We start from the raw sequence: 56,924 nt of genomic DNA, 5'->3' as shown, positions 1-56,924 counted from the left end.
GAGGTCATTTCCGTATTCAGTAACGCCACAAGCGGAACGCAGGCAGTTACGATTCCATTACGTGCTGAGAGCAGCTTAACAGTCGGCACTGTACTGGTCAATCAGCTTAATCCTTCTGATACGATTACCGTTCAATCGGGAGGAACCACCGGCAAACAGATCAGTGTCAGCGTAGGTGCGAATGTCTCCAAGGTCTACGCCAAAAACATTTCAGCGCCGGATACAGTACCACCTACGGTTCCAACGAATGTTACTGCAACATCTGTAGGTTCGACAAGCGCCAGTCTGAGCTGGACGGCTTCTACAGACACTGTGGGGGTTACCGGTTATGAAATTTACCGTAATGATGTCAAAGTAGGTACTTCAGCCACAACTTCTTATACGGATACCGGTTTAACACCTTCAACGAACTACAGTTATACGGTAAAAGCGTACGACGCAGCAGCTAATTTGTCGGCAGCCAGTGCAGCGCTTGCCGTTCTAACCTTGCCAAGCGGAGGGGGGACGGCAACTATCTATTATAAGAATACGGCCTATGCCAATTCCTATATTCATTACAAGCTGGATAACGCTACAACTTGGACGACTGCTCCTGGCGTTCAGATGACGTCCTCATCGTTCACAGGCTATAAATCGATTACTATTCCGCTGAATGGTGCTGCAGGACTGACGGCCGCATTCAATAACGGCAGCGGTACATGGGACAACAACGGTACGCAGAATTATCATTTTGCTTCCGGAACCTGGAGCCTGACGGGTGGGGTAATTACTTCCGGTGAGCCGCAGCCCGATGGTGTAACACTACAAGTTACGGTGCCGGCTTCAACCCCATCAACTGGCCCTGTGTATGTATCCGGAACATTTAACAGCTGGAATGCAGCCGATCCGGCTTACCAGTTAACCAAAGGAACCGACGGCAAATATTCGATTACACTCAGTCTGCCGGCAGGAACAGCCGTGCAGTATAAGTTAACACGCGGATCGTGGACAACGGTTGAGGTCAATTCGAACGGCACCGATATCGCCAACCGTACGTTGACTCCAACTGGAGGTGTACAGCTGGTTACCCTGACTGTTCAGCGCTGGAAGGATCAATAGACCCGGTTTCAGCAGGATAAAAGGCAAAGAGCGGATTCCCGATTACGGGACCGCTCTTTGGTATAGGGGGCTTCATTGGTTAATTGTTGCTCATTCAAGTGAGGTATCGATATTGCATAACTCATGTCTTCTACAGTATATCCTGAAACTATGTATGTCTACAGGTGGATTCACGTGTAATCAACTCAGGCTCCAGCAGCAGATGCCTGGATTCCTGTGATTCAGCTTCCATCTGCTCCATCAACCTTTCCCCGGCAGCTGTTCCAAGCTTGAAGGTATCAATATTTAGTGATGTAAGAGGAGGTGAAGTATACGGTGATAACGGATAATCGTCGAAGGCGGCCACTCCGAGCTCTCCAGGAATGTCTACTTGCAGTTCCCTGGCAGCCTGCAAAACACCAAAGGCTGTGAAGTTGCTCATGCACACCATGGCGTCAGGCTGGTCTTCTCCTTGAAGCAGGCTTATTGCCGCCTGATATCCCGTGTGCTCGTCAGCAGTACCATTCACTGTCCACTCTGGACGAATTAATGCACCGCTCCTTTGGAGTACAGTTCTGTAACCGGCGATCCGCCTTAGAAAGATACTTTCTTCAGCTTTACCACCAATAAAAGCGATACGGTGATATCCCTGGCTCAGCAGATGTTGTGTCAGCATTTCACCGCCCAACTCATTGTCAAAGTCTACCCAGTTTGCAGGGGCAGGGATTTCCCCAACCGATATGTATGGAATCTGATGACGGTTCAGTTCTTCGGCCAGTTCGGCGCTCAGTACGGAACTGTTGGCAATTAGCCCGTCAACCCTTTTGCTTAGTACTAATCTGTTCATGAAATCGGGGGAACCACTTTGAACATTGGAGATCGTCAGCTCATATCCGAGCGGAGCGAGCACAGCTTCAATGCCGCCTATAATATTGTAGAAGAATTGATTTAGAAACTCATCCTTCTTGGACATATCGATCAAGAGCCCGATGTTACGGCTGCTCTGCTTGGCAAGTCTGGTGGCGATGTCATTAGGGATATAATTCATCTCACTCATAATCCGGCGAACTTTAAGTTTGGTTTCTACCGATATTTTGGGAGAGTCGTTAATGACTTTGGATACAGTAGATTTGGCTACATTGGCGGCTCTGGCAACATCCTCTATGGTAATTTTCATAAGAGGCTCCTCCCCGGGTTCTATTATCATCCATAATATCACAATTCGTGAGCAATCTTGACTTTACTATCCATTAAAGAGGTTTACTTAAAAAAGGAGTGCAGAATAACATGTCCCATCCCTGGTTTTTTCATCATCTCAGTGAAGATCCGTTTATATACCCGGTTACATTAAACCTTCTTAAAGTGCGGTTGTTTGTCCCCGCCGGGCTTGATCTTGCCTGTAGTGTAGTAAGCAGTGACCGGTATGAGCCTCCCGGTCGTGAACGCCCAGTTACTATGGAACGGGTAGGCTCTGCCGGTGCTTATGAGATTTATGAAGCAGTCATTGAGGCGCCAATGCGGCGCAGCAGATACCTGTTTTACGCCGAGAATCCTGGAGGAATGTATGCCTGGTATGGGGAGAGAGGAATCTCTGAGAATCGAGAAAGGGCAGGTTCATTCCAGATTCCTTACATTCATCGTCCACGAGCTTTTGAGTTTCCTTCCTGGACAAAGGGATCTATCGTGTATCAAATATTCCCAAGTTCCTTTCATCCAGACGGATTGAAGGGAATAACCGAACGCTTGTATTATTTACGGGAGCTCGGCGTAAATCTGGTGTATATGACGCCAATCTTTGACTCACCGTCTGCCCACAAATATGATACTACCGATTATTACATGATCGATGAGAATTTTGGAAGCATGGAAGACTTGAAAGAACTGGTGCAGGTTGCCCACCGGAATGGAATCCGCGTGATTCTGGATGCAGTGTTCAATCATTCCGGCGACAAGTTTTTTGCCTTCCAAGATGTCATGGAGAAGGGTGAGGCTTCATCTTATACGAAGTGGTTTCACATTGATTCTTTCCCTGTGGTCCAGTCTCCGGTACCCAACTACGAAACCTTCGGAACCCATCTGGCATATATGCCTAAGCTGAATCTGGATCATCCGGCTGCTGCTGAATATATGATTGATGTTGCTAAATACTGGGTCAAAGAGGCAGGTATCGATGGCTGGAGGTTCGACGTCTCCAATGAGGTTAGTCCTTCCTTCTGGCGCAGAGTGAGAGATGAACTGAAAGCATTGAATCCTGAGCTGCTGCTGATTGGAGAGGTTATGCATGCTTCGGGCCAATGGCTCCGGGGGGACATGTTCGATGGTGCGATGAATTATCTGCTGCGTGATGCAATGTTGTCATTTTTCGCAGAACAGACTGTGGGCCCACGCGGATTCATGGAGCAACTTCTCCACTTGGAGGCTTTATATAATGATCAGGCGAATTTAGCCATGTTTCAATTGATCGGCAGCCATGACACCGAACGTTTTCTGACAGCATGCGGCAGAGGAAGAGGATGGGATAAAGAGGCAACAGCGAAAGCGAGATTGAAGCTGGCGGTATTTTTTCAAATGACTTACCTAGGGATACCTATGATATATTATGGTGATGAAGTAGGCATGGAAGGGAAGACAGATCCGGACTGCCGACGGCCAATGATCTGGGAGAGTAAAGAGCAGTCCAGTGAAATGCTGGAATGGTACCGGACACTAATATCATCTAGAAAAAGCCGGAAGGCGCTGACGGAAGGTACATACCGCAACTGGTTCATGGATGAGCCTCGTAACCTTCTTGGTTATACCCGAAGAAGCGGGAGAGACGTTGTAGGGATGGTAATCAATAACTCTCCGAACCGGTATGAGCTAGAACTGCCTGCATTCCGTCAGGATAAAGCCAATTTGATAGAAGTTCTATCTGGAGAGGCTGTAATCGGGGGAGGGGCCATTCGGATTACAATTGAGCCGTTCGGGTGTTTAATGCTGGAGTAGATAACACTCGAATTTAGAGTGTTATCTCAAAGAAAAGGAAGGACGTAGGGGCTTGCACCCGTGTCCTTCCTTTTTGACGTTACTCATCGATTTGTGAAGTCGGATTATTCAAATAACTCACTGTGAAGGGAGATTTCCGCCAGAGGATTCAGATACCACCCACCATCCGAACCTTTGACTACAGTCACAAGGCTGACCACTTGAAGTCTGCGGGAATCGGGGTTTCCAGCTTCTAGAATCGTCCGGTTAAAATAGACGGTGGCTTTGTTAGCCTCATAAGTTATGATTACCGGTTTCTCCATAGTATACTGAATTTTTTGTTGCTGGAAAAAGAACTCGTAATAACTGCGGAGTTCCTCTTTGCTTGTGAATCCGTAATCAGCCAGGGAAGCTGGATTAAGCAGAGTGGATAAGAGCTCGGCATTCTTCTCGTTCCGTGCTTTTATGTCTGTCTCGAGCAGAGTGATAATGGCTGTCTTGTCGGCCTCAGGTACGGCCGCTTCTTTTTGCGCAAGTGTTTTAAATTCAGGATATTCCTTCTCGGCCTCAAGGGTATGAATCATCCATGTATTATCTGACTGACGTTCCATCTCTATTGTTGTGTGCTCAATACGGTCAAGTATCCTTTATTTCCCTCATCCTCAAACGGCCATTATTATTTTTGCAGAAGAATGTAAAGAACAATTGACACCATGTATAGTTTATAATACATTATGTATATAATTATTTACTTCTTCATATTCATGACTATATTTATATTTGATCACAACCTGGAGGAATACGGATGAAAGCAATGGTGTGCACGAGATATGGTGGACCTGAAGTTCTTCAGCTACAAGAAAGGCCTAAGCCTGTTCCCAAGGATAATGAAATCAGAGTACGAATACAGGCAGCATCGATAACTCCATCCGATTGTGCATTCCGGAAGGCCAACCCTTTTATGATTAGATTTCTTTATGGACTCCGCAGACCGAAATATCCGGTTTTAGGCGTAGAGCTGTCTGGAGAAGTCGAGTCCATTGGCAAAGATGTACAGCTATTTAAAGTGGGAGATCAGGTTTATGGAATCAGTCCACGCAGCTTTGGCACATATGCCGAGTACAAATGTCTGCCTGAGACTCAGCCGATTACGCTAAAGCCCGTTAATATGAGTAATGAGGAAGCCGTTGCCATCTGCGATGGGGCATTAACAGCGCTTACGTTCCTGAGGGATGTCGCAAAGATTCAGCGGGGACACAAGATTCTGATCAATGGCTCTTCGGGGGCGGTAGGTGCATATGCAGTACAGCTGGCCAAAATTTTTGGAGCAGAGGTTACAGGGGTATGCAGCAAGGCGAATGGAGCTTTCGTTAAATCGCTTGGTGCTGATAAGGTCGTTGACTATAACCTGGAAGATTTTAACGCAAGCGGTCAGAGGTATGATGTTATTTTTGACGCGGTAGGTAAGAGTTCATATTCCCGGTGTAAAAGATCACTTTCTGCCAAAGGGGTCTATTTAACCACTGTTCCTACATTAAGCGCCATGCTCCAGATGATATGGACTTCAAAGAGCAAAGGTACAAAAGTGAAGTTCGTGGCGGCTGGCTTGCAGCAGAACAAAGAAAACCTTCAATTTCTTAAGAAGCTTGCCGAGGAAGAGAAGATTAAACCCGTTATAGACAGATGTTATGCGCTTGAACAGATCGCTGAGGCTCACAGGTATGTGGAGAAAGGCCATAAGAAGGGGAATGTTGTAATCAGTTTTACTGCTAAAGTCTTGTAAATCAAATCAAAAAAGGACTATAGAGCGGGCTGACTTAAGCCTGTCATAGTCCTTATACTCATAAATCTTCACGGAGTGGATTTTTGTTTTTAATGACAGCTTCTTTTTTGATATCTCAACGGACTAATATTTTGCCTTCACCAGCCAGCCTGCGCAGCACTTTGGGCAGACGATCGCCATCCGTTTCAGAAATGTCCAATTTAATTCCATAGTGGTAACTGTCCTGCAGTTCCTTGCTCCATTTCAACGTTCCTTCTAAATACATAGAGTCTTCGGTAAGATCCATCTCCATGCCAACACGTACCAGGTTTTTATCAGGATCGACGTTCAGCGGGAACGATAAACGGCAACCCGAACGACTAATATCAAACAGTACAGCACTTACAGGCTTACGGGGGACCGGAATCCCGTTAATAGTAAGGATATGAAGATCAAGCGAAGCAGGTTCTTTAAGGGTATATCGAAAAGGTTCAGTTCTGCGATTCGTGTTCATATGCTCCTCCATACTTTTCCATGTAGACTATTTTATATTTATCGACATGAAAGCTGGATTAGTGAAGTGCCGGGACACATTGGATTAGACTGTTGACATCAACTTACTTTCCAAGTAGCATATTAAAGGTCGTCATGTATCTAAATGAATATCGTTCTCGTATAACTCCGCATCCAATAAAGGCTAGAAGGGCGGAGGTTTCTACAGGAAGCCTACTCTTCCTAACTACGATGATAAGGAAAATGATCCATTTCCCTTATCCCGGAGTTAGGTTTATTTGCGTCATGCGAACATTTAATAATATCTGGAGGTCCAAAAATATGAAAGATATGAAATATTTAATATCCGTGTTAGCGGGGGCGATGAGCTACGGTATATTGTCTACGATTGTTGTTCTGGCTTATGCAGATGGGTATCAGCTTGGCGAGGTTGTGGGCACACAGCTGATGACGGGATGTATACTTGCCTGGTTATTGGCTCTATATACTAAGGTTAGAGAGAAGCGTAAACAACGTATGCAAGGTCCAGCGAGTGTTGTGATCAGCACAGGATTATCCTGGAAAAACAGACTGTTGCTTATGTTGGCTGGTGCTCCAACGGTAGTAACGGGTTTGTTGTATTATCATTCCCTTCGTTTTATTCCGGCTTCACTCGCGATCATATTATTGTTTCAATTTACTTGGATTAGCGTGCTGATTCAGGCAGTCAGTAAACGTCAATGGCCAGACAAGGTAACACTGTTCACGCTGCTGCTGTTGTTCGGAGGAACGCTGCTGGCGGCAGGGATTATGGATCAGGATGCATCTCATTTCAATGTTTTAGGTCTTACTTTAGGCTTTATGTCTGCAATAAGTTATTCCTTGTTCATTATATTCAGCGGTAAAGCCGTTCCTTCCGTACATCCGGTGTACCGGAGTGCATGGATGGTTACCGGCGGCATGTTATTGTTATTCATTTTATTTCCACCATATTTCCTGTTTAACGGCTTACTATGGGGACAGCTGCTGTTGTTTGGTTTCTTGCTGGGTTTGTTCGGTGCATTTATTCCACCTGTGCTGTTTGCGATTGGAGTCCCTCATATTGGAGGCGGCATGGCGGGAATTCTTGGTGCTGCCGAGTTGCCGGTTGCCGTATTGTTATCCTCGTTTGTGCTTCATGAGCAGGTGAGTGGATTACAATGGATTGGGGTTGTATTGGTGCTGCTGGGAGTCGTGATACCTGAGCTGTTTAAATTACGTTGGGGGAAAGCTCAGACAATAACTTCATAATTCATATTGGAATTCCTTAAACTTTAGCTATAAGGAACAGGTGTTAGATTACTTTATATGCAAGTGGCTTTATGATCGAAGTTTTGATATCCACCGCCGAAGGTATCAGGGTGAAACCGGATTGTACAAAGTCTTTCAATCGATTTGTGATGATACGGTTCCCGGTAAAAAAATCATGTTATCCCTTATTCAATACTATAGTAACGATTCATCCTTCTCAGTATGATGAATTAGTAAGTCAATTATATGCATTAATGTATGGTGTGCCGATTCAAACGCATATTATGCAACTTGATGACATGTACCCATTCTATGAGACAGGTATCAAGAGGATCATAGGGTAAAGGTCAGTAATTTTTACTGTTTCCGCCACAATAAGATGAGCAAAAACCACCCCGAAACAATTAGGAGGTGGTTTTCCTTTCTTAGATTCATCTTATATATTACCTAGGCTCTGCGAGCCGGAGGAATGCTTTGGGGATTGTTTGGGCCCTACCATTTGCCAAAATGCTCTGCCTCCGTTCTCTTCATTAAAGTGTTTGGGAGGCCTGCGCAAGCAGAGAGGAAATCAAGGTGTAGTCTGGAGTAATTCCCTCCTTAATTTTGATCCATTTGCGTTCCGGCGGACCATCGTAGCCTTTTGGGAATTCCATACCCGCTGTGTTCATGATCATGAAGGTTATGGCATCCTTTGAAGGTGAAATCACCGCAGCATAGTGACCGTTTTTCAGAAAATGGGGCTTTTTATATTGAATCCGCTCTTCAACCGATGTGATAGTCTGGTGAACCATCTCTCTCAGTCGCTTTGAGAGTTCAATTTGCCATGCTGCTCCTAGTTTCTCGATATAGCTGGTTACCTCTTCGTTCATCATTTCCTATCAACTCCATTCGAGATATTTGTCTATGAAAAACATATCACACAGGGAATATTCCTGTAAATGGATATTCGGTTTTAAGGGTAACGGCTATGACAATAGAGAGACGCTCCTACTTTTTGATATGTAGTAGGGAACACAACTATACCATAGTGAATTATACTGCATATCGTAATAGCAAATGAGGAGGAGGTGATTCTTAATGTCTAATTTTTTGGACGCCAGATCTTCAGTGAATTCTAACATAGTTGGATTTCCGCAAACTCCTTTATCACCTTCACCAGAAATATTCGGTATTATCGGGCTGCAGACGCAGAACCTTGCTAATCCGATTGTGCTTTTGCAAGTAAGTGTTGGTGTACTTGGCGAGGAAGGTGATGTTTTTACAATCGATATCGTCCGAGGCCCCACATTTTCTCAGGCAAACGTTATTCATTCTGTCGATCTGGAAGTAACTAAAACCGGATTCAATCAAGTCAATTCTATTACTGCAGCAGATATACTTGCCCCTGCAGCTCCAGAAACAATATATACATCTTATATATCTGGTGTATCCACAACGATTCGAAACGGTCCAGAGGCACTCACAGGTATGGCGTCAAAATAACAACAGATTATGGATCGAAGCCTGATAGGGAACTCGCCTAACAGGCTCTCCTTATTGGATTAAATCAAACTAGTTGTAAGGGGGTATCGCAGGATGAAACGGTTGAAAATTTTGTTCGTTACCAAAGATTTCAGTCAATATTTAGAGCGGAATTTTTATTACTTTCAGCTGGAGCTTGCTAAATTTGCAGATTTGCAGGTGTGGCATCAACCCGGAGAGATGAGCGATATTTTGCGCCTGCTACCCTTTACGCCAGATTTTATTCTCTTTAATGATCGGTTTCATTCCACACATTGCCCTGAAGTAGGTGGCATAGAGGATTTAAAAATTCCCTGGGGTATGATCATGCATGATCTTCATGGGAAAGTGGATCTGCGCCGGCAGTTTCTTTCTAAGAAGCCCACACCTGTCATTTTCACGATTTACCGACAGGCTTTTATAGATAAATACCCAGAGTACAAAGGGAAAGTGCGCTGGTTGCCTCACTTTGCTGAACCTTCTGTTTTTTATGACTATAAACTGCCGAAAGTAACTGATCTCCTCCTCATGGGCTGCATTAACCGGAGAGTATACCCACTCCGCTACTTGATGCGCAATACGTATCTGAAACGCGAAGGTTTTGTATACCACAAACATCCTGGTTACGGCAACTTTACAGAACTCTCACCTATTGCTGACAACTTTGCCAAGGAGATCAACCTAGCGAAGATATTCCTGACTTGTGACTCGATTCTTCAGTATCCGCTGCGAAAATATTTTGAGGTACCTGCTTGTAACACTCTTCTTCTGGCTCCTTCCAATGAAGACTTGTTGGCACTTGGTTTTAAATCGGAGAAGAATTTTGTAGCTGTGAACGAACATGATTTTGAAGAAAAGGTGAGCTTCTACCTTCGTCCGGATAATGACTCGCAAAGACTAAGAATAGCCCAACAAGGCTATGAGTTTGTTCATCAGAACCATTCGACAGCTGTCCGGGTACAGCAATTACTGCAGATGATTCGAGAGTTGGTGTAGCTGTCGACAGAAAGAGAGGGAGGGACTCGAATTGAAGCGGATCATAACGATTATTGGTCTAGGCTATGTAGGCTTGCCACTGGCTGCGGCCTTTATGAGAAACGGTTTTAAAGTAATAGGAATAGATTTGGACGAAGAAAAACTGCAGTCGTTAAGGGAAGGAAGAAGCTACATTGATGATGTGCCGCATGAGGTGATTCATTGGGCCATCAGCCAGGATGTATTGAAGCCTTCATCTGATTTTTCCGAATCTGCGGTGTCAGAAGCAGTAATTATATGTATTCCTACTCCGCTTACCGAAGAAAGAGTGCCCGATTTGACTTATCTGGTGTCAGCTGCGGAAAGGATACGGCCATACCTACGATCGGGCCAGTTCGTTACATTGGAGAGTTCGTCTTATCCCGGAACAACAAGGGAAGTGCTGTTACCACTGCTGGAACAAAGTGGTCTAACAACGGGTAAAGAACTGTTTATTGGATTTTCTCCTGAGCGGGTTGATCCGGGTAATCGAGCGTTTATCTTGGAAGATATTCCGAAGGTAGTAAGCGGAGTAACGACTGAATGCCTCTTGCGTGCGGAAGAGCTATATGGGAATGTGTTCAAGAATATTGTTAAAGTGTCCTCTCCGGATACGGCAGAAATGACCAAATTATTGGAGAACACGTTTCGTTTTATAAATATTTCATTTATTAATGAGTTTGCGTTACTGTGCGATAAGATGAACATCAATGTATGGGAAGTGGTGGCAGCCGCGAGCTCCAAGCCCTTCGGGTTTACTCCGTTCTATCCCGGACCTGGGATTGGTGGTCACTGTATTCCGGTAGATCCCTTGTATTTACTCTGGAAGCTTCAGCAGACTGGGATTTCCTGTTCCTTTATAGAAATAGCCACTCGTATTAATCAGGAAATGCCAAGTTATGTGATTGCTAGATTGAAAGAAGTCATGCACAAGACTTCGCTGAATGGTGCGAGAATATTGGTACTCGGTGTGACATTTAAAGAGAATATTGCAGATATAAGGGAATCGAGCTCGGTGGAACTCATAAGATTATTGTTGAGAGAAGGTGCCGAAGTCTTGTATTTCGACCCTTATATCTCAAGTTTTTCTGTTGATGATCAAGTATTACATTCCGTCGAAATAGATAGGATGCAGCTCACTCATACCGACTGTGTTGTCATTGGGACTCATCATAAGCAGCTGCCGCTGCAGGAAGTCATTAACAATGCTCCTCTTGTTTTTGATACTAGAAATGCAATCCATGGCTTAAGCGGGAAGGCGAGAATCGTCACCCTTGGAACCGGGAAGGCAAACGATTCTTCCGTAATATAAATTCGTAAACGGAGGAATGGATATGAAAAGACGTATAGTGGTCGATATCAGGTTCAATAATATGGGGTTTCAAAAGGAACGGTTGACAAAACCTTGGATTCAACATCGAATCGGGCTTTTTAAAGAATTGACACTAAAAAGCCTTCTTCTGCAAAGTAATCAAAATTTTCTGACATTGCTTAAATATGATCCGAAATCGCATGATGCATTGTTCGAGGTTCTGGAAGAGACAGGGCTTCACTTGCCAGATAATATCCGTTTTGTGCCTGTGGGAGAGATAGACAGCGTGGTTTCATCTTACATTGAGGGTTATGACGAATTGTATATTACAAGGACAGATTCTGACGATCTGCTGCATAAGGAGTATATTCAGTTGCTGCATGACTACCGACATCTTCCGGATACTGAGGCTCTAATTAATCAAAACGGATATTATTGGGATTGGAATCGGAATGAGATGGCACCTGCCAAATATAGTTCTCCGCAATTTTATGTGCTCATATATAAGGCTGATAATTATAGAAAAGGAGAGCGTTACACGGTTAGAGATCACAGTTTTGTGATAAAATTCGCAAATGAAAAGTTGCCGGGAAGAAACTGGGTCAATGTGGTTCATTCTACGAACAGCTCACCAAAGAAGGTTCCTGGAGATCATCGCATGACACCTGACGAAATAGACAAAGTGCTTGTAAATTACTTAGGCAGATTCCAGAAACACTAGGCCCGAGGTGCTGTAGAACCATCACGAAGAGGACGGTGTTCTAATGTTCAAAAACAAGGTTGTGTTGATTACTGGTGGAACTGGTTCTTGGGGGAGGACGTTGACTCAAACATTGCTAAAAGAAGATCCGCAGGAAATACGAATCTTCTCCCGAAATGAATTTTCTCAAGTCATGATGCAAAGAGAGTTTGGGAATGATTCCCGGCTCCGTTTCATAATTGGAGATGTCCGGGATTACACCGCAGTAGAGGCTGGCTGCAAGGGAGTGGACTATGTCTTTCATTTGGCAGCCTTGAAGCATGTGCCTGTGTGTGAACTTCAACCTGAAGAAGCGCTAAAGACGAATGTGCTGGGCACTGAAAATATTATTCGGGCCAGTATTGCCCAGAAGGTTACAAAGGTAATCGACGTTTCAACGGATAAAGCGGTAAATCCGATTAATGTATATGGCATGACCAAGGCAATCGGTGAAAAGCTTATGATCCGAGCCAATGATCTAAGTGAGCATACTCGTTTCACTTGCATACGGGGCGGAAATGTCTTGGGAACCAATGGAAGCGTGGTGCCGCTGTTTCTTCAGCAGCTTCGCGAAGGTAGAGATCTGACCGTTACGGATATTGAAATGACCCGCTTTTTCCTGACGCTTCAGGAAGCCATATTTTTACTGCTCAAAGCAGCAACGACCGCGATTGGTGGTGAAACCTTTGTTATGAAAATGAAAGCATGCCGGATTATAGATATAGCTGAGGTGTTGGCGGAGCATTATTTACCCTGCGTTCCCCAGCTTAAGGAGATTGGCATGAGAGCCGGGGAGAAGAAACATGAAGTTTTGATATCCAGCTATGAGTCTCCGTATACGCTTAAGTATAATGAGCAATATTTCGTAATCTTACCATCAACCGATCAAGATCAGCTTTACCGTCACTATTCCAATTTCAAAAAAGCTTCGTTCGTTGAATATCACTCAAATGACAGTCTGGTAAATAAATCAGGTATTAAATCCCTCTTGCAGGAGGGGGGGTTCCTAATCTGATCACTATTAGCCTGTGTATGATTGTTAGAAACGAGGAAGAGCATCTTTCGGACTGCCTGCGGTGCGTCATTGATCTTGTGGATGAGATCATTATCGTGGATACAGGATCCTCTGACAGGACCAGACAAATTGCAGCGATATACACGAAACAAATCATTGAATTTAATTGGAATGATGATTTCTCTGAAGCAAGAAATTTCGCTTTCTCACAAGCTTCCATGGAATATATATTATGGCTGGATGCGGATGACCGTCTGATGGAAGTAGATCGGGGCAAACTGAGACGGCTTAAGGAACATTTGCAGCCCGGCATCGACTCAGTTGTAATGGAGTATAATCTGGCTATGGATGAGGAGGGCAGACCAGCTGTAATCACGCGTCTTCATCGACTCGTTCGAAGAATTAAGAAGTACATGTGGAAGGAACCGATTCATGAATATTTGGATGTATATGACGGTGAAACTATCATCTCTGATATTGCTGTCACCCATTGCCGGGTGGGAGATCATTCACTGAGAAATCTGGAAATACTCCGGAAATGGTGTGGTTCAAACGGAAAACTGCAAGGGAGACTACTTTATTACTACGCGAGTGAACATGCCGATCTCGGATGGTACGAAAAGGCGGTTGTATTTTTTAAACGGTATTTGCAAGAGGATCAGGGTGATCGTGAGGGTCAACTTATGGCTTGCGCCAGGCTGGCCGACTGTTATAGTAAGCTTGGACATTCAGAGGAACGATTACAGGCGTTATTAAAATCATTTCAATATGGTCTACCTCACGCGGAGTTTTGCTCTAATTTGGGCAGCTGTTTTGAAGAAAGAGAAGAGTGGGAAACGGCCGTGTATTGGTATACTCAGGCCCTTAATCTGGCCAAAGCCCCCCGAACATTGCCTCTCGAAAACAAGATTTTATCCACATGGCTGCCTCATTGCCGTTTATGTGTATGTTATGCGAGACTTGGAAATCTAACCAAAGCCTATGAGCACAATGCTTCAGCTCTGGTCTATTTACCGAATGACCGGAATTTAATTGCCAACAAGGTCAACCTTGAGCAGTTGATGTCAGTGATACACATGGAGTAAGGCTGCATTATTATTCTGCTGACTTGTATTATTATGTTATTAGTTGCAAAGTGTAAAACAGGCGCTCTGGCCTTATGCCGGGGCGCCTTTTCAAGGCATTTGTTGTTTAAAGGTAGGTTGCTATCAATTGCTGTTGAGCATTTCTTTTACCGCCTGCCAAAAAACGATATAATTTTGTTAATGCTCCATTCCAGATAGAAAAGGTGAAACCCGCTATGAATTTATTTATGAGAAAAGTAAAAGTCCCTTTCGTCAAATTCCGGAAAGCCAACACCCTCCGCAACGACTCGACCCAGCATGACTGGCAGCACTGGGCGGGCTACCGGGATCAGATTCAGCAAGTTCTGGAGCATACGCTGGAACATCACCGCTGCGGGCGCGGGCATATTTTGCTGCTCGGGGCCGGAAACGGAAACGATGTGCCCATTTCTTACATCGAGTCTATATTTGAACGGATCACGATTGTCGATATCGATGAACAAGCGCTGGACCGCTTTCTGGGTAAGTCGGCACACCCGGAAAAATACGAACGGGCAATCATTGATCTGAGCGGCGTAGGAACGGAAGTCTCTTCGCCGGATGATTTGAAAGAAAAGGTTGACGAATTGCTGCCAAACGTCGATTTCTCGCCTTTGCACCCTCCTTTTGATGTGGTCATGAATTTATGCTTCACGACGCAGCTCATCTCCGCCTTTTTTTACCGGAAGAAAAATAAAGTTGCCCATACGCCAGAATTCAGTGCTCAGCTGGACCGGCTGCTTGAACGGATTCATATCAATATCTTTCAATCTTTGCGGGGTCTTCTGGCACCGGACGGGGTGATTGTCCATTTAACCGATACTCTGCTGCTGCAGCATATCAAAACAACCGGCTATACCAGCCCGGCTTCTTATAAGATTCTGGAGCTGACGGGAGGAAATGTCCGGGGAAACTTGGATCTGATATACGAGCATCTGCCGGAGCTGGCTGAACAAGGCTTGTGCCTGCCGGGGGCATTTGTCCACGTTCATCCGCAAATTATGCGGTTGTATAAAGTTGAATTAAGGTTTGCGCTGCTGTGGGAATTCGTTCATGACGAATATGAGGACAGGGATTACTTGGTGAGCGCGCATGTGTTGACCAGGCTGTAGCGGAAGCTCTGGCTGATCAGGTATACATAGAAATTTATTTTGTTAGGATTGCGTGTATTTACAACTTGGATACATTTCGGCTTCAAGATGGATACAATCGGCTGTTAAGATAAACTCGAACAAAGAAAACAAGACACGAAGGAGAGAATCAAACATGCGTTACCCCCAATGGATTACAGCTTCAATCGCCACAAGCATACTTTTTGCAGGAATCGTATCGGCTCAGCCGGCCTTAGCTTCCGGCACTACGGCAGCGTCTGTCGCTTCGAATTCCGCCGCAGCCTCCCAAAAGCTGAACTTCACGGTGAGCGATGTGCCTTATTCGTCCGCGGAATACAAAAAAATCATTCAAGCCTTTGCTGCTTTCGACGGATTCGAAACCGCGTACGTACCTACCCGCATGATCACAGGCGATGCCTTCCAAAAAGTAGGCGTTGCCGGCGACAGCGTTACGTTCTTCTTTAAATACATGAGAGTTTCCGTGTCTCCGCGCGATTATTCCAACAGCTATAAAGGCACCGTAGTCACATTGCCTGAATCCAATAACGTGAAGGGCAAATGGTACAACGTAAATGGTACCGATATGCTCACGTTCCCTTTGAAGGACCGGTACGTTACCATCTCTGCGCCTTATCATTCGTTAAGTAAAACCAAGCTTGAGCATGTGGCCGTAGATGTCAGCAGATATGCGCCTTAAGTCTGTGCAGCAATTGTAACATGCGCGAATAGCTGAATAAGCACGGGGGAATCCGTGTTTGTAATCAGGTTGCACCGCCAGAGCAGCGGTAATCAGCACCAAAAGCCCGCGTCGGGCGAGCACCCGGCGCGGGCTTTTGCATGCTTATGCCAATGTTCATTCCTCTCCCGTAGCCACCGGATTCTCCTCATAACTAATCCAGTCGCTCCAGCTCCCCGCATACAGCTTCACATTCGTGTATCCCGCAGTCTCTAGTGCCAGCACATTCGGACAGGCGGTGACGCCGGACCCACAGTAAACGATGATCTCCGTATCCTTGTCCAGTCCCGCAAAATGCTCCTGCAGCTGCTCGGCACTCTTGAAGCTGCCGTCTGCATTCTGTGTGTCCTTCCAGAAGAAATTGACAGCTCCCGGGATATGTCCGGCTTTCTTATCCAGAGTCTCATTCATGCCTTGATAGCGGTCATTGGCACGGGAATCGATTAGAACGGGAAGAGCAGGGGACGAATCCGCAGCAGAAGACGAAGCGTGCACTGCAGCGTCCTTCGTCTGTTCAGATATCCGGCGAACCTCTTCAACATCGGCCAGCATCTGAGGCTGAATATTTGGCACAAAAGTACCCGGTACCCGCACCGGCTGATGATTGGTGACCGGGAATTTGTCGGCTTTCCAGGTACTGAAACCACCTTCCAGAATATATACCTGTTCATGCCCAAGATAGCGAAGAAGCCACCAGAGCCGCGCAGCGTTCATACCGCTCTCATCGTCGTAGGCGACTATACGTGAATCGTTGCCTATCCCGAGTTTGGCCAGCCGTGCTGCAAGGTTCTCCGGATCGGGTATAGGGTGGCGTCCGCCATGCTCCCCTACCGGAGAAGATAGATCCTGTTCCAAGTCCAGATAGACGGCACCTGGAATATGCTCCTGCTCATAGTTCTCCCGCCCATTCTCCGGTTTACCGAGCGTAAACCGGCAATCCACAATCGTCTGATCAGGCTCATAGAGCCTTGCCAACAGCCAGCGTTTGGAAACCGTAGCGTTCATTGGTACCCCATCCTTTGCTCTTTTCAGTATGAAATTTATTATAGCGGATAATCTGTAACCACGCAGACAAATGTCTATTCACACAGAGATATCTGTTAGAAAGGAAATTTAGTCATTCCGATGCTGAAACTGCTTAGAATTGTAGACGTTTGTCTTCATATTGTCAGAAGCTGCTTCTTTTATTTTGCAGAATTTCCTTATAGGTTTCGATCGCCCGTGCCCGTGAGCTCTTTAGATCAACGATGGCACCAGGGCGGGGAAGATGAATTTCTTTGTCCGACAAATCGGCTAGTTCCGGCAGCCAGGTGCGGATATAGCTACCGTTTGGATCATGAGTCTGTGATTGAGTGACTGGATTCATAATTCTAAAGTAAGGGGAGGCGTCAAATCCGAGCGAAGAGCTCCACAGCCAGCCGCCACGGTTCAGCACATTATCGTAATCGCTCAGCTTCAGACGGAAGTATCGTTCTCCGTATATAAACGGACAGCCCAGATTCTTGGTGAGGAACATCGCGGTAACCATCCGCAGTCGGTTCGGCATCCAGCCCGTTTCGTTCAACTGGCGCATAGCCGCATCGATGACCGGAATACCGGTTGCCCCCATGGACCAGGCTTCAAAAAATTTTGTACCCAGGCGGGTCAGATCAAAGATATTCTCATAGTTGAAAAAATCAGCATCCAGGCGGGCCTGAGCCAGATAAAAATCCCGCCAGGCCAGCTGCCTCAACCATTCTTCCGCTCCGCGGTCTTCTCCCGTCAGCCGTGAATAGATCGTCCGTGCTGAAATCGCTCCTGCATTTAGATGCCGGCTGATCCGGCTCGTGCCATCCTCTGCATATTGATCCCGTCTCACCGTGTAATTCAGCAGATTCTGACTAAGGAATTGATCGAGTGTACGATTTGCGTCCAGGTCATTTGTCCGTAAAGATAATTGCCGGAGCTGCTGGCCGATGTCATCCGGAACCCTGAAGGTGTTCGTTATATTGTGATCCAGGCTGGCCGTTTGCATTTCCTTCAGGCCCGCGGAATACGGAGGAAGGAAACGTTCTGCTAGGAAAGTACGCCAGCGTCGATAAAAGGGTGTAAAGACCTTATATGGCTCCGTCCTCCCGCTCCACTCCACGAAATCAGCCAGGTCACAAAGCATGCTGTCGGAATATGTTTGAAACTGGATGCCAAGTGAGGATGCAGTTTCATTCAACTGCTTGTCTCTCTTCACAGCATATGGTGTGTAATCTGCATGAACCATTATTTGCTCAATGGGATAGGTCTGCGCCAGCTTCTTAACGACTTCATCAGGCTCACCGTACAGAATATGCAGCTGTTTGCCCTCCCTGATGTAATCCTTCTCCAACCGTGCAACTTGCCCGAGAAAGGTCAGGCCGCTGTGTTCAAGATATCGTTCCTTGCGCAGCAGGAAAGGGTCAAGGATCAGGATATGCAAGCTGGTTACACCGGCAGACTGGATAGCATGAAAGGCCGGTAAATCGATCGTACGCAGGTCTTTGCGGTGAATGAAGAGAATCATAGGCGCGGCTTCCTTTCCGAGATAGACTGATCTTTTGATCATAGCGGGACCATACTTCTTCTGCAAGCCAAATAGGTTATTAACGGAGCATGCTCAGGATTATCCACTTCCACCATTTGAAGTATTGCCCTGTTTCACTTATGTCGGGATACAAGAATCAGGCTTTACAAAATCGAAATACCAGTGTACTATTTAACTAATACACCGGTACAGCGAATTATTTAACCGGTACATTAGATTTCAATCCAGGAGGGTGCCATGAGTCAAACTGCATATCATGTTAAATCATCAGGTTTTGGGAATGCGTCGATCGTATTGCAGATGAATGAGGTAAGCAAGATCATCAAAGGGAATGTCATCGTCGACAAGTTATCTTTTGATATCCGGAAGGGTGAAATTGTAGGTCTGCTAGGTCCTAACGGCGCAGGCAAAACAACCACCATCCGCATGATGACAGGACTCATCTCGATGACCGAAGGGGATGTGCTTGTACATGGACACAGCATCCGGAATGAATTTAACGAAGCGATAGCCCATATCGGCGCAATCATCGAGAATCCGGAATTCTATCCCTATATGACCGGCCTTGATAATCTGAAGCAATATCAGCGGATGACAGACGGTATCGAGGATAGCCGGATTGATGAAGTGGTGCAGTTGGTGGGACTGCAGGAAGCGATGAATAAAAAGGTTAAGGCCTATTCGCTTGGTATGCGCCAGCGGCTCGGGATTGCTCAAGCGCTGCTGCACCGGCCGAAGCTGCTGATTATGGATGAACCTACGAATGGTCTTGATCCTGCCGGTATTCGTGAAATGCGGGAGTATATGCGGACCATTGCTGAAGTAGAGGGGATATCGATCCTGATCTCCAGTCATTTGCTTGCCGAGATTGAACAGATCTGCCACCGGGCAGTAGTCATTCAGAACGGTAAGCTGGTAACGGTGACTAATCTGGGTGTGGAGCAAGATCACGAAGGAGTGGTAACCTTAAGTTTCCGGGTCAACTCCCTGGAGAAAGCATTGGATGTTCTTAAGGATAGTAATGATGTGCAGATTCTAGGTACGGAGAGCAGCCGCAGTGAAGTAACTGTATCTTTAAGGGAGCAACTGGTTCCGGATATAGCAGCGGCTCTGTCTGCCGGGGGAGCTGGCATTCACAGGATCACCGAGAATAAACAAAGTCTGGAAGAAGATTTCCTGAAATGGACGGGGGGTAACCGCATTGCATAAATTCACCCGATTGGTTCAGAACGAATGGCTTAAGATTTCAAAAAAACGGATGTTCCTTGTCCCTTATATCCTGCTGGTTCTTATGCCGTTGGTCATTGGTTACATTATATATTCCTTGTCAGCGGATTCGTTCCCAGGGGCCAATGACTTCACAGCAACATTAATGCTGCCCATTGCGTTAGGGAAAGCCGTTACGATGATTGCCATTATTGGCACAGCGGGTTCAGTGGCGAAAGAGCACAGCCAAGGGACGATTAAGTTTCTGCTGATTCGCGCCCGCAGCCGAACTATGATACTGGCATCAAAATATGTTGCAGTGCTGCTATATGCTATTAGCCTCACTTTCATTTCGGTACTGGCATCTTATGCCTCTGGCGTTTTGTGGTTTGGAGCGAGTGGTGGAGAAGCGGGTCTGACTGATATTATGCAGTCTATTGTCTATGGTTTTGTCTATACATTAGTGTATGTGACCTTAACCTTCATGATCGGCATATTGACGACTTCAACAGGTGTGACCATTGGGATTTCAATGTTCGCCATAGCGATAGATAATCTGGTGATCACCAAAAACTTCTATAAATACTTTCTATTTCCCAACTTGAACCTGAGCGCATACCAGAATGACAGCCCGCCTCTGCCGGGAATGACCTTATCATTCTCTATCGTGATGCTTGCGATTTATATGACTGTGTTCCTGATCGCCGGGTTTGTGGTATTCAAACGAAGGGACGTTGCTTGACCATGACGATCGAATTTGATAACAACTCACCCATCTACATCCAGATCATGAATTATATCAAGGGCGAAATCGTCAGGGGTAAGCTGAAGCCGGGAGATAAGATTCTTTCAGTGCGCGAGCTGGCTGTTGAACTTCAGATCAATCCGAATACGGTGCAACGAACATTCCAGGAACTGGAGCGTGAAGAGGTTGTGGAGACTCGAAGGGGAATGGGAAGATATGTGACAAGTGAGGAAGATAAGATCATGATGATTAAACAAGAAATGGCGCAGGAAGTGCTGGAACGTTTTATCCGCGGCATGAGAGAGCTTGGTTTTGACGGCGATGATATCGTATCTATCGTGTCCGATAGCATTCGCAACAATGATGGAGAATAGGGGGATCCACAGCGTGGAGAGCATACTACAGGTTCAGAACGTGAGTAAAAAATACAGATCCAAGCAAGCATTGCGTGGCGTATCCTTTGAACTTGGTGCCGGAAGAATCACCGGACTGTTGGGAAGCAACGGGAGCGGTAAAAGCACATTGCTCAAAATCATTGCCGGACTCACACAACCCTCCTCCGGATCGGTAACGGTGCTGGGTATTCCTGTGGGCGTTAGCAGCAAGGCATCTGTGTCATTTATGCCGGACCGGGCACTTACTGAAAGCTGGATGACGGTGGGGGACGCTCTGGGATTTTACCGGGAATTTTATGCTGACTTCGACCAAGACAAAGCCAATCGCATGCTGGAGTTTATGAAACTTAAGGCTTCCGATAAGGTCAAGACACTATCTAAGGGAATGAACGAACGGCTGCAGTTGACGTTGGCTTTATCCCGGAGAGCATCCTTGTATTTGCTCGATGAGCCGATCGGCGGGGTGGATCCGGTAGCGCGGACGAAGATTCTGGATGCGCTTGTGGAGTTCTATGAGGAAGACAGCACCATCCTGATCACCACCCACTTGGTCACGGATATTGAACGGATATTTGATGATGTAATCTTCATAAAAGATGGGGAGATTGTTATGCACCGCGAAGTAGAAGACATCCGCCTGCACGACGGCAAAAGCATAATTGATATGTTCAGAGAGGTGTATGCGGAATGCTGAAACTGCTAAAATACGATTTTAGGCGGAATAGGGATCTCTTCGCAGTAGCGTTAGTGATCACAGTGCTGCTTCAAGCCGGAATATGGATCTCCGCCGAGATTTCGGACTGGAATCCGGCGGTCCATCTCGTGGCAAGTGTCATGACTTATGCTGTAGTCGGCCTGCTTCTTCTTATCCAATGCTGTCGTACCTATGATTTCAATTTCAAAGCCTATCACCGGATGCTTCTTCCCGTACAACAGAGCTATAAAGTGTTATCACCATTACTCTTGTTTCTTCTGCTATTGTTAGGCTTGACTGCTCTCGGAGGCGTACATCTGGGGCTGTACACTCTTCTTGGGGATCATCCCCTTCCGGCGAATTTCTGGCCTGTGGCAGTACAGATGCAGCTTCAGCTTATCTGGTCAGCCTGCTATATTCTGATCTATATTATGCTTGCGATCACCGTTGCTCTCAGTGTGCGTTTTAAAGGTCGGGAGTGGATAGGAATTGCTACTTTTATTGCAGTGGACAGCGGTTTTTCGCTCTTCGTCCGCGCAGTTCTTGGACCGGATAGCGACGCCACGGGCAGTGTGTTTCAGATTGAATTCTCTGAGATGTCCGTTTCTTCGGGTGGAGCAGTCTCATTTACCCGGGAAGCCTACCACCTTTTACCGACCCTGATGGAGATGGGTTTTGCTGTACTTCTTATTTATATCATTACTTTGCTAGTCAAAAGAAGAGTGGAAGCATAGGTGGTGCGCACTTCTTAAGAGTTCATACCACACTATAAACAAACAAGACGTCTCTCCGTGAGGAGGACGTCTTTTCATGTATCTGTTCAGTTGAAGAACTTAGTGTTGTGCAATTGTCCAAATTTCCAATTCTTTCATAAGCAGATCTTCTTCTTCTTCATTCAGAATGAGACGAACTCCATATTGGAATTGGCCCAAACCATACATCCAACCCCAGCGGACACTTCCTTCCAGTCTTAACTTTACTTCATTGAGCTGGAAATGAACGATTAAACGTGTATCGCCTGTAGAGAAGCGGAGGTTCAGGGACGAGCGGACCTTGCAACCGGATCGGCTTAAATCTAGCAGTACACCCTCTGTCTGTTTTCCGGCACCTGGGCCTGCTTTACCCGCTGGCACTTCGATCCAGCATTCAATAGGCTGATTCATCACGTATCGGAATGGTTCTTTTCTGCTGGCGCCCTCCATTGTTTACCACCGCCCGTTTATTTGCTATTATATCGAAATGATTGGTTTTGGACAATACCTGATGAATGCACACAGGAGCTTCATGAAAGCACCAGAAAGAAATGGTGTTCAGAAGCTCCCGGAATTCTTGTTGTATGTAGACAGGTGGTATTACAGGTTGTACAGTGATGCCATACAGTCAACGAACATTTTGTTGTACTCGGCGCGGCTCAGATCATGGCTGGAGGCGATATCTCTGCCCAAGAACTCGAACCAAGTAATTTCAGTACCGTCTTTTTTGTAGATAAATTTCTGGTGCTGAATGGCGAATACGTCATTTTCATAAGAAGGTACATTTTCATACTTGAGAGGGGTTCCCTGTTTCTCAGCAATCAGGGTGGCCAGCAGGATCAACATTTTAAAGGGATCATCATACATTTCATATTGTTCGGTCATCGAAGTCACTCCTTATATTGGCATGGAATTCATAGCAAATTATACTACATCGAACAACAGTAAGCACTGTCTAGACATGATTTCATTATAATATTGCTAAAATGCGATAGCTTTATCAAGAAATTGCGTAAATCCCCCCGTCCGCTAATCTCAAATGAAAATTTGACCGATAAAAAATAAAACGACTGAACTCGACATTAAGGAGAATGTATTGTGTCATTGAACCTGCGTACGGTCTTTTCAAGCGCATTCGCAGTTGTTATTATTCTGCTGACTGCACTGCTAAGTTATGCAATAGGACAGGAATCCACTAAATCTGTAGAACAAAGTATAGGGAATTCCTTCGCGGAAGTCGCTTATCAAATGTCTGAGAATCTGGATTATTTCATGTGGTCCCACTCCGGTGAAGTGGAAGTGCTTAGCAAACTTAACGCTTTTCAGGAGCCGACGGATAAAGTGGAGATGAGCAGATTGCTCAATGAATTGAAAAAAAACATCCCGGTATTCACCTGGGTAGGATATCTCGATAAAAAAGGCAATGTGCTTGCTTCTACAGATAACATATTAATTGGCCAGAATATCGCAGAACGTCCGGTCTTTAAAGAAGGTTTAAAAGGCCCGTACATTGGTGACGTGCATGATGCTGTCTTGCTGTCCAAGTTACTGCCTAATCCCTCAGGAGAACCTTTGCAATTCGTGGACTACAGTACACCCATCTATAATAAGAAGTCGGAGAAAATAGGTGTTTTGGCTGCACACTTTAGCTGGGAGTGGTCACAAGAGGTCGAGAATTCCATTATGACTCCTATTAAGGATCGAATGAAGGATGTTGAGGTCTTTGTGGTCAGTAAAAAAGATAATACCATTCTGCTTGGCCCTAAAGAGCTTGTAGGCCAGAAAATGCCTGGCGCTGCACTTTCGAAAGCCCGGGCAGGTGAGAACTCATGGATGATCGATGACGCGGCGAGCGGTAAATTCTTCTTAACCGGTTACGCTTACGGTGACGGTTATCACAGTTATCCCGGATTGGGTTGGTCAGTTATCATTCGGCAGCCCACAGATGTAGCTTTCGCTTCTATTTATCAGCTTAAAAAGTATATTGTTCTGGCCGGTTTTGCAGCTGCGATTCTATTCGGAATTATTGGCTGGATTCTTGCCGGACTAATATCCCGTCCTTTGAGCAAGATTGCCAAGGCGGCAGATATGTTAAGTTCAGGTGAAATGGTAGAAATCCCCACAACCCATAGAATCAAGGATATTTCAGTTCTTTCACAGTCTCTGCGGAATCTGGTGAATAACCTCACCAAAACGGAATCTGCACTGGGGTATATGTCGGATATGGCCAGACATGATGTGTTAACCGGCTTGCCGAATAGGCTCGCATTGGATGATTTTCTTGCCCATGCCGTAAATAAAGCGAAGCAGAATCAGACCACCTTAAGTTTTCTTTATCTGGATCTCGATGGATTCAAAATGGTCAATGATACCTTGGGTCACGGGACAGGAGACAGATTGCTTCAGGAAGTTGCCTTCCGCTTGCTGGATTGTACCCGTGACAATGAGATTGTAACCCGGATCGGCGGAGATGAATTTGTCATCATCCTTAATACATCTGCTGCAAAGGCTATGCTAGAGGCAGAAGTGGTAGCCAAACGGATTATTAATACGATCAATTTGCCTTTTGAAATCGACGGAGAAGTGATTTCTGTAGGATGTAGTGTGGGAGCGGCAGTATGGAGTCCGGAAACCCAGGATACTAGCGAAATTTTACGCCTAGCAGATGAAGCCTTATATATTTCCAAGCGGAGTGGAAAGAACCGTATCACGTTTGAAACAGCAGTATAACGTTCACATCTCGACAACAGCGGTGATGTCCTTACAAGGATTCACTGCTGTTTTTTTGTTCAGCCTTAAAATCTAGCAGAAACTATAGTGAAACTTTGGGGGAAGGCACAAGCAGTATACTCACACAAGCATCTAATAAAGAGAAAGGATGTGATGATATGACGAAGGAGGAATTTATAGCAAGGATAACGCCGCTAGCGGTACAAGATATGCAACGTACCGGCATTCCTGCATCCCTAACCATTTCGCAGGCAGCATTACGGCTCGAACCACTGAATATTATAACGGGAAAGCTGTAAAGGTGAATGCGATGTTCCGTGCCTATAGCGATTGGAGAGAATTGATCTCTGATCACTCATCCATCATTCTAGACGGTGTTTCATGGAATCGGGATCTGTACCGAAGGGTCATTGGGGCTTCCGGTCAAACGGCAGCGAGGGAAATTGTAACTGCCGGTTATGTCACGGATCCGGATTATGCGTCGAAGCTTATCGGAATTATGGATTCATATCATTTGTACTCATTTGATGAAGGAATGGAGGAGGATGAGATGTCCACTGAAGACAAAAGGAAACTTGCAGATTTGGAAAAAGGAACGCTAGAGCTGCAATCGATGATTTCAGGGCTTGAGAGAAGTAAGGACACCCTTAAATCCGGACTCCAGGAACATAACCAGTCCATCATCAAAGTGACTGAACGCTTAGACATCTTCGAAGGCGAATCCCCAATGCGAGTCCCTCCATGGGCAGTAGGGAGGAGTAATAGATGAATAATGAAACGTTGAATGGCGTGCTGACTTTTGCTTCCGTATTGGCCGTTTTCGTAATGGCTTTGGTACAGCTTGTGAAGAATACCATTAATCTTCCCCGAAATCTCGTTCCAGCGGTTGGTTTAGTTATTGGACTGTTGGTTGGTGTACTCTCCTACCCCTTTACTCCTATGGATCTGACGTTGCGCCTTTGGTCTGGAGGTTTGGCCGGGTTATCGGCAACGGGGTTATTCGAACTGGCATTTAACAAGCGAGATGGGAATACGAAGGATAAATAAGCTTAATTTGTTTATAAAATCAGCTAATAAATACTAGAGAATGTCCAATTCTTTCAAGTGAGGAATTCATATACTGCATATAGATAATACGAAAGGAGGTGCTTATTATGGGAACCTATGTTGATGGTAGAACATCTCAGAATGCGAGTTATGCCAACTCTATCCTAACCCCTATTCTTGCTATTAATTCACCACAGATATTTGGACAGATCGGGTTGATAACTGCAGGTGTTACTACAAATCCGCGTGTCATGTTAAAAGGAACAATCTCTGTAAAGCTTCCACTCGCATTATTAGGTCTTACAATTACCATTGTAAGAGGGACCTTGCCTACAGATCCATTGGTTTATTCTGCAACTTCAACCTTCAGCTTAAGTGTACTGGCCCCTCAGGTGATTACGTTCTCAGCGGATGACTTTAATCCTCCGATAACCCCACAGTTGACGTATACAGCGTTTGTAAGCTCCAGCTTGTTGGGAACAATTCGTGTAGGTCCTGAAAACTTTGATGGTATTCTGGTTTCGGATTAACTCTTCAGCAACTGTTGAAGTTAAGACGGGAGTCTATTTTGACAATAACCCAAGCACCCTGCGGGTATATTTCATATCCTGTGTTAACTCAACGAAAAAGGAGGAGTTATCATGAGTGAGGAAAGAGGATATAGCCCAGCGTTCACATCCACAAGTGCCATATTGGTTCTATTCATTCTTCTGGTAATTATAACCAAATCTTTTTGGGTATAATTTCGACAGAGCTTAGTCTAGTAATTTCCTCCGAGTTTAAGTGACCCTGGCGTGTAAGCGCCGGGGTCATTTTATTAGAAGGTGCTATGAATCTCACAATAATATTGCCGGAGTACACAAGCAGAAGAGCTGTAAACTGCATCTCTTATATTATCAAAAGTGAAAGAGGTGTATTTCATGAATGACAGAGACAGAATTCGTAGAGCATTAGAAGCTTTAAGAGTACAGCGGGCTATCCTGAGGGAAAGACTAGAGGAGATTAATGAGAACCTTAATCGTGTACCTATTGGAAGCCGGGCTAGACGTGAACTGCTTGCAGCGAGAGCATCCATTCGTGAGGCTCTTCGTTTAAATGCAATCGCACGCAGAAATCTAAGAGCTGTACTTCTGTAAATTGTAGCCATTCAACTGGAGAGTTTGTTAACCCGTATTAGGGTACAGACCCTCCTTTTATTTGCATGTACAGATCTTCTAACTGAAATAGATTGGAAGTACTATACTCGAAAGCACGTCCCATTATATAATAAACATGTAAGTTTCAAAAATAGATCAGGCGGTGTTGATGTTGTCTTGGGAACCAGTTGGCTTTATGTTTTTCTCAACTTTAGAGTTTTTTGCTTGGTATGCTTTGAGTTTGGCGATCTTCCGATTTAAAATGACGGATTATGCTTGGCAGGCTTTATTTGTTATCATTCTGATGAATTTACAAAGCTATGTGTTGCGTAATGAATTGTCCTTGGAGTTCATTGTTCCCTTAACAAATATATTGATATTTACGTTGCTGTTCACAACGGTTGTTAGAATACCAATAGCAAGTTCTTTGATTGTTACCATCTCAGGATTTATAGTATTTGCTATCATTCAGACGGTTATTGTAGAAATCGTATTTGGATCTATTGCAGAGGCTCAATCTACGCTTGCGAATGGTTATGCACTTCAAAGTATGACGGCAGTAATCGTCTTTCCACTGGCTCTGTTATTGTATAAGTACGGCTACGGTTTTTCCTTCAACCTTGAACGCCTCAGGTTCAAGTTTGAGCACGTCATTACGATCTCGACTATTGTTATCTTCTTGGCGGTAATGACGTTCACGTTATATTACAACCGTGTTTGGATCAATATTTTCTTTTTTGCCGTTACTTTATTGTTCTTTCTTTATTATGCGACGGGAAAGGAAAGGGAAGCATGATTGACTCCCTGGCACTAAGAATGGCAGAAGGCATTAAAAAGAGAACGACAGATCATCCGGCTTCCGTAGCCGTTTTGAAACATGCTCTGGCGGTGATTATCAATACGTTGTCTATTATTGTCTTTTCCATATTATCTGGTGTGCTAACGGGACATTTACAAGAAATGCTTACAATTCTGGTGGCTTTTGGCGCACTGCGAATGATATCCGGGGGGAAGCATCTCAGAACGGGTACTCTTTGTGTGGTGGTTACGACTTCACTGTTCACGGGAATGTCTTTACTAAATCCTTCAGGATATTGGCTGATGAGTATGAATGTGGTCAGTATATTACTTGTCTTGTTGTTCGCTCCTTCAGGCATCGAGAAACAATCGCGGATCCCGCGTAAATATTATCCGCTTCTGAAATGGATCTCCGCCTTGATGGTAACCAGTAATTTAGTATGGGGTTCATCCATCCTTGGGGTATGTTTTTTGGTACAAGCTTTAACCTTGGTATCGTGGAGGGGGGGGGAGACCCCGTGAACTTATGGAATAAACTTGCATCAGCTTTAGCCCTGGTGGCTGTTGTCATCGTTACTTCAGCAAGCGTACTTTACATCTATAGTGGTGACACACCGGAAGAACTTCTTAAATAATTGGGGATGTAGTTATGAATACAATATCTGTATCAAAGGATTCTGAAGCAAATGAAGGTCTAATGCAGTTGGCTATTGATGATATACTATATATTGAATATTCGCGGAAACCCGATCGGATTATTTTTCATACGATGCAGGAGATGTATTACTCTCTCGGAACGCTAACATATTGGCAAAATGCTCTGTGCAATAGCGGGTTTAATTTTAGGTTGGTGGACCGGACGAATGTGATTAATCTGGATAAAATTGTGCAGATGGACGGTGTATTCCACGTAGCCTATTTTGAAGAACAAATTACATCCCAATCCAAGCGGTGTACAATGACACATGTAAGATTTGAAGAAATTCGAAAGCTGCTTGGGATAGATACAACGTCTATAGTATGGAGATAAAAAGCCGCTGATAGCGGCTTTTTATCTTCCTATTCTGTGATTTTTTGATGTAAAAAAAGATTGTAAGTGTTCAGTACATCGTCAAGCAATTGGCTCGCTCGTATAACCTCGGGATCAACCAAGCGTCTATAGGAAGACAGCTTGTTCAATTCTTCCCGAAGTTCCTCGATCTTCAGAATGATTTCCTCCAAAACAACAACTCCTATAAATTGAATATCTATGTATGTACGACTGTGCCTTGTGGATATCCGAGAAGAATTGACTCGGCACAAGCAAAGTTTATTATCAATTCGCTAATTCGTCTTGATATCCTCCAGAATTTTCATTTTTTATTTGGTGGGTTGCATAAAAAAGATAGAGTGGGATTTTTAGGTGGCAAAAATAATCGAGGCTCCCTTTCGGGAGCCTCTTTCATGGGAGAGGAGAAACCGGACGAAGAGCTTATGGGGAAACGTAAGCTTACTTCGCGGTTATCTACGACATTTGCGATGTCGATAATTACATGATGTCCCGCAGGAGGAAGTCTTATACATCTAATTTTCGGACCGTTCATATAGGGCAGATTTGAGATCGTATAATGAGTTTTTATTTAATGCCCTGAATGTGGTACGATAGGCGTGGATTAATGCCTTGAGGGCATCATAATACAGAGATATAGAACAGGTGATGACGGTGAGAGTTGTATCTGGCAGTGCCAAGGGAAGACCCTTGAAGAGTGTTCCCGGGAATGGGACACGCCCCACGACCGACAAGGTCAAAGAAGCAGTTTTTAGTATGATAGGCCCTTATTTTGAGGGTGGCGCAGCGCTTGATTTATTCGCTGGTACAGGGGGTCTCGGAATCGAGGCGCTAAGCCGGGGAATGGAACGCGCGGTGTTTGTGGATATGGAGCCGAAAAGTATCGAAACAATTCGTGCTAACCTGAAAGCAACAGGCTTTGAATCCCGTGCGGAGGTCTACCGCAATGATGCTGGTAGGGCGCTTAGCGCACTTGAGAAACGGGGACGGGCGTTCGAGCTTGTTTTTCTCGACCCTCCATACCGATTGAAATCAGGGGACGAGCTCATGAGCAGCATGGCAGCTAAAGGCCTTTTGGAAGAAGCAGCAGTCATTGTCTTGGAACATGAATCTGCTTATGTCTACCCTGAAGATATTCCGGGATTCCGCAGGCTGAGACAGGCTGTGTATGGAGAAACAACGATTTCTATTTACAAGTATGAAGCCACTGACGGGCAGGGACCCGAGGTTGGAGAGGAGGCGCAGGATGAGTCTGCAGAATAGAAAGGAAAGTGTCGCCATATACCCGGGTACCTTTGATCCGGTTACCATGGGACACATGGATATCATTCGGCGCGCAGCGAAGCAATTTGATCATCTGATTGTTGCCGTACTCAATAATTTGAGCAAAAACCCTCTGTTTACCGTAGAAGAGCGTACCGAATTACTCAGACAGGCGACCATTGATATTCCTAACGTGGAGATTGACAGCTTCCGTGATCTGCTGGTTAATTATGTCCGGCAAAAGGATGCGCAAGTAATAGTGCGCGGAATTCGGACAGTGACCGACTTTGAATATGAGCTGCAGAATGCCTCCATTAATCATAGTTTGAATCCGGACGCGGAAACCATCTTTATGATGACGAACCCGCGGTATTCGTATTTAAGTTCAAGCGTTGTTAAAGAAATTGCCCACTTTGGCGGAAATGTATCGGAGTTTGTTACTCCTGAAGTGGAGCTTGCCATGAAGCGTAAGTTCAATTTGAACCGCGCTTAAGCGCTGAGAACAGACTTAGAATGACAGAGAGCAGGAATAGAAGTAGAAGTAATGCAGCCTGCAAAGTAAGCCACACAGGGAATGTGCTCCAAATGGACATTAACCTCAGATTCCAGGGATCGAATGTTCCAGGCGCGGCAAAGGCCGGCAGGGCTTCTTCGTGAAGGGTCATGAGTGGTTTCCATAGGAGTATGGTCAGCAGGTAAGCATAGCTCGCATGCAGAAGCCGGACTCCCGCAAAAGGCAGGTATGAAATCCCGACTGGCTTTAAAATGGTAAGCACCTGAAGCTGTGAACAAATTCCACTCCAGGCGAGGGCTGCAGACAATAATGCTATCTTTAAAGTCCCATTCCATATAGGGATTATCACAGCAGCGCCATCGGTCAATGACTGGGCGCCTAAATGGATCTCCAGTATTCCTGCTGGCAGTGCTGTCGGAAGTGCTGGGAACAGACGGAGGATGATGCTCGTGATTACAGAGAAAATAATCATGTATCCGCCAACAATCATGAGACTTTGCACGGAATTCGTTACGGATTCACCGAGGAGCCGGCCGAAGTTGCGGCCATCCTCCGAGTGAGCTTTTATTGCAGCGCCAAGGACTCGGCGGTATAAACTTGTATGACTGATATTGTCTGATGCCACAGATGGAGGATGTTCCGTTGAATCGGAACGTCTTCTTCCTATATACCCGGCAGTCAGCCCCGAGAGCAGACCGGAAATCCAATGTATGGCAAGCAGTCCATAACCGGTTGCCGGACTGTGCAGAAAGGCGACTCCGACCACAATCAAAAGAGTCACCGGACTACCGAAATGCACGAGTGCGGCAAGTCGTCCTGCTTCCTTGTCTGAAACACTGCCTTGCTTATGCAGTTGCAGAACACCCTGTGCTCCAGAGGGGAATCCGGCAGTAAGTCCCTGAACCAGTGTCCATGCGCCTGCTCCCGGCAGCCGGAAAATTTTTCGCATGAGTGGCTCCAGCAACACACCGATTCCATGGACAAAACCGGACGCAGTCAGCATCTCGGATAGGATCAGAAATGGGAGAAGTGCCGGGAATACCAAATTCCACCACAGTTTCACACCGCCCAGTGAAGCCTGAAAGGAAGCTTCTGGACTAGATATGATAGCAACGGCCAGAAAGATTGCAACGGCACCGGAGAGGAATGGTGCTGAACTCTTGGAAATGCGGTTTATTTTAACGTTCATTTTACGGTTCACCTCTTCATAACTTAAGGCAGACTAGTATGCTATCACTGTATGCAGAAGAGACAACCATCATGCCAAGCGCTTACTGAAGCAGACTTGCATCGTTGAGGCGCGGCTGGGAAGGAGGAACTTATTATGAAAGCAATAAGACACCGTACAGGACTACGTACGGCGTTTTATCTGTTTACGCTAGTTGTGCTGATTTATGTATTCGTATTTATGGGAACCCCGTACATTGTATATCAGCCGGGCAGTGCATCGGAGGTCGCTCCGATGATCAAGGTAGAGAACGGTGACGAAGACGAAAAGGGAACGTTTATGATGACAACCGTGTCGGCCAGTTATGCGAATGTAGCGCTTTTGGTCGCCTCTGCTTTTAATTCCAACTCGGAAGTGGTTGCCAAGGAGACCAGGCTAGGAGATAAATCTGAAGAGGAATATGCTGCCGTGCAGGTGTTTAATATGGATAGTTCTCAGTCTTATGCTGTCCAGGCAGCCTATCACGCGGCAGGTATTCCCTTTGAGAATAAACCGGATTATTTATTTGTTTATTCAGTTCCGGAGGAGGGTAACCGGATTCAATTCCAGCCGGGAGACCGGATTCTTACCGTTGCCGGACAAGGCATTCCCGATGCAGAAGCACTGACTAAGCTGCTGGCAGGCCGTAAAATTGGAGACACAGTTGCCATCACCTTAAAGCGTGGCAGCAAAGAGCTTCAAGAGGATGTGAAGCTCATCGAAATCAAGGATGCGGAGTCGGGAGCAAGCAGGCCGGGCCTTGGAGTGATTATAGCCGCCGTGCAGAAGGTGGAGGCTAAGGAAGCAGGCAAGGAAGTCAGTTTCGTTGCGACAAATGTTGGCGGACCGTCCGCTGGCTTAATGTTCACTATGGAGATCTACAGTCAGCTTACACCCGGTGATTTGACCAAAGGATATAGGGTTGCTGGTACGGGAACAATTGATCCCGAAGGTAAAGTAGGACCCATTGGCGGAGTTAAACATAAAATAGTGGCAGCGGATCATGAGAAAGCGGAGATATTCTTCGTGCCTATCGACAATTACCTGGAGGCTAAGACCAAAGCGGATCAAATAGGAACCGCGATTAAGCTGGTTCCAGTATCCACTTTGCAGGAAGCTCTAGATTATATGGAAGGTCTACCGGTTAAACCCTGATTGGAGGCTCAAGATAATCCCTGTATAGATCCTTGCGGCCCGGGTTTTTGAATGCACCCGCATGAGCTGCAGAAGCCTGAATGTCACGTTCTAACTGGGAATGCGAACATAGCGAGGGGCGTATAACAACAGGCAGAGAAGCAGAGGTCTTCATCTTCTTTAGCAGGCTTCTACCATTCTCGCTGAACCCAAGAACCCGGATATAACCTGGTCCTTGTCCAAGTCGAGAAGGCGTGAACTCATTACCGGGATGATTAAGCAGCAGATGGATTAGTAAGCGCTGCAGCCGGGTACGGGTATACCTCTTGCTCTTGAGCGCTTCCAGCAAAAGAGACGCGCTGAACTCCTCTAGTTCGGGCATGAGCCGCAGCATCCGGTTCTCCAGTCCTTCACTCATATCGTGAAGACCCCGCAATTCCGGAGCAGTATGAGTTAGTAGCAAGTGCCGGAGCTGGTGATTAAAGCTTTCTAGGCTAATCGGACCTTTTCCGGCTGCATATTCCCGTTCCAGGATTCTCATGCTGTAGTCTGGCATAAATGCGGAAGGGTCACCTTTGGAGTCCAGCAGCCCGCGAATGGCGGTAGCGCTGGCAATAGCAGAACCCTCCTGCACAGGATCATGGAATCCCGCACCCCTGCGGGGAACGGTTAGAGGCAGGATACAGCTTGATATCCGGCGCAAGGCTATGAGATAATGCAAGCCCAGACTATTGTTGGGCTGGCGCAGCAGTTCTCCGGCAGTGCTTGCCTGCTCCGCATCAGTCATACCACTCCAGGCCGCAGCTGCTGCTGCACTGTACGCGGCCGGGAAGTTTTCGCCCAGTGCCAGTCTGCGACGGATTTCCTCCTGCAGCTCGCTGCTCTCATCTGCGAGGTACTCCGCCAGTGGCTTCAGCATCTCCAGGGTGCCAGCTTCAGAGCCGAAGCACAGGCTGTCCACGACGCCAGTGGCTTCAAGCAGCGATACGGCACCGAATGCGAACCATTCAGCAGGCTGTACGGCATAGGCTACAGGGAGTTCGATCACTACATCGGCTCCCATGCATAAAGCCATTTCCGTGCGTGCGAATTTGCTTAAAACCGCAGGTTCTCCGCGCTGTGTGAACGGTCCGCTCATCACAACAACGGAGTGCTCTGCTCCGGAGAGCTGCTTGGATTGATTGAAATGGTGGACATGCCCGTTATGTAAAGGGTTATATTCTGCAATGATTCCAACTGTGCTCACAGCGGATTCGCTCCTTTGTGCTGGAAATAGAGGATTTCCAAACTTTATTAATAGTTATATCATAAATGTCTCTCTTTTTAGAAACAATATAAAGGGAAAAAGGTTGACAAAGCTTAGTAATAATAGGTATAATAAATTTTGTTTGTTTGGAGTGATAGTAATGGAAGTACACTTTCGCAAAATAGCAAATGCTGATGAGCCTCTATTTATTCATCATACGATGGATTTTAGTGAGCTTGTCAAAGGGCGTAAGGATATTCTGACTGCAACACCATTCACAGTGGACCTTAAAGCGCTGCCCGCGGACACCGATAGTGTGAAAGTGGTGGGGAAATTGGATGGGGATGTGAGCATGTTATGCGCACGTTGCCTGAATGAGGTCAGCAGTCATCTGAACATTCCTTTTGCCGAAACCTTCAAGTGGCTTAAGCAGCCACATCTTCCAGAAGAAGAGGATGAGGAACTCATTTACATCAAGGATGAGAGTGTGGATCTTGTCCCGTATGTGGAAGAAACCTTCGTACTGCACTTGCCGGAAGCGGTATTGTGCAAGGCAGACTGTCTTGGTCTTTGTCAGAAATGCGGACAAAATTTGAACGAAGGCACCTGCAGTTGCGACAACACAGTGATCGATCCTCGACTCGCTGGGTTGAAAAACTTTTTTAAATGATTCATGAATGAGAACAAGCTCCTGCAGTTATGCAGGTTAAATCGAATTAGGAGGTGGAACACATGGCAGTACCTCAACGTAGAACGTCCAAGACCCGCCGTGACAAACGTCGCACTCACTTTAAGCTGGTTGTGCCGGGCATGGTAAAATGTGAACAATGCGGAGAAATGAAGCTTGCTCACCACGTATGCAAAGTTTGCGGAACTTACAAAGCAAGAGAGATCATCAAACAATAATTCTTCAAATAAAAGTAGTACTTCATCTGCCGGTGAGGTACTATTTTTTTTGTCTGCTTTATAATTAACTGGCGTTGCGTGTCAATACTTTATTTTTATCACGGCATGCTTTATACTACATATTAGTACCTGGTTCTAAAAATATAAGACTTCTTCATACGTGAAAAAAACAGCGGCCACGACGGCCGGTAATTGCATGCAGCATGGCCTGGAGGTGAGCCGCTATCGAGCGGGTGTCCAAAAAAGAACGTCAGCAGCATCTGCTTCAGTTAATTGCCGGGAATCCGTTTGTTACGGACAGGGAATTGACCCGTCAGCTTAAAGTCAGCATCCAGACAATCCGGTTGGACCGTATGGAGCTTGGTATTCCGGAGCTGCGGGAGCGAATGAAACAGATGGCCGAGCATTCCTATGATCAGGTTCGCTCGCTGCCTGCAGATGAGGTAGTGGGTGATATCGTTGATTTGCAGCTCGACAAGAGCGGGATATCGATATTTGAAATTCGTGAAGAACATGTTTTTTCCAGAAACGGTATTGCCAGGGGACACTATGTGTTCGCTCAATCTAATTCGCTTGCGGTTGCTGTGATAGATGCGGAAATAGCCTTGACTGCTTCTGCCGACATTCGTTTTGTGCGCATGGTCCGCCTGGGAGAGAAATGTATTTCCAAAGCCTATGTCCGTTCACTTGCAGGAAGAAACGGAAAAGCGGAAGTCGATGTGTTTACATATGTCGGGGAAGAAATGGTGTTTCAGGGTCATTTCATCATCTACCGGTCTGCAATAGAAGAAGAAAGCGAAGGAGGAGAACGCAGTGTTGATCGCCATTGATGCCATGGGTGGGGACAATGCTCCTGAATGTAACGTTGAAGGAGCTTTAGCCGCAGCCGCGGAATGGAAAGATACGCAGATTGTGCTCGTCGGTGACGAAGCCAAACTTGCGCCGCTGCTTACAAATAAGCCGTCTAATGTAACGGTACGGCACGCAGGTGAAGTTATCGGCTCGGATGAAGAACCCGTTAAAGCGGTTCGCCGCAAAAAGGATTCATCTATGGTTGTCGCCGGACGGATGGTGCGCGAAGGTGAAGCCGATGCGATGATCTCATCCGGCAATACGGGTGCACTGATGACAACAGGCCTCTTAGTTGTTGGTAGGATGGCAGGTATTGAACGGCCTGCACTAGCACCAATGATTCCAACGCTGGATGATGTAGGTGTACTTGCACTTGATCTTGGCGCCAATATGGATGCAAAAGCGCAGCACTTGGCACAATATGCCTTGATGGGCAGCATATACCGAAGTAAGGTTCATGGAATTGAGAGACCCCGTGTTGGACTGTTAAATGTCGGCACCGAGCCAGGCAAGGGTAATGAACTGACCAAAGAAGCATATCCGCTTCTTGAAGCATTGGAAGGTATTCATTTTGTTGGCAACGTTGAAGCGCGCGATGTACTATTAGGAAGCTGTGACGTACTGGTATGTGACGGCTTTGCCGGTAACATACTGCTCAAAACTCTTGAGGGTACAGCGGGAGCGATATTCTCTCTGCTGAAAGAACAACTCTCCAGCTCGCTGAAAGCGAAGCTGGGTGCTGCCATGATAATGCCTCAGCTCAGAGGGCTGAAGGGCAAGATGGATTATAAAGAGCATGGCGGTGCGCCGCTGCTCGGACTTAGCGGACTGGTAGTGAAGGGACATGGCTCTTCAGATGCCAATGCAGTCAAGAACGCAGTCAGACAGGCAAGGATCGCGCTTCAAGCCGATCTGGTAGCAAGTATATCCAAGGAAATTAGCGGGAAGTGAGTGACGAAATGAAACAATTACGGCCAGTTGGAATCATCGGCACAGGGAAATACGTTCCAGAACGAATTTTAACCAATGCGGATCTGGAGAAAATCGTAGATACAAACGATGAATGGATCGTGTCCCGGACAGGCATCCGGGAGCGCCATATCGCGGCTCCACACGAAGCGACCTCTGATCTTGCCTATGAGGCTGCGATCAAGGCATTGGAATCCGCAGGCATGAAAGCGGAAGACCTCGATCTCATTATCATTGCTACAGTTACACCGGACAGTGCGTTTCCTTCTACAGCCTGCCTGCTGCAGGATAAATTGGGAGCAAAAGGAGCGGCAGCTTTTGACTTGTCTGCTGCATGTTCGGGGTTTGTGTATGGTTTGGCAACGGCTACAGGCTTCATTCAGAATGGCATGTATAATAACGCACTTGTTATTGGTGCGGATACTTTGTCCCGCATTACGGATTATACGGACCGCAACACCTGTGTGCTCTTTGGTGACGGTGCGGGCGCAGTTATTGTCGGTGAAGTACCGGAAGGCCGTGGTTTCCAGTCCTTTGATCTCGGAGCTGAAGGTTCCGGCGGGCATCTGCTGAAGCTGGAAGCCGGAGGTTCGAGACTTCCTGCATCCTTGGAGACTGTAGAAGCTAAGAAGCATTTCATGTACATGAACGGCCGCGAAGTATTTAAGTTCGCAGTACGGATTATGGGCAGTGCAACCGAAAGAGTTCTGACAAAAGCCGGTATGGGCAAAGAGGACATCGATTTATTCGTTCCGCATCAAGCGAATATCCGTATCATTCAATCTGCAATGCAACGTCTGGATCTGCCACCTGAGAAATGTGTTATTAATGTGGATAGATATGCCAACACTTCAGCAGCCTCCATACCGCTTGCGCTCGTTGAAGCAGCTGAAGAAGGCCGGATGAAGGAAGGCGATACAGTGATGATGGTCGGCTTCGGCGGCGGTCTCACATGGGGAGCTTCGGTATTAATCTGGTAGAATCCATTGAATGGCGGCATGTGCCGCTTGGGGAAGGAGATTTAAGCATGGGTAAAATAGCATTCGTCTTTCCCGGGCAGGGAGCTCAAGCCGTCGGCATGGGCAAGGATATTTATGATGCTGTTCCACAGAGCCGTGCAGTGTTCGAGAAGGGCGATGAAGTTTTAGGGTTTCCGTTAAGTAAGTTGGTTTTTGAAGGACCGGACAGCGAACTGAAGCAGACGGTAAATACACAGCCTGCACTGTTGACAGCAAGTACTGCCTATCTGAAGGCGATCGAAGATAAAGGTATTAAGCCGGATTATGTAGCCGGACACAGTTTGGGTGAGTATAGCGCACTGGTGGCTGCAGGTGTCCTTTCCTATGAGGATGCAGTATCACTGGTTCGCTTGCGCGGACGGTTTATGGAAGAAGCGGTACCAGGTGGATCCGGAGCTATGGCTGCGGTACTAGGTGCGGAGCGTGAAGCGCTGGCAGAACTTTGCAGCAGCATTTCGGCGGCCGGGACCCCGGTTGAACTCGCCAATGTCAATTGCCCGGGACAGATCGTGGTCTCAGGTTCTCAGGCTGGTGTGAACAGCGTCGTTGAGCGGGTAAAAGAAGCCGGCGGTAAACGGGCGATCCCACTTGAAGTGAGCGGGCCCTTCCATTCTTCTATGATGAAGGAAGCGGCAGAGCGCCTGGCTTCTGAACTGCAGAACGTAACGTTCCATACGCCGTCAGTACCTGTTGTTGTTAATGTTACAGCTCAACCGGTTACGGATGCTGAAGAGATTCGTGAACTGCTTGTGCGTCAGGTCTATTCACCGGTCCTGTGGCAGGATACCATTGAATGGTTGATTGCAAGTGGAGTAGATACCTTTGTTGAGATCGGTTCAGGAAGCGTTCTGGCAGGATTGATTCGTAAAATTGACAAAACAGTCAAGGTAATCAACATTAACAGTCTGGAAAGCGTACAGACAGCATTGTAAAATTGCCGTTCGCAGCTTTTCATACAGGTGGATTAACGAAAGGGGGCTGAAGCATGTTTTCAGCATTGCGGGGCCAGACGGCCCTTGTCACCGGCGCTTCGCGCGGCATAGGACGCAGTATTGCCTTGGAACTGGCTAAGCATGGGGTCAAAGTCGCTGTTAACTATTCAGGTAGTGAAGCAGCAGCTCAAGAGACTGTCGCAAGAATTGTGGAGCTTGGTTCTGAGGGGATTGCTATCCGCGGTAATGTAGGTAACAGTGAAGAGGCGGAGAATCTGGTTAAAGAGACATTGAATGCTTGGGGCCGGATAGATATTCTGGTTAATAATGCCGGAATTACCCGCGACAATCTCATTATGCGGATGAAAGAGGAAGAATTCGATCAAGTTATCGAAACGAACCTGAAAGGCGTATTTAACTGTCTCAAAGCAGTTACTCGCCCGATGATGAAGCAGCGGTACGGACGGATTATTAATATTTCCTCTGTTGTTGGTGTAACCGGTAACCCGGGTCAAGCCAACTACTCTGCCGCTAAGGCGGGGATATTCGGTCTAACGAAATCGGCAGCACGCGAGCTTTCCTCACGGGGTATTACCGTCAATTGTATCGCTCCGGGGTTTATCGATACTGATATGACGCGTGAGTTATCTGAGGAAGTGCGCGGCAGCCTGATCCAAGGGATTCCGCTTGCCCGTCTGGGGCGGCCTGAGGATATTGCCATGTCCACTGTGTTCCTGGCATCCGAAGGTGCTGCGTACATGACCGGCCAGACACTACACGTGGATGGCGGCATGTATATGTAAGCATGGAAATGTAAGAAAACGGGATTACATATGGGCATATCCAGCCCGAGAAAGCGATTTTGGCGTTCTATGGTATTTTTACCCCATATCTCGTATAATACCAAAGGAGGAGGTGAACCGGATGTCCGATGTATTGGAGCGTGTAACGCGAATTGTCATCGACCGCTTAGGAGCCGATGAAGCAGAGGTAACACTCGAAGCGTCTTTCAAAGATGATTTAGGTGCTGATTCTCTTGATGTAGTAGAATTGGTTATGGAATTGGAAGATGAATTCGATATGGAAATCTCTGATGAAGATGCAGAGAAGATTACGACCGTGGGTGACGTTGTGAAGTACGTACAATCTCATACCTAGAGTCTAAGATTACAAAGTCCCGCACCTGCTTTTCGCGGGACTTTCTCCTCATTTTTACAGTGAATTCAAGATACACCTAGGGTGCGCTAAGCGCATCTTTATTGAAATACAAGAAAGTATAAGTCACACATTGTACTTTCTTCTTGTATTTCTCCGAGAAATGGATTCCGCCCTTGTAAGGACGGACCAACCGTTTCTTCTTAGGAATATAACAGAACCGCTGCCTTATTCATTAGAGCAGTGACTGAAGTATATATAAGTAATCGAACGCTAGACAGCTTGATGAACTTTAAAGACCATTGGATGAGGTGAATGTATTTGAGTCATAGAGTGGTTGTTACCGGTATGGGTGTGGTGACCTCGCTGGGCAAAGATTTGGACACGTTCTGGGACAACCTAATGAGCGGCAAATCCGGCGTATCCCATGTTGATGCTTTTGATGTAAGCGAATATACAACACAAATAGCAGCTTCTATTAAAGATTTCGATGCGGAAGAGCGGTTTGGCCGCAAAGAAGCCCGCAAGATGGACCGTTTTGTTCAATTTGCCGTAGCTGCCGGTGAAGAAGCGCTGAAGGACAGCGGACTTACAATTGGTGAAGACATTGATGCGGACAGAATCGGCGTATCCGTCGGCTCCGGTATCGGTGGTCTGGGCACTTGGGAAGATAACCATAATGTTCTCCTTGAAAAAGGACCGAAACGGGTTAGCCCGTTCTTTATTCCTATGATGATTGCGAATATGGGTTCAGGTCAGTTATCTATTAATCTCGGAGCTAAGGGCCCGAATACGACAACGGTGACAGCCTGTGCGACAGGAAGCCATTCCATTGGCGAATCCTTCCGGCTGATCCAGCGCGGAGACGCGGATGCAATGATCTGCGGCGGTTCCGAAGCAACGATCCGTCCGACGGGCATGGCAGGTTTCTGTGCAATGAGAGCAATGTCGACACGCAACGATGAACCTGAGAAGGCCAGCCGTCCGTTTGATGTTGACCGTGATGGTTTTGTCATGGGTGAGGGTGCAGGAATTCTGATTCTGGAATCCCTGGAGCATGCTGAGAAACGCGGGGCGAAGATCTATGCTGAAGTTATTGGCTACGGACTCAGTGCTGATGCGCATCACATGACCGAACCTGATCCGGAAGGAGCGGCGCGCTGCATGAAGATGGCGATTCGTGATGCCGGTATTAATCCGGAAGAGATTGACTATATCAATGCACACGGTACTTCTACGCCTGTAGGTGACAGATCGGAGACGTCTGCCATCAAGAAGGCTTTGGGTGAGCATGCCTATAAGGTAGCTATCAGCTCCACAAAATCCATGACTGGCCATCTGCTTGGAGCAGCTGGAGGCGTGGAAGCCATCATTTGCGGACTTTCTCTGCAAAAGGGTATGATCGCACCAACGATCAACTTGGAGAATCAGGATCCGGAATGTGATTTGGACTATGTGCCTAACGTTCCCCGCAAAGCGGATATGACTATTGCGATGTCGAATTCATTCGGCTTTGGAGGACATAACGCAACTGTTATTTTGAAAAAATACAACCAGTAAGGAGACCGTGCTATGAATGGAGATCTGAAGCAACTTCAAGTTAAACTTCATATCCAATTTCACGATCTGCTGCTGCTCAAGCAAGCCTTTACCCATGCATCCTATGTGAACGAACACCGTTTCAACCAGCATCAGGATAACGAACGCCTGGAGTTTTTAGGTGACGCGGTTCTGGAGCTGACGGTTTCCGAATATTTGTACAACCTGCTTCCGGACAGGCCGGAAGGGGAGCTTACCAAGCTTAGAGCCGCTATTGTATGCGAGCCCTCTCTGGTCAAGTTCGCCGAGGCACTGGGCTTTGGACAGTATGTGCTGCTGGGCAAAGGGGAAGAATTGACGGGCGGGCGTACCCGCCCTGCCTTGCTTGCTGATGTGTTCGAGGCTTTCGTGGGAGCGCTTTATCTGGATCAGGGACTGGAAGCAGCACGCGGATTTCTGAACCGTCATGTGTTTCCGCTTGTGGAGACAGACGGTAAACTGCAGATGCAGATGAGTGATTTCAAGACGGAGCTGCAGGAACTGATTCAGCATCACAGCATGGGAACGCTTGAATACCGGATTATTGAAGAGCGGGGACCCGCGCATGAGCGTGAATTTGTCTCAGAAGTATACATGGCAAACCGCTCGCTTGGTCGGGGAACCGGCCGTTCCAAGAAGGAAGCGGAACAGCATGCGGCAGCAGCTGCTTTGTTGAAGATAAGGCAGGATGGAGCCTGAATCATACAGAGTGCCACGGACAGGCTGAAAGTGCATGAATGAAGAGCAACAATGGTCAAGGTGCCGGCAAAGGGCGGAATCTTGACCGCTGCTGCTCTTTTTTAAAAAACAAGGACGTATAAGCTTCTTCTTAATGTAGAAAGATCGGCATTTAGTAGTATGCCAAGGGTGCCGGACGCTATGGTATAATGTGGTCAGAGGTGAGTGACAAGGTATGTTTTTGAAGAGGATTGAACTAGCTGGCTTTAAATCTTTTGCCGATAAAACGGAAATGGAATTTGTACGCGGTATTACGGCTGTAGTAGGGCCAAATGGAAGCGGCAAAAGTAATATTTCCGACGGCATACGCTGGGTTCTTGGTGAACAAAGCGCGAAATCGCTGCGGGGCGGCAAGATGGAGGATATTATTTTTGCCGGCAGTGATGCACGCAAGGCCGTGAACTACGGTGAGGTCTCGCTGACGCTGGATAATACAGACCACGCTCTTCCGCTTGATTTCAGTGAAGTGACCGTTACCCGTCGGGTGCACCGCAGCGGAGACAGTGAATACTTAATCAACAAGCAATCCTGCCGCCTGAAGGATATTACCGAGCTGTTCATGGATACGGGTATCGGGCGTGAAGCTTATTCCATTATTGGACAAGGGCGGATCGAAGAAATATTGAGTACCCGTTCTGAGGACCGGCGGGGAATATTTGAAGAGGCCTCGGGAATCGTCAAATATAAATCTCGCAAAAGAGATGCCAGCCGCAAACTTGATGAGACAGAGCAGAATTTGCTGCGTATTCATGATCTCATCACCGAACTGGAAGATCAGGTAGGGCCTCTCAAGGAGCAGTCTGAGAAGGCCGTCCGTTACAAAGAGCTGAGAGAGCAACTGAAGCAGCTGGAGATCTCGGTATATGTACATCAGATTGAAGGTATCCATACCGCCTGGCAGACCGGAAATGCACAGCTTGAGACGCTGAAGCAAGAGCAGTTGCAGCTTTCTACGATCGTATCGGCGCATGACGCCAAGCTGGAGACTGGACGACTGGCGTTACGGCAGCTTGAGGAGCAGATCGAGCTACAGCAGGAAGAATTACTTCGTTACAGTGAGTCTTATGAGAAAAGTGAAGGTTACGGCGAGGTGCTTAAAGAGCGGCGTCGAAACTTAGAGAATAATCGCGAGCAGTTATTGCAGACTTTGGGGTCTGTAGGAGAGAAATCTGCAGACCGGCAGCGTGAGTTGGCTGCTTTGGAATTAAAGCTGGAACAGTCGAGACAGTCACTTGCGGAACTGCAGGTGAAGCTGGCAGAGGAAGAGAACCGTCTGATCGGGGTAGCTGACGGCATCAGTCAAAGCCGCGAAGAGACACTCAAGAGTGCACTGCTGGAGCTGATGAATCTGATGGCTCAGGCCCGTAACGAAATTCGTTATGCAGACCAGCAGAAGGAAACTCTTGAGCGTCGGATGCTGCGCAGTGAAGAAGAAGGCGACAAATGGACGGTTAAGCAAGAGGAGTTGCTGACAGCCCAAAAGCAGTTAAAGGATAAAATTGCAATCCTGGGCCAGGAACTTAACGATCTGCGTAACAGTTATATTACAGAGAGTGGTCAATCCGGCACACGGCAGAAGCTGCTGGAGGAAACTCAGTCATCGCTGCGCAAGTGGGAACAAAAGCGGGAAGCACAAGTATCCCGGCAAGAGACCATGAAAGAAATGCAGGATGACTTTGACGGTTTCATTCTTGGTGTTAAGGAAGTCCTGAAGGGTGCCCGTAAAGGCCAGTTGAATGGAGTTCATGGGGCCGTTGCTGAGCTGATTGCTGTGCCGGAAAAGTTAGAAATGGCAGTAGAGACCGCGCTTGGCGCGGCGCTTCAGCATGTCGTTATGGAGAATGAGTCTGTCTCCCGTCAAGCCATTGCCTTTCTGAAGCAGCGTCAGCTGGGTCGAGCTACGTTCTTGCCTTTAGACGTTATTCGTCCGCGGCAAATCAGCGGCAGTGACCGTGGAATGGTTGAGGGTGCTGAGGGCTTTGTGGGCATTGGATCTGAACTGGTGAGCTGTGATGATAAATATTCAGGTATCGTAGGAAGCCTCCTGGGCAATGTTGTTATTGCAGAGACACTGGAACAAGCGAACCGGATTGCCGCAAGATGCCAATACCGTTACCGAGTAGTGACACTGGAAGGTGATGTCGTCAACGCTGGTGGTTCGATGACGGGGGGCAGCCAGCACAAGAAGAACAATAGCCTGCTCAGCCGTAAGCGTCAACTGGACCAGTTGGTTACTGAGATTACAGAAAGTGAGTCGCAGATCGCTAAGCTGAAGCAAGGTATTGCCAAGCTGCGGGAAGAGCAGGAGAATTCCGTGGTACGACTGGAAGATCTGCGGCGCGGCGGAGACGAGAAACGTCTGGAAGAGCAACGCATGGTTGGCGATCTGAAACAACTGGATCAGGAACTTCGTCATGTGATGGAGCAAGTTGAAAGTACGGGCCTTGCCAAAAGCGGTTTTGAGAGCGAGATGCTGAATCTCGAAGAGTTACGGGCCAAGGCTGTTGCAGAGCTCGAACGTCTTGAAGGCGAAGAGAAGAAGGCGCATGAAGATATACGTAATGCCGAATCTGCCCGTAAAGCCAGCGAATCCGAGAAGGAGGAGCTGCAGGGCATGCTTACCGGTATGAAAGTAGCGGAAGGCAAACTGGACCAGGAGATCTTCTCGATCGAAGAGCAACTGCGCCGCATGCGCCAGGATGTGGGCTCCCAGGATAAGGAGCTTCGCCAGAACCGCAGCCTGTTAAATACAATTGAACAGGATTTAGCCACAAATGCTATTGAAGCGGTGAAACAGCAGGAGGACCTCAATAGCTATAAGCTGAAAAAAGAGGGTACGGCTGGAGCGCTCGATTTCGCACGTGCAGAACGGACAGCCCTTTCGCGGAAGCTGGAACTGGAAGAAGGCGAAACCAAAGACCAGCGCCAAGCGCTAAGAGGTGTTGAAGATAAGCTGCGCAGTACTGAGGTGTCCGTAGGACGACTGGATGTAGAGCTTGATAACATCCTCCGCAAGCTTAGCGATGATTATGAATTAAGCTATGAGTTGGCTAAGCAGCGTTATCCTGTACCCGAAGATGTACCTGCAGCGCAGATTGAGGTACAGCGCTTGAAACGGGGCATAAGTTCGCTTGGCGAGGTGAATTTGGGTGCGATTGAGGAGTATCAGCGTGTGCATGAACGCTTTACGTTCCTCAGCGGACAAAAGGATGACCTCGTGGAGGCCAAAACTACGCTGTATCACGTGATCCGTGAAATGGAAGAGGAAATGTCCAAGCGCTTTAAGATTACGTTTGATGCCATCCGCCGTGAGTTCGGGACGGTGTTCTCGAAGCTGTTCGGCGGGGGAAGAGCAGATCTTATGCTATTGGATCCTGATAATATGCTGGATACCGGTATCGATATTGTCGCTCAGCCTCCAGGTAAAAAGCTGCAGAACCTGCAGTTGCTCTCCGGTGGGGAACGTGCACTTACAGCGATGGCGCTTCTGTTCGCTATTTTGCAGGTGAAGCCGGTACCATTCTGTGTACTGGATGAGGTTGAGGCTGCGCTGGATGAAGCAAACGTAGTCCGGTTTGCGCAGTATCTTCGTGAGTTCTCGGAACAGACACAGTTTATCGTGGTTACGCACCGTAAAGGTACGATGGAAGAAGCAGATGTGCTTTACGGAGTAACTATGGAGGAAGGCGGAGTATCCAAGCTTGTCTCTGTCCGTCTGGAGGATGAAGTGGCGGAGATCGCCTAAAGTGTTGTGAACAATGATTTATTGGAGCGGAGGAAATATATGAGTTTTTTCAAGAAATTAAAAGAGAGCATTTCCGGCAAAACGGAAAGTGTGACGAAACAGTTCCGCGACGGCCTGGAGAAGACACGTAAAGGGTTCGTCGAAAAAGTATCAGATCTCATAACCCGCCGCAAAAAGATTGATGAGGAATTCTATGAAGAGCTTGAAGAAATCCTGATTGGCGCAGATGTCGGTGTAAATACGGTAATGACCCTGGTTGATAATTTGCGCAGCGAAGTAAAAAAACAACGGATTGAAGAAGCGAGCGAATTGCAGCCGATTCTGTCCCGGATGCTGATGGAGCTGCTGCGCGGAGATGATGATAACTCTCTTCGGGATAACCCTGACGGAATCACGGTTATCCTGTTTGTAGGTGTTAATGGTGTCGGCAAGACAACAACCATCGGAAAGTTGGCTCACCGTTACAAACAGGAAGGAAAGAAAGTCCTTCTTGCCGCAGGAGATACCTTCCGCGCTGGTGCTATCGAGCAGCTTGAAGTATGGGGAGAGCGGGCGGGTGTTGATGTAATCAAGCAACAGTCGGGCTCCGACCCGGCTGCCGTGATGTATGATGCAGTGCAGGCAGCTAAACAGCGGAATGTTGACGTACTGATCTGTGATACAGCCGGACGCCTCCAGAATAAAAACAACCTGATGGAAGAGTTAAATAAGATTTTCCGTGTTATTCAGCGGGAAATTCCAAGTGCGCCACATGAGGTGCTGATGGTGCTTGATGCAACAACCGGGCAGAATGCACTTAGCCAGGCTAAACTCTTTGGTGAAAAAAGCGGTGTAACCGGACTCGTACTGACTAAGCTGGATGGAACAGCAAAAGGCGGTATCGTAGTGGCGATCCGTCAGGAATTAAATCTACCCGTGAAGCTCGTCGGACTTGGCGAGAAGATGGAAGATCTTCAGCCTTTTGATTCACAGCAATTCGTACATGCCTTGTTCTCCGGACTCATAGATGAAGAGTCTGCTGAGGAAGAAGAGTAGTAGAAATACCGTTAAACCCAGTCGAACACTACTATTTGTGTTGTTGACTGGGTTTTTGTTTTATTTTCATCATATGAAAAATTCATAACAGTAATGCTTGTCAGTACTCTTGCATACAATTGATATGTAATTCATACATTCTAGCGGCATGGACACTTCACTAGGAGAGAGGAAGCGGTTGCAAGGGACGACCCATTTTCAGGGCTTTCTTTTTGTTGTTATATATATTGACATGAATGAGCGTGCTTACGTATGATGAAGGGGTAAACTGAAAAAAAGTTAGATATTTTAGATATTAGCAGTCTCTCTTGTTAACAAACATAACATTAAATCGAAAGGAGTCGGGCTCATGTCTAAATTGGATCCTCTGCCCGGTCTATCCTCATATCCGCTTCATAACTATTATGATGAAATGTTTGCTGATGAACGGAGTGTTAGACCTCATTATAAGCATGTAAACCGCATGTTTACCGGAATGAGTCCCGAAGAGCTGCAAGGGAAGCAACGATTGATGCAGCGCCGGATGATGGAAGAAGGTATTACCTTTACCCTGTATAACCCTGCTCAGGATCAACCTATGGAACGCACAATTCCCTTTGATATGATTCCAAGGATTATACCAAAAGGGGAATGGGAGAGGCTAGAAGCAGGTATTGTTCAACGAATAACCGCACTTAATTTGTTTATTCACGACATTTACCACGAACAGTATATTGTCAAGGATGGGATAGTGCCCCGCCGGATGATTATATCGAATTGCTATTTCCGTCCGGAAATGACGGGACTACGGGTTCCAGGCGGATCGTATATAACGACCTCAGGCATTGATCTCATTCGTCACCATGACGGGGAATATTACGTACTGGAGGATAATCTGCGTACTCCCTCTGGATTCTCTTATTTGTTCAAAGGTCGCACTCTGATGAATCAGTTATTCCCCGAGATCTCTTTTGCCAACTCCATTAGGGATGTGGATCACAGTTTGAATCGCTTCCTGTCTGTTCTGCGCAGCTTATCTCCTTCCCGGAAGCCCAATCCGGTTATTGCTCTGCTAACACCTGGTGAATATAACTCTGCTTACTATGAGCATGCATTCCTTGCGCAGCAGATGGGAATTCATCTCGTAGAAGGTCGTGATTTGGTAGCCATCGACCATAAGATATATTTGAAGGAGATGAAGGGGCTTCGGCAGGTGGACGTGCTTTACCGCCGGCTGGACGATGATTATATTGATCCATTGGCATTTCAACCGGATTCTCTGCTTGGTGTTGCAGGACTAATGAATGCATACCGGGCAGGTAATATTGCGATAGCCAATGCACCAGGAACAGGAGTAGCGGATGACAAAGCAATGTATGTATATGTCCCGGACATGATCCGTTATTATCTGAAGGAAGAGCCTATTCTTGCAAATGTGCCCACGTATCTGTTGGAACGAGCAGAGGAACGACAGCATGTACTGGACCATTTGCCTGAAATGGTGGTAAAGGAAACTTCGCTGTCCGGTGGTTACGGTATGCTTATTGGTTCTGAGGCGACCAAAGAGGAGTTGGATAACTTCCGTTTAAAAATCCTTGCCGAACCCAGCAGGTACATTGCCCAGCCTATCATGTCATTATCGAGAGCACCCATTCTTTCAGGTGGTGCTTTAACCCCCCGTCATATTGACCTCCGTGCGTTCGTCCTCATGGGTGCAGACCGCAAGCCACATGTTATCCCGGGCGGTTTGACGCGTGTAGCCATGCGTGAAGGATCACTTGTCGTGAATTCTTCACAAGGCGGAGGTGTCAAGGATACCTGGGTGATGAGTTAGTTATCAGAATGCAAAAGTAAGATGAGGGTGCAATGTGAGGTATCATTTTGAAGGATAAGGGTGGGGTGGACGATGCTGAATCGCAATGCGGAGGCTTTGTTCTGGATCGGACGATATATTGAGAGGGCTGAGAATCATGCCCGTCTAATTGATGTGCATTATCATATCCAGCAGGAACAGGATTTTCAGGAAGAAGGCAACAAATGGTCAAGATTAATTGATGCACTTGGTGTAAGAAATGAATATCTGCAGCAGTTTGAGAATTTTTGTGAGAGCGATGTACTATCTTTTATTACACTCGACCTTGGGAATTCCAATTCCATATTTTCTTGTGTACACCAAGCCCGGAACAACCTCCGTACTCTTCGTCAGCAATTGCCGAGCGAGCTCTGGGATATTGCGAACAGCTTCAATCTGTGGCTAGGCGAGTGCTCGGTAGCCGATATCATGCGGGGTCCGCATGGATTCTACCGTCAAATTAAGGAGCGGGCAGCAATGTTCCTTGGAGCGGAACAATCCGTAATGCTGCGAGGCAACGAATGGCGTTTTATCGAAAGCGGCCGATATCTGGAGCGTGCAGAGAATACAACTCGGATCCTGCAAGCCGTGACGAATTCATGTGAAGACAAGGACTATCAAGGGATATATATCCAGCTGCAGGCGGTGCTGAAATCGGTTAGCGGTTATCAAGCCTTCCGCCATTTTCATGCGGATGCTTTTTCACCAGAACGGATTCTCGAATTTCTGATCGCAAACCCATCCTTTCCGCGTTCGGTTCGCTTCTCGTTCCATAAGCTGGAAGAACATCTGGCTAAGCTGGAGCTTGAGACTTCGGAAAAGGGCTCGGGGCATGAAAAAGTGATTCGTCAGGCCGGTAAAATCAAGGCAGAGCTTGATTATATGGAACTGGAGGATATGGCGGGTGATGCGGTGGAAGACGTACTCACATCCTTAAAGAACTCCTGTTTACGTCTCGGCAAAACGATGGAAGGCGCTTTTTTTCGGCGAGAAGGGATTAAGGTATGAAGATCCAAATCAATCATACAACAACCTACAACTACCCGGAGCCCGTTACGGACAGTGTCAATGAAATCCGGCTTACCCCGAGAACCAATTACCGGCAGTCCTGCTATCATCATGAGGTGGAAATCTATCCTCCGGCGAATCTGCTGACCTATGAGGATTTCTTCGGGAATCGGGTTCATGCGTATACTGTTAATAAACCACACACGGAAATGGTTATACATACCAAAGCCACTGTGGTTACACTGGACAAAGAACAGGGTGCAGATCTGCCCCGGCTTTCCCTAGAAGAGCAGATAAAGCTGCTGAATGATGAGAAGTTCCAGAACCGGTACATCGAATTTATCCTTCCAACCCGCTATACTGAGGTTACGCTAGAATTGGTGGAGTTTGCGTCGCAGCATCCTTTTGATGAAGCTGAGGATATGTACGAATGGGCGAAAAGGCTGTCATCTACGATTTATGAACAGTTTACGTATGACCCGGAAGCCACGAGTGTGAACACGACGGTAAAAAAAGCGCTTAAGCTCAAACGCGGAGTATGCCAGGATTATGCGCACCTGATGATTGCTGTCTGTCGTAGTGTGGGCCTGCCATCGAGATACGTTAGCGGGTATCATTTTGTCGGTGATCTGCAAGGCGGAAACGCCGATTTCGAGCAAGCCTCCCATGCATGGGTAGAGACACATATTCCAGGTACCGGCTGGCTCGGATTTGACCCGACCAACAATATGGAAGTGAACTGGCGTTACATAAAACTTGGACATGGCCGGGATTATAAGGATATTGTTCCTGTAAAAGGTGTATACCGGGGTGTCGCAGGTAATTTGACCGTCAAGGTGGATGTCCGGAAGCTGGAACAATAATTCAAGACTATAAAACTCTCTGATCTTAGGATCAGGGAGTTTTATTTGTATGAGACACAGATTTCGATCCTGTAACGAGAGTATAGACGTTCTTCTTAGTACGTGGATAGGGGGGTATATTTTACACAAAATGATTAAAACTAAGGATCTTTGGGGTAATCTTGAAACAGAGACTTAAAGTTAAGGCTTGTATGAAAGGAGTGACACGGGCATGAACCCAAACATATCCAAGAAACAGCGATTTATCGGTAAAACGGCCATAATTACAGGTGCGGGCTCCGGAATCGGCAGAGCAACAGCCATACAGCTGGCACGAGAGGGTGCTAATGTCGCTTTGTTTGACCTGGTCGATGAAAGAACCTTCCCGCTTGAACAGAAGCTGAATAAGCTGAGAAAGGATTGTGCCCTTGCACTGGATGTAGACACTTCAGATGAGAAACGAATGGAGGAGGCAGTCCGCAAGACGGTCGAGCATTTCGGAAGTCTAGACATCGTGTTCGCAAATGCCGGGATCAATGGTGCGGTAGGTCCGATCGAAGAGCTCAGCCTCAGTGACTGGCAGCATACGCTGTCGGTGAATCTGACGGGAACATTTTTGACACTGAAATATAGTATTCCCCACTTAAAAAATAAAGGGAAAGGCAGCATCATCATCACCAGTTCCATTAATGGGAACACGCGGTTTACGAGCTTTGGCTGGTCACCTTATAGCACGACTAAGGCCGGACAGGTCGCTTTCGCCAAAATGGCTGCACTTGAACTGGCAAAGTTCAAAATCCGTGTCAATGTGATCTGTCCGGGTGCCATTTCTACGAATATAGATGAAAGCACGGATGTCAACGAGGAAGTGGAATCGATAGTGATCCCTATTGACTTCCCGGATGGTGCGCAGCCACTTGCAGATGGACCTGGTAAACCGGAGGAAGTAGCTGAACTGGTATCTTTTCTGGCTTCGGATGAATCGATTCATATTACGGGAGCACAAATTGTGATTGACGGGGCGGAATCGTTACTCAGTTAAAGCCTGGGGTTTTTCAATTAATCCGTGTCACAGCCTTATAGGCGAGCACGGATTTTTTAGTTCTTGTTTTTAACCGAACGATTGATTATTATAGGTGAAAAGAGAAGACAACGGAAGGATGTTCATATGATGAATATACCGCATAACAAGATAAAGGCAATAATAACCGGAGCCACTGGAATGGTCGGTGAAGGGGTTCTGCACGAATGTTTAAACCATCCGGAGATTGAACAGATTCTGGTTGTTGGCAGAAAACCCAGCGGAATTAAGCATCCTAAGCTAACTGAAATTCTTCATGCGGATTTTACGGATTTGTCGTCTATTCAAGACCGGCTTACGGGCTATAACGCCTGTTTTTTTTGCATGGGGACTTCCTCAGCAGGAATGAAAGAAGCGGCTTATCATCATATGACCTATGATCTTACCATGCATGTGGCAGAGCTGCTCTCAAGTCAAAATCCCGGCATGGTGTTCTGTTATGTATCTGCGGATGGGGCTGACAGTACGGAGCAAGGCCGGTCAATGTGGGCCAGAGTGAAAGGACAGACGGAGAATGCGCTTCTGAAGCTGCCGTTCCGCAAGGTCTATCTGTTCCGTCCCGGATTTATTAAACCTACCCGCGGTCTAACCCGGACCCACAAGTTCTATTATGCGATTAACTGGCTGTATCCGGTGATCCGGCCGTTATTTCCAGGACATGTAGTTACGTTACGTGAAATTGGGCTGGCTATGATTCATAGTGTATACCGGGGGCCGGATCAGCCGATTCTCGGCAGCAGGGAGTTTGCTGATTTAGCTCGTAAAATGCCTCGAAAATAGGCAAAGATTACTTCAGATTCTGCACGACTGTACGATATTTCTCAAACCACTGATTCCACTGCTCTTTACGGGCTTTCGGGGTTCGTCCGTCCAGCAGCTCTCCGATGACATCCAGACACACATGCCATCCGGCAAGATCTCTTGGCGTATGCGGGGTGATTGTATGAAGAGTTTCAGTCAATACGAGCAGACAACCTTCGGAATCCGCAACAAGCTCAAACCGGACACGATCTTCCGCCCATGTGTATTCGAGCACGGACAGTGCCTGTAGATCGGTAATGGTCATTTGTTCGAAAATCCCGTTAGACATATCAAACGAGATGACCCCGCCAATGCGCAGTTCCTGAACCTGAAGCTCCGGGAACCAAAGTGGAAGCTTGTCATTATCCGTTAAATAAGCCCATACCTCTTCTATAGAATGTCTATAGCGGCGTTCAAACCGGGCAGCATAACCCTCTTCTGTTGCATGGATTTCAGCAATCATGGATAGTCCTCCTTCGGATAGTTGTCCATTTCTTTCACCTTAGTTTATCACAGTGTTAAATGGCGTGTTATAGAGTTAAAGTGCAAGAGATCAGTTCCTGAATATACGACACTATATGCTGCCCTTCGGGGCAGTTTTTATTTAATATCCATACCACAGAGACAATAGATTACCAAACGTAATCTCGAATTTGTTGTGCATTAGTAAACATAATGATAAAATGTCTATATATTATCGAAATGGGTGATTGATGTGCCGGACGTTAGGGAATCGGTAAGCATCTCGGAGAAATTCTGGAATGCTTCAATAGAAGAATTAAAGGCAGGTTATGTATCAGAGGTAAGAGATCATTCCGTTTATTATGTCTGCCTTGTGTGCGGCGAAGCTTACGAGAAAGGGATCATCTACCCGAAGGATGATAAGTTCTATGAAGCTGAGAAATATGCCGTGCTGCATGTGACGCATACTCATGGGACGATGTTCAATTGGCTGCTTAGTCTAGATAAGAAACTGACCGGTCTGACCGATTTGCAAAAAGGGCTGCTGACGGCTGTTCATCACGGTTTAAACGATGGAGAGGCTGCAAAAGAACTTGGAATCGGGAGTACGTCTACCGTACGGAACCACCGGTTCACACTTCGCGAGAAAGCGAAGCAAGCCCGGTTATTTCTGGCCATCATGGAGCTGATGGAGGATAAGCCGGGAACTTCTTCACCGTTTATAAGCGTCCCCCGTTCGGCCTCGATGCTGGATGAGCGTTTTGCAATCACGGAAGAGGAGAATGACGAAATTCTCAAAGCTTATTTTAAAGAAGGACCAGAGGGGCCTCTCGCTGAATTCCCGAAAAAACAGAAACGAAAGGCTGCCATTCTTCGGCATTTGCTTAAGCGGTTTGATGCCGGACGTGAATATACCGAGAAAGAGGTTAACGGGATATTGACGGAAGCTTCTGCAGACTATGTTACCCTGCGCCGCTACATGGTCGATTATGGTCTATTGGAACGCGAAGAAGATGGAAGCCGATATTGGGTCAAATTATAGAGGACTTGAACAGGCAATAATCAAAAGGAGAATACGAAATCATGGACAAAGCAAGACGCAAGGAGATATCCTACAATTATGCACATTCGCACCGGCAAATGGGAGCCTATAGGCTGCTGAATACAGTCAATGGTAAGTCTTTTGTCGGCACGGCACTGAACCTTGAAGGAGTCTGGAATAAGCATAAGTTTATGCTGGACATTAATAACCATAATAATAAAGAACTTCAGGAAGATTGGAAGAAGTATGGTGAAGCGAGCTTTCAATTCGAGATTCTGGAAGAAATTAAACCGGAGGAAGAATTCATTCAGAATCCATCTGAACAAGGGAAATACCGTAAAATGATGCCTGACCTCGAAAGTAAATGGATGGAGCAGCTCAGTCCCTATGGAGAACGCGGGTATCACAAACAGCCGCAAATTAAAGATTAGATGTAATTTCAATAGAACCAAGCAATAGGAAGGGGGAGGCCGATGTTATCATGGCTCGCAGAGCAACGTATTCAGGAGGCCATGCGGAATGGAGAATTCAAGAATTTGTCCGGGCATGGGAAACCCCTGGAGTTAGAAGATTTGTCGGGAGTGCCCGAGGATCTGCGGATGTCTTTCAAGATTATGAAAAATGCCGGCCTGCTCCCTGAGGAATTATCGCTCCGTGCAGAGTGCGTATCGCTCGAGGAACTTCTTACGGCATGCCGAACCAGTGGTGTCTCTGGTGATCGCGAGCGAAAGGAACTCCAGAAGAAGCTATCCCTGAAGAAGCTGCGCCTGCAGGAACTGCTGAGGGAGCGGGGGATTCAGGACAGCTCTATTTTCTCCGAATATGGCGAACTACTCAGAGCACGACTGGATCGTGAGGATTAATATCTAAATAGATTAGGGGCCTTTTCGTAGCCATGTCCATGGCTTGAAAGGGTCTTTTTTATTTGAATCATGAATGGTTGAGGAGTGTCTCTTGATCTTTGTGAGGCTTTCGACCATGATTACTATGAATGAATTGATCAATCAAGTTTAGTTAAACAGATACTGGAGAGAATTATATGGATAAACTTCCGATTATGCAGGTCCTGCCTGAATTAAAAAGTCTTTTAAGTACTTCACCGTCTGCCATTCTCATCGCCGAACCGGGTGCAGGTAAAACTACAGCTGCTCCGCTTGCATTTCTTAATGAATCGTGGCTGGAGGGTAAAAGCATTCTTATGCTGGAGCCGCGCAGGCTTGCGGCCCGTTCGGCGGCCGTGTACATGTCGGCATCACTTGGTGAAAGTGTGGGACAAACCGTTGGTTACCGGATGCGGATGGACAGCAAGGTAAGCAAGAACACCAGAATCGTTGTTGTCACGGAAGGTGTACTGACCCGGATGCTCCAGAGCGATCCGGCGCTTGAGAATATAGGTCTGGTAATATTTGATGAATTTCATGAACGCAGCCTGCATGCCGATCTTGGGCTGGCACTAACGCTTGAGACACAATCTGTGCTCCGTGAGGATCTGCGGGTACTAATTATGTCGGCAACGCTTGACAGAGAACGGGTATCCGCATTTTTGGGCGGTGCTCCGGTTGTGGAATGTCCCGGACGGACATACCCGGTGGATACCATTTATGCACCGGTTGCAAATAATGTGATATTGGAGAAGAACACAGCGGCTGCTGTAAGCCGTGCAATGAAGGAACAGAGCGGAGATGTGCTGGTGTTCCTTCCGGGGGAGAGAGAAATCCGCCGGACGCAGCGGGAGCTGGAAGCAGGCGGATTGCCGGAAGGCACTGTGATTCGGCCATTATATGGGCAGCTTCCTCAGGAACAGCAGAATGCTGCTGTGGCAGCGGCAGTGCCCGGAGAACGAAAAGTCGTGCTGGCTACATCCATCGCGGAGACCAGCTTGACCATACACGGTGTACGAACGGTAATTGATACCGGTCTGCGCCGCACGCAGGTCTTCTCAGCGAGAACCGGCATGCCGCGCCTAGAAACGGTTCCCGTCTCCAAGGCATCTGCGGATCAACGGCGGGGACGTGCCGGACGGACAGCGCCGGGCGTCTGCTATAGGCTCTGGAGTCAGGAAGAGCATTACCGCCTACCGGACGATCATGTGCCTGAGATCATGGAGACCGATCTGGCTCAGCTCGCTCTGGAGCTTGCGCTCTGGGGCGTGCGCGATCCCGCCGCGCTGCAGTGGCTTGACGCGCCGCCCCCTGCGCCTTACGCGCAGGGCACGGCGCTCTTGCGCCAGCTCGGCGCCTTGGATGCCAGCGGCGCCATCACCCCGCACGGCCGCAGCATGGCCGCGCTCGGGGCACACCCGCGCGCCGCGCACATGCTGCTGCGCGCGGCAGAGCTTGGCGC

General features: G+C 47.0%; 64 protein-coding genes and 1 riboswitch (1 of these 65 cut by a window edge). Of the genes, 52 read left to right on the top strand and 12 right to left on the bottom strand.

Annotation, left to right across the window (positions count from 1 at the left end):
- Positions 1–1,098: the final stretch of an alpha-amylase family glycosyl hydrolase gene (locus tag ACAN55_RS19280; protein ID WP_379136557.1), read on the top strand. Its footprint begins 1,446 nt before the window's first position; the window shows 1,098 of its 2,544 coding nt (coding positions 1,447–2,544); the start codon falls outside the window, past its left edge; the stop codon is at positions 1,096–1,098.
- A 148-nt stretch (positions 1,099–1,246) separates the two neighbouring features.
- Here ACAN55_RS19280 and ACAN55_RS19275 read toward each other — a convergent pair whose 3' ends face one another.
- Complete coding sequence (locus ACAN55_RS19275; RefSeq protein ID WP_379136554.1) at positions 1,247–2,254, bottom strand: LacI family DNA-binding transcriptional regulator; 1,008 nt, start codon at positions 2,252–2,254, stop codon at positions 1,247–1,249.
- Between the two features lie 110 nt (positions 2,255–2,364).
- Between ACAN55_RS19275 and ACAN55_RS19270 the strand changes: the two genes are divergently transcribed.
- A complete protein-coding gene (locus tag ACAN55_RS19270; protein ID WP_379136551.1) occupies positions 2,365–4,062 on the top strand; it encodes a glycoside hydrolase family 13 protein in 1,698 nt (565 codons plus the stop codon).
- A gap of 104 nt (positions 4,063–4,166) precedes the next feature.
- On the opposite strand, the gene ACAN55_RS19265 is transcribed toward ACAN55_RS19270, so the two are convergent.
- Positions 4,167–4,652, bottom strand: a complete 486-nt coding sequence (locus ACAN55_RS19265) for a hypothetical protein (RefSeq protein ID WP_379136548.1) — start codon at positions 4,650–4,652, stop codon at positions 4,167–4,169.
- A gap of 194 nt (positions 4,653–4,846) precedes the next feature.
- Here ACAN55_RS19265 and ACAN55_RS19260 point away from each other — a divergent pair, with 194 nt between their 5' ends.
- Positions 4,847–5,824 (top strand): NAD(P)-dependent alcohol dehydrogenase, encoded by a 978-nt coding sequence (locus ACAN55_RS19260; protein ID WP_379136545.1) that lies wholly within the window; start codon positions 4,847–4,849, stop codon positions 5,822–5,824.
- 115 nt (positions 5,825–5,939) lie between these two features.
- On the opposite strand, the gene ACAN55_RS19255 is transcribed toward ACAN55_RS19260, so the two are convergent.
- Entirely contained in the window at positions 5,940–6,317 is a 378-nt protein-coding gene (locus ACAN55_RS19255; protein ID WP_379136541.1) for a PilZ domain-containing protein, read from the bottom strand.
- Positions 6,318–6,454: 137 nt separating this feature from the next.
- A riboswitch (purine riboswitch) is annotated at positions 6,455–6,565 on the top strand.
- Positions 6,566–6,646: 81 nt separating this feature from the next.
- On the opposite strand from ACAN55_RS19255, the gene ACAN55_RS19250 reads away from it, so the two are divergent.
- On the top strand, positions 6,647–7,585 hold the full coding sequence (locus ACAN55_RS19250; protein WP_379136584.1) for an EamA family transporter: 939 nt from the start codon (positions 6,647–6,649) through the stop codon (positions 7,583–7,585).
- 530 nt (positions 7,586–8,115) lie between these two features.
- Here the strand turns inward: ACAN55_RS19250 and ACAN55_RS19245 are convergent.
- Positions 8,116–8,454: a DUF1801 domain-containing protein gene (locus ACAN55_RS19245; RefSeq protein WP_379136582.1), complete on the bottom strand. Its 339-nt coding sequence runs from the start codon at positions 8,452–8,454 to the stop codon at positions 8,116–8,118.
- 208 nt (positions 8,455–8,662) lie between these two features.
- Here ACAN55_RS19245 and ACAN55_RS19240 point away from each other — a divergent pair, with 208 nt between their 5' ends.
- The 8 genes from ACAN55_RS19240 (at position 8,663) to ACAN55_RS19205 (ending at position 16,077) form a co-directional block, all read left to right on the top strand.
- The gene (locus ACAN55_RS19240) at positions 8,663–9,067 is read left to right on the top strand and encodes a hypothetical protein (protein ID WP_379136538.1); all 405 of its coding nucleotides are present in this window, start codon (positions 8,663–8,665) and stop codon (positions 9,065–9,067) included.
- A gap of 93 nt (positions 9,068–9,160) precedes the next feature.
- A complete protein-coding gene (locus ACAN55_RS19235) occupies positions 9,161–10,081 on the top strand; it encodes a glycosyltransferase (protein WP_379136535.1) in 921 nt (306 codons plus the stop codon).
- 31 nt (positions 10,082–10,112) lie between these two features.
- Complete coding sequence (locus ACAN55_RS19230; RefSeq protein WP_379136533.1) at positions 10,113–11,411, top strand: nucleotide sugar dehydrogenase; 1,299 nt, start codon at positions 10,113–10,115, stop codon at positions 11,409–11,411.
- A 22-nt stretch (positions 11,412–11,433) separates the two neighbouring features.
- Positions 11,434–12,132, top strand: a complete 699-nt coding sequence (locus tag ACAN55_RS19225; protein WP_379136530.1) for a glycosyltransferase — start codon at positions 11,434–11,436, stop codon at positions 12,130–12,132.
- 43 nt (positions 12,133–12,175) lie between these two features.
- The gene (locus ACAN55_RS19220; RefSeq protein WP_379136528.1) at positions 12,176–13,165 is read left to right on the top strand and encodes a polysaccharide biosynthesis protein; all 990 of its coding nucleotides are present in this window, start codon (positions 12,176–12,178) and stop codon (positions 13,163–13,165) included.
- Positions 13,166–13,182: 17 nt separating this feature from the next.
- On the top strand, positions 13,183–14,250 hold the full coding sequence (locus ACAN55_RS19215; protein WP_379136526.1) for a glycosyltransferase: 1,068 nt from the start codon (positions 13,183–13,185) through the stop codon (positions 14,248–14,250).
- Between the two features lie 227 nt (positions 14,251–14,477).
- On the top strand, positions 14,478–15,380 hold the full coding sequence (locus tag ACAN55_RS19210) for a hypothetical protein (protein WP_379136522.1): 903 nt from the start codon (positions 14,478–14,480) through the stop codon (positions 15,378–15,380).
- Positions 15,381–15,534: 154 nt separating this feature from the next.
- Positions 15,535–16,077 (top strand): hypothetical protein, encoded by a 543-nt coding sequence (locus tag ACAN55_RS19205; protein ID WP_379136520.1) that lies wholly within the window; start codon positions 15,535–15,537, stop codon positions 16,075–16,077.
- A gap of 156 nt (positions 16,078–16,233) precedes the next feature.
- Here the strand turns inward: ACAN55_RS19205 and ACAN55_RS19200 are convergent, their stop codons facing one another.
- Both ACAN55_RS19200 and ACAN55_RS19195 read right to left on the bottom strand, forming a co-directional pair.
- Positions 16,234–17,121, bottom strand: coding sequence for a sulfurtransferase (locus tag ACAN55_RS19200; RefSeq protein WP_379136517.1), 888 nt, complete (start codon positions 17,119–17,121; stop codon positions 16,234–16,236).
- A 163-nt stretch (positions 17,122–17,284) separates the two neighbouring features.
- A complete protein-coding gene (locus ACAN55_RS19195) occupies positions 17,285–18,691 on the bottom strand; it encodes a cryptochrome/photolyase family protein (protein ID WP_379136514.1) in 1,407 nt (468 codons plus the stop codon).
- A gap of 216 nt (positions 18,692–18,907) precedes the next feature.
- Here ACAN55_RS19195 and ACAN55_RS19190 point away from each other — a divergent pair, with 216 nt between their 5' ends.
- From ACAN55_RS19190 to ACAN55_RS19170, 5 genes are read left to right on the top strand one after another with little or no spacing between them, the layout of a single operon-like run.
- The gene (locus ACAN55_RS19190) at positions 18,908–19,879 is read left to right on the top strand and encodes an ABC transporter ATP-binding protein (RefSeq protein ID WP_379136512.1); all 972 of its coding nucleotides are present in this window, start codon (positions 18,908–18,910) and stop codon (positions 19,877–19,879) included.
- Positions 19,872–20,618: an ABC transporter permease gene (locus tag ACAN55_RS19185; protein WP_379136509.1), complete on the top strand. Its 747-nt coding sequence runs from the start codon at positions 19,872–19,874 to the stop codon at positions 20,616–20,618. The genes ACAN55_RS19190 and ACAN55_RS19185 overlap by 8 nt, the downstream gene beginning before the upstream one ends.
- A gap of 2 nt (positions 20,619–20,620) precedes the next feature.
- Positions 20,621–20,995: a GntR family transcriptional regulator gene (locus tag ACAN55_RS19180; RefSeq protein ID WP_379136507.1), complete on the top strand. Its 375-nt coding sequence runs from the start codon at positions 20,621–20,623 to the stop codon at positions 20,993–20,995.
- 13 nt (positions 20,996–21,008) lie between these two features.
- Positions 21,009–21,710 carry an ABC transporter ATP-binding protein gene (locus tag ACAN55_RS19175; protein ID WP_379136504.1) on the top strand — a complete coding sequence of 234 codons (702 nt, stop codon included), beginning with the start codon at positions 21,009–21,011 and terminating at the stop codon, positions 21,708–21,710.
- Positions 21,704–22,444 (top strand): hypothetical protein, encoded by a 741-nt coding sequence (locus ACAN55_RS19170; RefSeq protein WP_379136500.1) that lies wholly within the window; start codon positions 21,704–21,706, stop codon positions 22,442–22,444. Before ACAN55_RS19175 ends, ACAN55_RS19170 begins: the two co-directional genes overlap by 7 nt.
- Positions 22,445–22,543: 99 nt before the next feature.
- Here the strand turns inward: ACAN55_RS19170 and ACAN55_RS19165 are convergent, their stop codons facing one another.
- Entirely contained in the window at positions 22,544–22,873 is a 330-nt protein-coding gene (locus ACAN55_RS19165; protein ID WP_379136580.1) for a PilZ domain-containing protein, read from the bottom strand.
- Positions 22,874–23,062: 189 nt separating this feature from the next.
- Positions 23,063–23,347, bottom strand: coding sequence for a hypothetical protein (locus ACAN55_RS19160; protein WP_379136497.1), 285 nt, complete (start codon positions 23,345–23,347; stop codon positions 23,063–23,065).
- Between the two features lie 213 nt (positions 23,348–23,560).
- Here ACAN55_RS19160 and ACAN55_RS19155 point away from each other — a divergent pair, with 213 nt between their 5' ends.
- The 11 genes from ACAN55_RS19155 to ACAN55_RS19105 all read left to right on the top strand — a co-directional run bounded on the left by ACAN55_RS19155 (position 23,561) and on the right by ACAN55_RS19105 (position 29,203).
- Entirely contained in the window at positions 23,561–25,192 is a 1,632-nt protein-coding gene (locus ACAN55_RS19155) for a sensor domain-containing diguanylate cyclase (protein ID WP_379136494.1), read from the top strand.
- A gap of 158 nt (positions 25,193–25,350) precedes the next feature.
- Positions 25,351–25,491, top strand: a complete 141-nt coding sequence (locus tag ACAN55_RS19150; protein WP_379136491.1) for a hypothetical protein — start codon at positions 25,351–25,353, stop codon at positions 25,489–25,491.
- Positions 25,425–25,961 (top strand): glucosaminidase domain-containing protein, encoded by a 537-nt coding sequence (locus ACAN55_RS19145; protein ID WP_379136578.1) that lies wholly within the window; start codon positions 25,425–25,427, stop codon positions 25,959–25,961. Before ACAN55_RS19150 ends, ACAN55_RS19145 begins: the two co-directional genes overlap by 67 nt.
- Positions 25,958–26,239, top strand: a complete 282-nt coding sequence (locus ACAN55_RS19140) for a holin (RefSeq protein ID WP_379136489.1) — start codon at positions 25,958–25,960, stop codon at positions 26,237–26,239. The genes ACAN55_RS19145 and ACAN55_RS19140 overlap by 4 nt, the downstream gene beginning before the upstream one ends.
- A 107-nt stretch (positions 26,240–26,346) precedes the next feature.
- Entirely contained in the window at positions 26,347–26,769 is a 423-nt protein-coding gene (locus tag ACAN55_RS19135; RefSeq protein WP_379136486.1) for a hypothetical protein, read from the top strand.
- Between the two features lie 111 nt (positions 26,770–26,880).
- Positions 26,881–26,982, top strand: coding sequence for a YjcZ family sporulation protein (locus ACAN55_RS19130; protein WP_379136481.1), 102 nt, complete (start codon positions 26,881–26,883; stop codon positions 26,980–26,982).
- A 177-nt stretch (positions 26,983–27,159) separates the two neighbouring features.
- Positions 27,160–27,375: a hypothetical protein gene (locus ACAN55_RS19125; RefSeq protein ID WP_379136479.1), complete on the top strand. Its 216-nt coding sequence runs from the start codon at positions 27,160–27,162 to the stop codon at positions 27,373–27,375.
- Between the two features lie 172 nt (positions 27,376–27,547).
- Positions 27,548–28,171: a hypothetical protein gene (locus ACAN55_RS19120; RefSeq protein WP_379136475.1), complete on the top strand. Its 624-nt coding sequence runs from the start codon at positions 27,548–27,550 to the stop codon at positions 28,169–28,171.
- Positions 28,168–28,695: an accessory gene regulator ArgB-like protein gene (locus ACAN55_RS19115; RefSeq protein WP_379136472.1), complete on the top strand. Its 528-nt coding sequence runs from the start codon at positions 28,168–28,170 to the stop codon at positions 28,693–28,695. Before ACAN55_RS19120 ends, ACAN55_RS19115 begins: the two co-directional genes overlap by 4 nt.
- Entirely contained in the window at positions 28,692–28,808 is a 117-nt protein-coding gene (locus tag ACAN55_RS19110) for an AgrD family cyclic lactone autoinducer peptide (RefSeq protein WP_379136469.1), read from the top strand. The genes ACAN55_RS19115 and ACAN55_RS19110 overlap by 4 nt, the downstream gene beginning before the upstream one ends.
- A gap of 14 nt (positions 28,809–28,822) precedes the next feature.
- Positions 28,823–29,203, top strand: a complete 381-nt coding sequence (locus ACAN55_RS19105; RefSeq protein ID WP_379136466.1) for a LytTR family transcriptional regulator DNA-binding domain-containing protein — start codon at positions 28,823–28,825, stop codon at positions 29,201–29,203.
- Positions 29,204–29,232: 29 nt separating this feature from the next.
- Here ACAN55_RS19105 and ACAN55_RS19100 read toward each other — a convergent pair whose 3' ends face one another.
- On the bottom strand, positions 29,233–29,394 hold the full coding sequence (locus tag ACAN55_RS19100; RefSeq protein ID WP_379136464.1) for a Spo0E family sporulation regulatory protein-aspartic acid phosphatase: 162 nt from the start codon (positions 29,392–29,394) through the stop codon (positions 29,233–29,235).
- Positions 29,395–29,875: 481 nt separating this feature from the next.
- Between ACAN55_RS19100 and rsmD the strand changes: the two genes are divergently transcribed.
- Together rsmD and coaD are read left to right on the top strand one after the other, a co-directional pair.
- The gene (gene rsmD / locus ACAN55_RS19095; RefSeq protein ID WP_379136460.1) at positions 29,876–30,484 is read left to right on the top strand and encodes a 16S rRNA (guanine(966)-N(2))-methyltransferase RsmD; all 609 of its coding nucleotides are present in this window, start codon (positions 29,876–29,878) and stop codon (positions 30,482–30,484) included.
- On the top strand, positions 30,468–30,977 hold the full coding sequence (gene coaD / locus ACAN55_RS19090; RefSeq protein WP_379136457.1) for a pantetheine-phosphate adenylyltransferase: 510 nt from the start codon (positions 30,468–30,470) through the stop codon (positions 30,975–30,977). Before rsmD ends, coaD begins: the two co-directional genes overlap by 17 nt.
- Here coaD and ACAN55_RS19085 read toward each other — a convergent pair.
- A complete protein-coding gene (locus tag ACAN55_RS19085; RefSeq protein ID WP_379136453.1) occupies positions 30,958–32,187 on the bottom strand; it encodes a nucleoside recognition domain-containing protein in 1,230 nt (409 codons plus the stop codon). The genes coaD and ACAN55_RS19085 overlap by 20 nt on opposite strands.
- A gap of 135 nt (positions 32,188–32,322) precedes the next feature.
- Here ACAN55_RS19085 and ACAN55_RS19080 point away from each other — a divergent pair, with 135 nt between their 5' ends.
- Positions 32,323–33,360 carry a SepM family pheromone-processing serine protease gene (locus ACAN55_RS19080; RefSeq protein ID WP_379136450.1) on the top strand — a complete coding sequence of 346 codons (1,038 nt, stop codon included), beginning with the start codon at positions 32,323–32,325 and terminating at the stop codon, positions 33,358–33,360.
- Here the strand turns inward: ACAN55_RS19080 and ACAN55_RS19075 are convergent.
- Positions 33,350–34,585: a nucleotidyltransferase gene (locus ACAN55_RS19075; RefSeq protein ID WP_379136447.1), complete on the bottom strand. Its 1,236-nt coding sequence runs from the start codon at positions 34,583–34,585 to the stop codon at positions 33,350–33,352. The genes ACAN55_RS19080 and ACAN55_RS19075 overlap by 11 nt on opposite strands.
- A 160-nt stretch (positions 34,586–34,745) precedes the next feature.
- Here ACAN55_RS19075 and ACAN55_RS19070 point away from each other — a divergent pair, with 160 nt between their 5' ends.
- The 17 genes from ACAN55_RS19070 to ACAN55_RS18990 all read left to right on the top strand — a co-directional run bounded on the left by ACAN55_RS19070 (position 34,746) and on the right by ACAN55_RS18990 (position 53,056).
- Positions 34,746–35,255: a YceD family protein gene (locus ACAN55_RS19070; protein ID WP_379136444.1), complete on the top strand. Its 510-nt coding sequence runs from the start codon at positions 34,746–34,748 to the stop codon at positions 35,253–35,255.
- 62 nt (positions 35,256–35,317) lie between these two features.
- A complete protein-coding gene (gene rpmF / locus ACAN55_RS19065; protein ID WP_379136442.1) occupies positions 35,318–35,491 on the top strand; it encodes a 50S ribosomal protein L32 in 174 nt (57 codons plus the stop codon).
- A gap of 233 nt (positions 35,492–35,724) precedes the next feature.
- Positions 35,725–36,321 (top strand): transcription factor FapR, encoded by a 597-nt coding sequence (gene fapR / locus ACAN55_RS19060; RefSeq protein ID WP_379136439.1) that lies wholly within the window; start codon positions 35,725–35,727, stop codon positions 36,319–36,321.
- Positions 36,305–37,294 (top strand): phosphate acyltransferase PlsX, encoded by a 990-nt coding sequence (plsX, locus tag ACAN55_RS19055; RefSeq protein WP_379136436.1) that lies wholly within the window; start codon positions 36,305–36,307, stop codon positions 37,292–37,294. Before fapR ends, plsX begins: the two co-directional genes overlap by 17 nt.
- A gap of 8 nt (positions 37,295–37,302) precedes the next feature.
- A complete protein-coding gene (locus ACAN55_RS19050; RefSeq protein ID WP_379136433.1) occupies positions 37,303–38,292 on the top strand; it encodes a beta-ketoacyl-ACP synthase III in 990 nt (329 codons plus the stop codon).
- A gap of 47 nt (positions 38,293–38,339) precedes the next feature.
- Positions 38,340–39,263, top strand: a complete 924-nt coding sequence (fabD, locus tag ACAN55_RS19045; protein ID WP_379136575.1) for an ACP S-malonyltransferase — start codon at positions 38,340–38,342, stop codon at positions 39,261–39,263.
- Positions 39,264–39,316: 53 nt separating this feature from the next.
- Positions 39,317–40,066, top strand: a complete 750-nt coding sequence (gene fabG / locus ACAN55_RS19040; protein WP_379136430.1) for a 3-oxoacyl-[acyl-carrier-protein] reductase — start codon at positions 39,317–39,319, stop codon at positions 40,064–40,066.
- Positions 40,067–40,187: 121 nt separating this feature from the next.
- Positions 40,188–40,421, top strand: coding sequence for an acyl carrier protein (locus ACAN55_RS19035; protein WP_379136427.1), 234 nt, complete (start codon positions 40,188–40,190; stop codon positions 40,419–40,421).
- Between the two features lie 318 nt (positions 40,422–40,739).
- The gene (gene fabF / locus ACAN55_RS19030) at positions 40,740–41,978 is read left to right on the top strand and encodes a beta-ketoacyl-ACP synthase II (RefSeq protein WP_379136424.1); all 1,239 of its coding nucleotides are present in this window, start codon (positions 40,740–40,742) and stop codon (positions 41,976–41,978) included.
- Between the two features lie 12 nt (positions 41,979–41,990).
- Positions 41,991–42,695, top strand: a complete 705-nt coding sequence (gene rnc, locus ACAN55_RS19025; protein ID WP_379136422.1) for a ribonuclease III — start codon at positions 41,991–41,993, stop codon at positions 42,693–42,695.
- A gap of 214 nt (positions 42,696–42,909) precedes the next feature.
- Positions 42,910–46,479 (top strand): chromosome segregation protein SMC, encoded by a 3,570-nt coding sequence (smc, locus tag ACAN55_RS19020; protein ID WP_379136419.1) that lies wholly within the window; start codon positions 42,910–42,912, stop codon positions 46,477–46,479.
- A gap of 39 nt (positions 46,480–46,518) precedes the next feature.
- Positions 46,519–47,514 carry a signal recognition particle-docking protein FtsY gene (ftsY, locus tag ACAN55_RS19015; protein WP_379136415.1) on the top strand — a complete coding sequence of 332 codons (996 nt, stop codon included), beginning with the start codon at positions 46,519–46,521 and terminating at the stop codon, positions 47,512–47,514.
- Between the two features lie 349 nt (positions 47,515–47,863).
- Positions 47,864–49,327, top strand: coding sequence for a circularly permuted type 2 ATP-grasp protein (locus ACAN55_RS19010; RefSeq protein ID WP_379136411.1), 1,464 nt, complete (start codon positions 47,864–47,866; stop codon positions 49,325–49,327).
- Positions 49,328–49,399: 72 nt separating this feature from the next.
- On the top strand, positions 49,400–50,353 hold the full coding sequence (locus ACAN55_RS19005) for an alpha-E domain-containing protein (protein WP_379136408.1): 954 nt from the start codon (positions 49,400–49,402) through the stop codon (positions 50,351–50,353).
- A complete protein-coding gene (locus tag ACAN55_RS19000; RefSeq protein WP_379136405.1) occupies positions 50,350–51,216 on the top strand; it encodes a transglutaminase family protein in 867 nt (288 codons plus the stop codon). The genes ACAN55_RS19005 and ACAN55_RS19000 overlap by 4 nt, the downstream gene beginning before the upstream one ends.
- A gap of 211 nt (positions 51,217–51,427) precedes the next feature.
- Positions 51,428–52,237: an SDR family oxidoreductase gene (locus ACAN55_RS18995; protein WP_379136403.1), complete on the top strand. Its 810-nt coding sequence runs from the start codon at positions 51,428–51,430 to the stop codon at positions 52,235–52,237.
- A 129-nt stretch (positions 52,238–52,366) separates the two neighbouring features.
- Entirely contained in the window at positions 52,367–53,056 is a 690-nt protein-coding gene (locus tag ACAN55_RS18990) for an NAD-dependent epimerase/dehydratase family protein (RefSeq protein ID WP_379136399.1), read from the top strand.
- A 7-nt stretch (positions 53,057–53,063) separates the two neighbouring features.
- On the opposite strand, the gene ACAN55_RS18985 is transcribed toward ACAN55_RS18990, so the two are convergent.
- Positions 53,064–53,540 carry an SRPBCC family protein gene (locus tag ACAN55_RS18985; protein ID WP_379136397.1) on the bottom strand — a complete coding sequence of 159 codons (477 nt, stop codon included), beginning with the start codon at positions 53,538–53,540 and terminating at the stop codon, positions 53,064–53,066.
- Positions 53,541–53,792: 252 nt separating this feature from the next.
- Here ACAN55_RS18985 and ACAN55_RS18980 point away from each other — a divergent pair, with 252 nt between their 5' ends.
- The 4 genes from ACAN55_RS18980 to hrpB all read left to right on the top strand — a co-directional run.
- Complete coding sequence (locus ACAN55_RS18980) at positions 53,793–54,581, top strand: DUF2087 domain-containing protein (RefSeq protein WP_379136394.1); 789 nt, start codon at positions 53,793–53,795, stop codon at positions 54,579–54,581.
- Between the two features lie 41 nt (positions 54,582–54,622).
- Complete coding sequence (locus ACAN55_RS18975; protein ID WP_379136390.1) at positions 54,623–55,012, top strand: GIY-YIG nuclease family protein; 390 nt, start codon at positions 54,623–54,625, stop codon at positions 55,010–55,012.
- A 42-nt stretch (positions 55,013–55,054) separates the two neighbouring features.
- A complete protein-coding gene (locus ACAN55_RS18970) occupies positions 55,055–55,444 on the top strand; it encodes a DnaJ family domain-containing protein (RefSeq protein ID WP_379136387.1) in 390 nt (129 codons plus the stop codon).
- A gap of 176 nt (positions 55,445–55,620) precedes the next feature.
- On the top strand, positions 55,621–56,924 hold a 1,304-nt coding region (gene hrpB / locus ACAN55_RS18965), incomplete at its 3' end, for an ATP-dependent helicase HrpB (protein WP_379136384.1).

Source organism: Paenibacillus oryziterrae, from assembly GCF_042610485.1.
In the GTDB taxonomy this organism is placed as follows: domain Bacteria; phylum Bacillota; class Bacilli; order Paenibacillales; family Paenibacillaceae; genus Paenibacillus_AQ.
This window is presented reverse-complemented; position numbering and strand designations above follow the sequence as displayed.

Coding starts and splice junctions, on each gene's coding strand:
- ACAN55_RS19275 (WP_379136554.1), bottom strand. CDS start 2,254: ATGAAAATTACCATAGAGGATGTTGCCAGAGCCGCCAATGTAGCCAAA.
- ACAN55_RS19270 (WP_379136551.1), top strand. CDS start 2,365: ATGTCCCATCCCTGGTTTTTTCATCATCTCAGTGAAGATCCGTTTATA.
- ACAN55_RS19265 (WP_379136548.1), bottom strand. CDS start 4,652: ATGGAACGTCAGTCAGATAATACATGGATGATTCATACCCTTGAGGCC.
- ACAN55_RS19260 (WP_379136545.1), top strand. CDS start 4,847: ATGAAAGCAATGGTGTGCACGAGATATGGTGGACCTGAAGTTCTTCAG.
- ACAN55_RS19255 (WP_379136541.1), bottom strand. CDS start 6,317: ATGAACACGAATCGCAGAACTGAACCTTTTCGATATACCCTTAAAGAA.
- ACAN55_RS19250 (WP_379136584.1), top strand. CDS start 6,647: ATGAAATATTTAATATCCGTGTTAGCGGGGGCGATGAGCTACGGTATA.
- ACAN55_RS19245 (WP_379136582.1), bottom strand. CDS start 8,454: ATGAACGAAGAGGTAACCAGCTATATCGAGAAACTAGGAGCAGCATGG.
- ACAN55_RS19240 (WP_379136538.1), top strand. CDS start 8,663: ATGTCTAATTTTTTGGACGCCAGATCTTCAGTGAATTCTAACATAGTT.
- ACAN55_RS19235 (WP_379136535.1), top strand. CDS start 9,161: ATGAAACGGTTGAAAATTTTGTTCGTTACCAAAGATTTCAGTCAATAT.
- ACAN55_RS19225 (WP_379136530.1), top strand. CDS start 11,434: ATGAAAAGACGTATAGTGGTCGATATCAGGTTCAATAATATGGGGTTT.
- ACAN55_RS19220 (WP_379136528.1), top strand. CDS start 12,176: ATGTTCAAAAACAAGGTTGTGTTGATTACTGGTGGAACTGGTTCTTGG.
- ACAN55_RS19215 (WP_379136526.1), top strand. CDS start 13,183: ATGATTGTTAGAAACGAGGAAGAGCATCTTTCGGACTGCCTGCGGTGC.
- ACAN55_RS19210 (WP_379136522.1), top strand. CDS start 14,478: ATGAGAAAAGTAAAAGTCCCTTTCGTCAAATTCCGGAAAGCCAACACC.
- ACAN55_RS19205 (WP_379136520.1), top strand. CDS start 15,535: ATGCGTTACCCCCAATGGATTACAGCTTCAATCGCCACAAGCATACTT.
- ACAN55_RS19200 (WP_379136517.1), bottom strand. CDS start 17,121: ATGAACGCTACGGTTTCCAAACGCTGGCTGTTGGCAAGGCTCTATGAG.
- ACAN55_RS19195 (WP_379136514.1), bottom strand. CDS start 18,691: ATGATCAAAAGATCAGTCTATCTCGGAAAGGAAGCCGCGCCTATGATT.
- ACAN55_RS19190 (WP_379136512.1), top strand. CDS start 18,908: ATGAGTCAAACTGCATATCATGTTAAATCATCAGGTTTTGGGAATGCG.
- ACAN55_RS19180 (WP_379136507.1), top strand. CDS start 20,621: ATGACGATCGAATTTGATAACAACTCACCCATCTACATCCAGATCATG.
- ACAN55_RS19170 (WP_379136500.1), top strand. CDS start 21,704: ATGCTGAAACTGCTAAAATACGATTTTAGGCGGAATAGGGATCTCTTC.
- ACAN55_RS19165 (WP_379136580.1), bottom strand. CDS start 22,873: ATGAATCAGCCTATTGAATGCTGGATCGAAGTGCCAGCGGGTAAAGCA.
- ACAN55_RS19160 (WP_379136497.1), bottom strand. CDS start 23,347: ATGACCGAACAATATGAAATGTATGATGATCCCTTTAAAATGTTGATC.
- ACAN55_RS19150 (WP_379136491.1), top strand. CDS start 25,351: ATGACGAAGGAGGAATTTATAGCAAGGATAACGCCGCTAGCGGTACAA.
- ACAN55_RS19140 (WP_379136489.1), top strand. CDS start 25,958: ATGAATAATGAAACGTTGAATGGCGTGCTGACTTTTGCTTCCGTATTG.
- ACAN55_RS19135 (WP_379136486.1), top strand. CDS start 26,347: ATGGGAACCTATGTTGATGGTAGAACATCTCAGAATGCGAGTTATGCC.
- ACAN55_RS19130 (WP_379136481.1), top strand. CDS start 26,881: ATGAGTGAGGAAAGAGGATATAGCCCAGCGTTCACATCCACAAGTGCC.
- ACAN55_RS19125 (WP_379136479.1), top strand. CDS start 27,160: ATGAATGACAGAGACAGAATTCGTAGAGCATTAGAAGCTTTAAGAGTA.
- ACAN55_RS19115 (WP_379136472.1), top strand. CDS start 28,168: ATGATTGACTCCCTGGCACTAAGAATGGCAGAAGGCATTAAAAAGAGA.
- ACAN55_RS19105 (WP_379136466.1), top strand. CDS start 28,823: ATGAATACAATATCTGTATCAAAGGATTCTGAAGCAAATGAAGGTCTA.
- coaD (WP_379136457.1), top strand. CDS start 30,468: ATGAGTCTGCAGAATAGAAAGGAAAGTGTCGCCATATACCCGGGTACC.
- ACAN55_RS19085 (WP_379136453.1), bottom strand. CDS start 32,187: ATGAACGTTAAAATAAACCGCATTTCCAAGAGTTCAGCACCATTCCTC.
- ACAN55_RS19080 (WP_379136450.1), top strand. CDS start 32,323: ATGAAAGCAATAAGACACCGTACAGGACTACGTACGGCGTTTTATCTG.
- ACAN55_RS19070 (WP_379136444.1), top strand. CDS start 34,746: ATGGAAGTACACTTTCGCAAAATAGCAAATGCTGATGAGCCTCTATTT.
- rpmF (WP_379136442.1), top strand. CDS start 35,318: ATGGCAGTACCTCAACGTAGAACGTCCAAGACCCGCCGTGACAAACGT.
- ACAN55_RS19050 (WP_379136433.1), top strand. CDS start 37,303: ATGAAACAATTACGGCCAGTTGGAATCATCGGCACAGGGAAATACGTT.
- fabD (WP_379136575.1), top strand. CDS start 38,340: ATGGGTAAAATAGCATTCGTCTTTCCCGGGCAGGGAGCTCAAGCCGTC.
- fabG (WP_379136430.1), top strand. CDS start 39,317: ATGTTTTCAGCATTGCGGGGCCAGACGGCCCTTGTCACCGGCGCTTCG.
- ACAN55_RS19035 (WP_379136427.1), top strand. CDS start 40,188: ATGTCCGATGTATTGGAGCGTGTAACGCGAATTGTCATCGACCGCTTA.
- rnc (WP_379136422.1), top strand. CDS start 41,991: ATGAATGGAGATCTGAAGCAACTTCAAGTTAAACTTCATATCCAATTT.
- smc (WP_379136419.1), top strand. CDS start 42,910: ATGTTTTTGAAGAGGATTGAACTAGCTGGCTTTAAATCTTTTGCCGAT.
- ftsY (WP_379136415.1), top strand. CDS start 46,519: ATGAGTTTTTTCAAGAAATTAAAAGAGAGCATTTCCGGCAAAACGGAA.
- ACAN55_RS19010 (WP_379136411.1), top strand. CDS start 47,864: ATGTCTAAATTGGATCCTCTGCCCGGTCTATCCTCATATCCGCTTCAT.
- ACAN55_RS19005 (WP_379136408.1), top strand. CDS start 49,400: ATGCTGAATCGCAATGCGGAGGCTTTGTTCTGGATCGGACGATATATT.
- ACAN55_RS19000 (WP_379136405.1), top strand. CDS start 50,350: ATGAAGATCCAAATCAATCATACAACAACCTACAACTACCCGGAGCCC.
- ACAN55_RS18995 (WP_379136403.1), top strand. CDS start 51,428: ATGAACCCAAACATATCCAAGAAACAGCGATTTATCGGTAAAACGGCC.
- ACAN55_RS18990 (WP_379136399.1), top strand. CDS start 52,367: ATGAATATACCGCATAACAAGATAAAGGCAATAATAACCGGAGCCACT.
- ACAN55_RS18985 (WP_379136397.1), bottom strand. CDS start 53,540: ATGATTGCTGAAATCCATGCAACAGAAGAGGGTTATGCTGCCCGGTTT.
- ACAN55_RS18975 (WP_379136390.1), top strand. CDS start 54,623: ATGGACAAAGCAAGACGCAAGGAGATATCCTACAATTATGCACATTCG.
- ACAN55_RS18970 (WP_379136387.1), top strand. CDS start 55,055: ATGTTATCATGGCTCGCAGAGCAACGTATTCAGGAGGCCATGCGGAAT.